Annotated in this window: 53 protein-coding genes (2 of these 53 cut by a window edge); 31 read left to right on the top strand and 22 right to left on the bottom strand. The window is 73.2% G+C overall.

From position 1 onward, the window contains the following. The 9 genes from JOD51_RS14335 to JOD51_RS14295 form a co-directional block, all read left to right on the top strand. Positions 1-367: the end of a sensor histidine kinase gene (locus JOD51_RS14335; protein ID WP_204609647.1), read on the top strand. The gene continues 830 nt to the left of window position 1, outside the view; 367 of the gene's 1,197 nt are visible here — the last part of the coding sequence; its start codon lies off the left edge, out of view; the stop codon is at positions 365-367. A 47-nt stretch (positions 368-414) separates the two neighbouring features. Then, positions 415-954, top strand: a complete 540-nt coding sequence (locus JOD51_RS14330; RefSeq protein WP_204609645.1) for a hypothetical protein — start codon at positions 415-417, stop codon at positions 952-954. A gap of 56 nt (positions 955-1,010) precedes the next feature. Further along, a complete protein-coding gene (locus JOD51_RS14325) occupies positions 1,011-2,147 on the top strand; it encodes a peptidoglycan-binding protein (RefSeq protein ID WP_204609643.1) in 1,137 nt (378 codons plus the stop codon). After that, positions 2,144-2,905, top strand: coding sequence for an ABC transporter ATP-binding protein (locus JOD51_RS14320; protein ID WP_259557376.1), 762 nt, complete (start codon positions 2,144-2,146; stop codon positions 2,903-2,905). Before JOD51_RS14325 ends, JOD51_RS14320 begins: the two co-directional genes overlap by 4 nt. Further along, the gene (locus JOD51_RS14315) at positions 2,902-4,089 is read left to right on the top strand and encodes an ABC transporter permease (protein ID WP_204609641.1); all 1,188 of its coding nucleotides are present in this window, start codon (positions 2,902-2,904) and stop codon (positions 4,087-4,089) included. Before JOD51_RS14320 ends, JOD51_RS14315 begins: the two co-directional genes overlap by 4 nt. Before the next feature lie 202 nt (positions 4,090-4,291). After that, positions 4,292-5,080 carry a DeoR/GlpR family DNA-binding transcription regulator gene (locus JOD51_RS14310; protein WP_204609639.1) on the top strand — a complete coding sequence of 263 codons (789 nt, stop codon included), beginning with the start codon at positions 4,292-4,294 and terminating at the stop codon, positions 5,078-5,080. Then, positions 5,077-6,186 carry a 1-phosphofructokinase family hexose kinase gene (locus JOD51_RS14305; protein WP_204609637.1) on the top strand — a complete coding sequence of 370 codons (1,110 nt, stop codon included), beginning with the start codon at positions 5,077-5,079 and terminating at the stop codon, positions 6,184-6,186. The genes JOD51_RS14310 and JOD51_RS14305 overlap by 4 nt, the downstream gene beginning before the upstream one ends. 113 nt (positions 6,187-6,299) lie before the next feature. Continuing rightward, entirely contained in the window at positions 6,300-8,456 is a 2,157-nt protein-coding gene (locus tag JOD51_RS14300; RefSeq protein ID WP_204609635.1) for a PTS fructose transporter subunit IIABC, read from the top strand. 269 nt (positions 8,457-8,725) lie between these two features. Continuing rightward, a complete protein-coding gene (locus tag JOD51_RS14295) occupies positions 8,726-9,439 on the top strand; it encodes a DedA family protein (protein WP_204609633.1) in 714 nt (237 codons plus the stop codon). A gap of 28 nt (positions 9,440-9,467) precedes the next feature. On the opposite strand, the gene JOD51_RS14290 is transcribed toward JOD51_RS14295, so the two are convergent. Next, on the bottom strand, positions 9,468-9,665 hold the full coding sequence (locus JOD51_RS14290; RefSeq protein ID WP_204609631.1) for a hypervirulence associated TUDOR domain-containing protein: 198 nt from the start codon (positions 9,663-9,665) through the stop codon (positions 9,468-9,470). 222 nt (positions 9,666-9,887) lie between these two features. Here JOD51_RS14290 and JOD51_RS14285 point away from each other — a divergent pair, with 222 nt between their 5' ends. Both JOD51_RS14285 and JOD51_RS14280 read left to right on the top strand, forming a co-directional pair. Beyond that, positions 9,888-10,943, top strand: a complete 1,056-nt coding sequence (locus JOD51_RS14285; protein ID WP_204609629.1) for a serine/threonine-protein kinase — start codon at positions 9,888-9,890, stop codon at positions 10,941-10,943. A gap of 61 nt (positions 10,944-11,004) precedes the next feature. Beyond that, entirely contained in the window at positions 11,005-11,628 is a 624-nt protein-coding gene (locus tag JOD51_RS14280; protein WP_204609627.1) for a phosphoribosylanthranilate isomerase, read from the top strand. A gap of 30 nt (positions 11,629-11,658) precedes the next feature. Here the strand turns inward: JOD51_RS14280 and JOD51_RS14275 are convergent, their stop codons facing one another. Continuing rightward, entirely contained in the window at positions 11,659-12,420 is a 762-nt protein-coding gene (locus tag JOD51_RS14275; RefSeq protein ID WP_204609625.1) for an HAD-IIB family hydrolase, read from the bottom strand. 21 nt (positions 12,421-12,441) lie between these two features. Continuing rightward, positions 12,442-13,032 carry a nitroreductase family protein gene (locus tag JOD51_RS14270; protein WP_204609623.1) on the bottom strand — a complete coding sequence of 197 codons (591 nt, stop codon included), beginning with the start codon at positions 13,030-13,032 and terminating at the stop codon, positions 12,442-12,444. Positions 13,033-13,093: 61 nt separating this feature from the next. Between JOD51_RS14270 and JOD51_RS14265 the strand changes: the two genes are divergently transcribed. Further along, a complete protein-coding gene (locus JOD51_RS14265; RefSeq protein WP_204609620.1) occupies positions 13,094-14,017 on the top strand; it encodes an AEC family transporter in 924 nt (307 codons plus the stop codon). Positions 14,018-14,726: 709 nt separating this feature from the next. Here JOD51_RS14265 and JOD51_RS14260 read toward each other — a convergent pair. The 3 genes from JOD51_RS14260 to JOD51_RS14250 all read right to left on the bottom strand — a co-directional run bounded on the left by JOD51_RS14260 (position 14,727) and on the right by JOD51_RS14250 (position 19,348). After that, positions 14,727-16,505: a hypothetical protein gene (locus JOD51_RS14260; RefSeq protein WP_204609619.1), complete on the bottom strand. Its 1,779-nt coding sequence runs from the start codon at positions 16,503-16,505 to the stop codon at positions 14,727-14,729. Positions 16,506-16,548: 43 nt separating this feature from the next. After that, complete coding sequence (locus JOD51_RS14255; RefSeq protein ID WP_204609617.1) at positions 16,549-18,408, bottom strand: hypothetical protein; 1,860 nt, start codon at positions 18,406-18,408, stop codon at positions 16,549-16,551. 103 nt (positions 18,409-18,511) lie between these two features. Next, positions 18,512-19,348: an exodeoxyribonuclease III gene (locus JOD51_RS14250; protein WP_204609615.1), complete on the bottom strand. Its 837-nt coding sequence runs from the start codon at positions 19,346-19,348 to the stop codon at positions 18,512-18,514. A gap of 123 nt (positions 19,349-19,471) precedes the next feature. On the opposite strand from JOD51_RS14250, the gene JOD51_RS14245 reads away from it, so the two are divergent. Genes JOD51_RS14245 through JOD51_RS14220 form a run of 6 tightly spaced genes read left to right on the top strand, consistent with a single transcriptional unit; the run spans position 19,472 to position 22,548 of the window. Next, entirely contained in the window at positions 19,472-19,933 is a 462-nt protein-coding gene (locus JOD51_RS14245) for an Asp23/Gls24 family envelope stress response protein (protein WP_204609613.1), read from the top strand. Beyond that, on the top strand, positions 19,930-20,121 hold the full coding sequence (locus JOD51_RS14240) for a DUF2273 domain-containing protein (RefSeq protein WP_204609611.1): 192 nt from the start codon (positions 19,930-19,932) through the stop codon (positions 20,119-20,121). Before JOD51_RS14245 ends, JOD51_RS14240 begins: the two co-directional genes overlap by 4 nt. After that, the gene (locus JOD51_RS14235; RefSeq protein ID WP_204609609.1) at positions 20,118-20,459 is read left to right on the top strand and encodes a hypothetical protein; all 342 of its coding nucleotides are present in this window, start codon (positions 20,118-20,120) and stop codon (positions 20,457-20,459) included. The genes JOD51_RS14240 and JOD51_RS14235 overlap by 4 nt, the downstream gene beginning before the upstream one ends. A 35-nt stretch (positions 20,460-20,494) precedes the next feature. Continuing rightward, positions 20,495-21,124, top strand: coding sequence for a hypothetical protein (locus JOD51_RS14230; protein WP_204609607.1), 630 nt, complete (start codon positions 20,495-20,497; stop codon positions 21,122-21,124). Further along, positions 21,121-21,702 (top strand): hypothetical protein, encoded by a 582-nt coding sequence (locus JOD51_RS14225; RefSeq protein ID WP_204609605.1) that lies wholly within the window; start codon positions 21,121-21,123, stop codon positions 21,700-21,702. The genes JOD51_RS14230 and JOD51_RS14225 overlap by 4 nt, the downstream gene beginning before the upstream one ends. A gap of 3 nt (positions 21,703-21,705) precedes the next feature. Then, complete coding sequence (locus JOD51_RS14220) at positions 21,706-22,548, top strand: aminoglycoside 3'-phosphotransferase (protein WP_259557399.1); 843 nt, start codon at positions 21,706-21,708, stop codon at positions 22,546-22,548. Here the strand turns inward: JOD51_RS14220 and JOD51_RS14215 are convergent. Next, entirely contained in the window at positions 22,545-23,897 is a 1,353-nt protein-coding gene (locus JOD51_RS14215; RefSeq protein WP_204609603.1) for a peptidoglycan DD-metalloendopeptidase family protein, read from the bottom strand. The genes JOD51_RS14220 and JOD51_RS14215 overlap by 4 nt on opposite strands. A gap of 142 nt (positions 23,898-24,039) precedes the next feature. After that, a complete protein-coding gene (locus JOD51_RS14210) occupies positions 24,040-25,725 on the bottom strand; it encodes a hypothetical protein (protein ID WP_204609601.1) in 1,686 nt (561 codons plus the stop codon). Positions 25,726-25,856: 131 nt separating this feature from the next. Between JOD51_RS14210 and pyrE the strand changes: the two genes are divergently transcribed. Both pyrE and JOD51_RS14200 read left to right on the top strand, forming a co-directional pair. Beyond that, a complete protein-coding gene (gene pyrE / locus JOD51_RS14205) occupies positions 25,857-26,408 on the top strand; it encodes an orotate phosphoribosyltransferase (protein WP_259557415.1) in 552 nt (183 codons plus the stop codon). Continuing rightward, complete coding sequence (locus JOD51_RS14200; RefSeq protein ID WP_204609597.1) at positions 26,405-28,459, top strand: hypothetical protein; 2,055 nt, start codon at positions 26,405-26,407, stop codon at positions 28,457-28,459. The genes pyrE and JOD51_RS14200 overlap by 4 nt, the downstream gene beginning before the upstream one ends. Before the next feature lie 126 nt (positions 28,460-28,585). Here JOD51_RS14200 and JOD51_RS14195 read toward each other — a convergent pair whose 3' ends face one another. Further along, a complete protein-coding gene (locus JOD51_RS14195) occupies positions 28,586-29,539 on the bottom strand; it encodes an aldo/keto reductase (RefSeq protein WP_204609594.1) in 954 nt (317 codons plus the stop codon). A gap of 91 nt (positions 29,540-29,630) precedes the next feature. On the opposite strand from JOD51_RS14195, the gene JOD51_RS14190 reads away from it, so the two are divergent. Continuing rightward, positions 29,631-30,275: a HEAT repeat domain-containing protein gene (locus JOD51_RS14190; protein ID WP_204609592.1), complete on the top strand. Its 645-nt coding sequence runs from the start codon at positions 29,631-29,633 to the stop codon at positions 30,273-30,275. 25 nt (positions 30,276-30,300) lie between these two features. On the opposite strand, the gene JOD51_RS14185 is transcribed toward JOD51_RS14190, so the two are convergent. Next, complete coding sequence (locus JOD51_RS14185; RefSeq protein ID WP_204609590.1) at positions 30,301-30,996, bottom strand: metal-dependent transcriptional regulator; 696 nt, start codon at positions 30,994-30,996, stop codon at positions 30,301-30,303. A 77-nt stretch (positions 30,997-31,073) separates the two neighbouring features. Between JOD51_RS14185 and JOD51_RS14180 the strand changes: the two genes are divergently transcribed. Continuing rightward, entirely contained in the window at positions 31,074-32,003 is a 930-nt protein-coding gene (locus JOD51_RS14180) for a CPBP family intramembrane glutamic endopeptidase (protein WP_204609588.1), read from the top strand. Between the two features lie 80 nt (positions 32,004-32,083). On the opposite strand, the gene JOD51_RS14175 is transcribed toward JOD51_RS14180, so the two are convergent. The 5 genes from JOD51_RS14175 to JOD51_RS14155 form a co-directional block, all read right to left on the bottom strand. After that, positions 32,084-34,009, bottom strand: coding sequence for a phospholipase C (locus tag JOD51_RS14175; protein WP_204609586.1), 1,926 nt, complete (start codon positions 34,007-34,009; stop codon positions 32,084-32,086). Positions 34,010-34,172: 163 nt separating this feature from the next. After that, entirely contained in the window at positions 34,173-35,573 is a 1,401-nt protein-coding gene (gene efeB / locus JOD51_RS14170; RefSeq protein WP_259557420.1) for an iron uptake transporter deferrochelatase/peroxidase subunit, read from the bottom strand. After that, on the bottom strand, positions 35,570-36,766 hold the full coding sequence (locus JOD51_RS14165; protein ID WP_204609584.1) for an EfeM/EfeO family lipoprotein: 1,197 nt from the start codon (positions 36,764-36,766) through the stop codon (positions 35,570-35,572). The genes efeB and JOD51_RS14165 overlap by 4 nt, the downstream gene beginning before the upstream one ends. Before the next feature lie 162 nt (positions 36,767-36,928). Further along, entirely contained in the window at positions 36,929-38,362 is a 1,434-nt protein-coding gene (locus JOD51_RS14160; RefSeq protein ID WP_204609582.1) for a phytoene desaturase family protein, read from the bottom strand. Then, the gene (locus JOD51_RS14155) at positions 38,359-39,255 is read right to left on the bottom strand and encodes a UbiA family prenyltransferase (RefSeq protein ID WP_204609580.1); all 897 of its coding nucleotides are present in this window, start codon (positions 39,253-39,255) and stop codon (positions 38,359-38,361) included. The genes JOD51_RS14160 and JOD51_RS14155 overlap by 4 nt, the downstream gene beginning before the upstream one ends. 63 nt (positions 39,256-39,318) lie before the next feature. Here JOD51_RS14155 and JOD51_RS14150 point away from each other — a divergent pair, with 63 nt between their 5' ends. Then, a complete protein-coding gene (locus JOD51_RS14150) occupies positions 39,319-40,515 on the top strand; it encodes a glycosyltransferase (protein ID WP_204609578.1) in 1,197 nt (398 codons plus the stop codon). Between the two features lie 16 nt (positions 40,516-40,531). Here the strand turns inward: JOD51_RS14150 and JOD51_RS14145 are convergent, their stop codons facing one another. Continuing rightward, a complete protein-coding gene (locus tag JOD51_RS14145; RefSeq protein WP_204609576.1) occupies positions 40,532-41,329 on the bottom strand; it encodes an HAD-IIA family hydrolase in 798 nt (265 codons plus the stop codon). Between the two features lie 97 nt (positions 41,330-41,426). On the opposite strand from JOD51_RS14145, the gene JOD51_RS14140 reads away from it, so the two are divergent. Together JOD51_RS14140 and JOD51_RS14135 are read left to right on the top strand one after the other, a co-directional pair. Continuing rightward, positions 41,427-42,062 carry a TetR/AcrR family transcriptional regulator gene (locus JOD51_RS14140; protein WP_204609574.1) on the top strand — a complete coding sequence of 212 codons (636 nt, stop codon included), beginning with the start codon at positions 41,427-41,429 and terminating at the stop codon, positions 42,060-42,062. A 90-nt stretch (positions 42,063-42,152) separates the two neighbouring features. Next, on the top strand, positions 42,153-42,827 hold the full coding sequence (locus JOD51_RS14135; RefSeq protein WP_372378172.1) for a TrmH family RNA methyltransferase: 675 nt from the start codon (positions 42,153-42,155) through the stop codon (positions 42,825-42,827). A 66-nt stretch (positions 42,828-42,893) separates the two neighbouring features. Here the strand turns inward: JOD51_RS14135 and JOD51_RS14130 are convergent, their stop codons facing one another. The 4 genes from JOD51_RS14130 to JOD51_RS14115 form a co-directional block, all read right to left on the bottom strand. After that, positions 42,894-43,910, bottom strand: a complete 1,017-nt coding sequence (locus JOD51_RS14130) for a LacI family DNA-binding transcriptional regulator (RefSeq protein WP_204609572.1) — start codon at positions 43,908-43,910, stop codon at positions 42,894-42,896. A gap of 280 nt (positions 43,911-44,190) precedes the next feature. After that, entirely contained in the window at positions 44,191-46,272 is a 2,082-nt protein-coding gene (locus JOD51_RS14125; RefSeq protein WP_204609570.1) for a YhgE/Pip domain-containing protein, read from the bottom strand. Further along, on the bottom strand, positions 46,269-47,045 hold the full coding sequence (locus JOD51_RS14120; RefSeq protein WP_204609568.1) for a hypothetical protein: 777 nt from the start codon (positions 47,043-47,045) through the stop codon (positions 46,269-46,271). The genes JOD51_RS14125 and JOD51_RS14120 overlap by 4 nt, the downstream gene beginning before the upstream one ends. Next, on the bottom strand, positions 47,042-47,683 hold the full coding sequence (locus JOD51_RS14115; protein ID WP_204609566.1) for a TetR/AcrR family transcriptional regulator: 642 nt from the start codon (positions 47,681-47,683) through the stop codon (positions 47,042-47,044). The genes JOD51_RS14120 and JOD51_RS14115 overlap by 4 nt, the downstream gene beginning before the upstream one ends. 149 nt (positions 47,684-47,832) lie before the next feature. On the opposite strand from JOD51_RS14115, the gene JOD51_RS14110 reads away from it, so the two are divergent. The 5 genes from JOD51_RS14110 to JOD51_RS14090 all read left to right on the top strand — a co-directional run bounded on the left by JOD51_RS14110 (position 47,833) and on the right by JOD51_RS14090 (position 54,458). Further along, entirely contained in the window at positions 47,833-51,513 is a 3,681-nt protein-coding gene (locus JOD51_RS14110) for a S8 family serine peptidase (protein WP_204609564.1), read from the top strand. A 152-nt stretch (positions 51,514-51,665) separates the two neighbouring features. Continuing rightward, complete coding sequence (locus JOD51_RS14105; RefSeq protein WP_204609562.1) at positions 51,666-51,833, top strand: hypothetical protein; 168 nt, start codon at positions 51,666-51,668, stop codon at positions 51,831-51,833. Between the two features lie 193 nt (positions 51,834-52,026). After that, positions 52,027-53,319 carry an adenylosuccinate synthase gene (locus tag JOD51_RS14100; protein ID WP_204609560.1) on the top strand — a complete coding sequence of 431 codons (1,293 nt, stop codon included), beginning with the start codon at positions 52,027-52,029 and terminating at the stop codon, positions 53,317-53,319. A gap of 2 nt (positions 53,320-53,321) precedes the next feature. Continuing rightward, a complete protein-coding gene (locus JOD51_RS14095; RefSeq protein WP_204609558.1) occupies positions 53,322-53,879 on the top strand; it encodes an arsenate reductase/protein-tyrosine-phosphatase family protein in 558 nt (185 codons plus the stop codon). 246 nt (positions 53,880-54,125) lie between these two features. Next, a complete protein-coding gene (locus tag JOD51_RS14090; protein ID WP_204609556.1) occupies positions 54,126-54,458 on the top strand; it encodes a hypothetical protein in 333 nt (110 codons plus the stop codon). Positions 54,459-54,559: 101 nt separating this feature from the next. Here the strand turns inward: JOD51_RS14090 and JOD51_RS14085 are convergent, their stop codons facing one another. Both JOD51_RS14085 and pip read right to left on the bottom strand, forming a co-directional pair. After that, complete coding sequence (locus JOD51_RS14085) at positions 54,560-55,537, bottom strand: hypothetical protein (RefSeq protein ID WP_204609554.1); 978 nt, start codon at positions 55,535-55,537, stop codon at positions 54,560-54,562. Positions 55,538-55,627: 90 nt separating this feature from the next. Next, positions 55,628-56,611 (bottom strand): prolyl aminopeptidase, encoded by a 984-nt coding sequence (gene pip / locus JOD51_RS14080; RefSeq protein ID WP_204609552.1) that lies wholly within the window; start codon positions 56,609-56,611, stop codon positions 55,628-55,630. Between the two features lie 147 nt (positions 56,612-56,758). Between pip and JOD51_RS14075 the strand changes: the two genes are divergently transcribed. Further along, positions 56,759-57,041 carry the 5' portion of an SRPBCC family protein gene (locus JOD51_RS14075; protein WP_204609550.1) on the top strand. It continues 209 nt past the right edge of the window, so only the first 283 of its 492 coding nucleotides appear in the window; its start codon is at positions 56,759-56,761; its stop codon lies beyond the right edge, outside the window.

Raw genomic sequence — 57,041 nt, 5'->3', positions numbered from 1 at the left:
GGTGGTCGACGTCGCGGTCGAGGGCGATGCCGACGGCTGCGTGCTCCGCGTCGGCAACAGCGGGCCGGAGCTCGACGACGCGGTCGTGGCGACGTTGACCCAGCCGTTCCGACGGGCCGTGACCGCGGACACCGGGACCGGCCGGCCGGACTCTTCCGGCCGGCCGGACTCGGCCGGCCGATCGGGCTCGGCCGGCCGCCGGCACAGCGGCCTCGGGCTGTCCATCGTCGAGGCCGTCGCGCAGGCCCACGGCTGGCAGGTGACCCTGGCTCCGCGGCCCGGTGGGGGCCTGGTCGTCACGGTGTGGGTAGCGCCGGTGCGTGTCGCGCCGGTGCGTGTTTCGCCGGGACGTGTTTCGCCGATGTGACCTGCCGGGTACTGCTCGCGAAACAGGGTCTCCGGTGTCCTGGAGTCATGCAGAACACGACACTGAACCACGACATGCGACGAGTCCTCCCGCGGATGCTCCTCGCCGCCACGACCGCCACCCTGCTCGTCGCCGGCCTGACCGGTTGCTCCGGAGCCGGCGCGTCGACCGCCGACCAGGCTGCCGGGACCTCGGACGCGTCCGGTCTCGGCGCGCAGTGGGGCTCCTGCATGCGCGATGCCGGCTTCGAGGTCGAGGACCCGAGCGACGACCAGGTGCGCTCCGGCACCGTCCTCGCTCCGCAGGGTGGCGACCAGCAGGCCTTCGAGACCGCAGCCGCGAGGTGCTCCTCGGACCTGGGCATCGAGCAGATCGGCTCCGCCGAGAAGGACAAGTGGACGCGGGAGTACGCCCGGGTGGCCTCGTGCATCCGGGACGAGTTCCCGGACTACCCCGAGCAGGAGCCCGGCGGTCTGGCACTCGGACCGGAGGAGTACCCCCGTGCCCTGGAGGACGGCTTCCAGGAGCGTGCCGACGAGTGCCTCCGGAAGTACTCCCCGGACACCCAGAGCCAGACCGCCCGATGACCGCCCACACCCACGGCCGCAGCCACAGCGACGGCACGGCCCCCGAGGAACAGACCATGACCACAGGAACGACCCCGAGGCGCACGCGACCCGCCCGTGTCGTCGTCGCCGCGACCTGCCTGGTCGCCGTGCTCGGTGCCGGAGCGGCCACGTGGGCGCTCCTCGACGGCCCGACCACCAGCCAGGCTGCCGAGGCGGAGACCGGGTCCTCGCAGTCCGGGACCTCGGCGACCGGTGCCGCTGCGGACGGCACGAGGACGTCGATCGGCACGGTGACGAAGGGCGACCTCGTCGCGTCGAAGACCATCGCCGGCACGCTCGGGTACGGCGCCCCGGTCGCCCTGCCCGGTGCAGCGGCGGGCACGCTCACCTGGCTGCCGAAGCCCGGGCCGGTCGTCCACCGGGACGAGCCCCTCTACGCGGTGGACGAGCGTCCGGTGCGGGCGATGCACGGCACGACGCCGCTGTGGCGTCCGCTCGTGACCGGGACGAGGGGCGCCGACGTGCAGCAGCTCAACGAGAACCTGGCCGCCCTCGGCTACGACGTGGCGCAGGACGACGTCTTCGGACGCCGCACCCTGTCCGCGGTGCGCCGGTGGCAGGCGGACCGCGGTCTGCCGGTCACCGGTCGGGTCACGGCGGACCAGATCGCCTTCGTCGACGGGGACGTCCGGGTGGCCGCGGTCACCGCGCAGCTCGGCAGCTCGGCGCAGGGTGCGGACGGGGTCCTGCAGATCACGAGCACCGAGCGGGTGGTCACCGCGACCGTCGCCCAGCGCGACGCCGAGCAGGTGGCGGTCGGCACCACGGTCGAGGTCGTCGTGAACGGTGCCGGCGGCGCGCTCCCCGGCGAGGTCGTGGACGCGGTCCCGACCGAGTCCGACGACGGCTCCCAGGACGTGGCGGTCACGGTCGCGTTCGACGCGGGGGACCGGAAGCTGCCCTCCGCCGGGTCCGCACAGGTGATCGCGCGGAGCGAGACGGTGCACGACGTGCTGTCGGTGCCGGTGTCCGCACTCGTGGTCACCGGTGAGGGCGCCGGCGCGGACGACGACGCACGGTACGCGGTCGACGTCCTCCGCGCCTCCGGCGAGCCCCGGCGGGTGCGCGTCGAGGTCGGCTTCGTCGCCGACGGCCGGGTGCAGGTCACCGGTGACGTCCACGAGGGCGACGAGGTCGTGGTGCCCTCGTGAGCGTCGCAGCCGCCCTCGCCCCGGACGCGCCGGAGCGGCCCACGGACGACGTGGTGCTGTCGCTCGACGACGTCTCGCGGAGCTACGGCGACGTCCAGGCCCTGCGCGGGGTGTCGCTCGCGGTCCGACGCGGGGAACTCGTCGCCGTCGTCGGACCGTCGGGGTCCGGCAAGTCGACCATGCTCAACATCGTCGGGACGCTCGACCGACCGAGCTCCGGGACGATCGCGATCACCGGCCAGGACGTCGGGACGATGCGCGACGACGACCTCTCCGCACTCCGTGCCGAGCGCATCGGGTTCGTGTTCCAGCACTTCCACCTGCAGGCCGGCGCCACCGCGTGGGAGAACGTGGCGGACGGCCTGCTCTACTCCGGTGTCGCCCGACGGGAACGGCGCGACCGGGCCGTCGCCGCCCTCGGTCGCGTCGGGCTGGGCCACCGCGTCGACCACCGGCCCGGACAGCTCTCCGGCGGTGAGAAGCAGCGGGTCGCCATCGCCCGGGCCCTGGTCGGGGAACCGACCGTGCTGCTGGCGGACGAACCGACCGGTGCGCTCGACACCACCTCCGGCGCGGCGATCGTCGCACTGCTCCGCGAGCTGAACGCCGCCGGGACGACCGTGCTGGTCATCACGCACGACCTGGACCTCGCCGCCTCGCTGCCCCGCCGGGTCCGGATGCGCGACGGCCGGCTGGAGAGCGACACCGCGGACGACGCCGTCGCCGGGGACACCGCACGCACCGGGGGCACCCGATGAGCGCCCGGCGGACCCTCGGCCCGGGAGACCTGCTCCGACTCGGCGTGTTCGGTCTCCGCACCCGCCCGACCCGTGTCGTCCTGTCGGCGCTGGGCATCGCGATCGGCATCGCGGCGATGATCGCGGTCGTCGGGATCTCGTCCTCGAGCAAGGCCGCCCTCGACCGCGTCCTCGACACGCTCGGCACGAACGTGCTCACGGCGACGCAGGCGCAGGGCTTCTCGGACGTCCCGCCCCTGCCCGGGACGGCGGTCGCCTCCGCACTCCGGCAGGACGCCGTGCTCGACGCCGCCGGGGTCGGGACGGTCACGGACGGCCGGGTCTACCGGAACCCGTTCATCCCCTCGGCGGAGTCGAAGGGGATCGGCATGCTCGCGGCCTGGGGTGACGTCCCCGGGGTCCTCGGCGGCGCCGTCGCCTCCGGGCGGTGGCTCGACACGACCGCAGACGCCCCGGCGCAGGTCGTCCTCGGGTCATCCGCGGCCCGGAACCTGGGCATCGAGCGGGTCGACGCCGCGACCCGGGTCTGGACCGGCGAACGCTGGGTGCAGGTCGTCGGGGTGCTCGAACCGTTCGGCCTGGCGGAGGACCTGGACAACCAGGTCTTCGTCCCGCGCGGGCTCGCGACCGAACTCGGCTTCGACGGGCACCCGACCGCCGTCTACACCCGGGTCGACCCGGACGGCGTCGCCCGGTCGCGGGACGTGCTGGCCGACGCGATCAGCCCCGGCGCGCCCCAGGACGTCGGGGTGACGCGGCCGTCGGATGCGCTGGCCGCCAAGAACGCCACCGACGACTCGTTCACCGGGCTGCTCGTCGGCATCGGCGGGGTCGCCCTGCTCGTCGGCGGCATCGGCGTCGCGAACACCATGGTGATCACCGTGCTCGAACGCCGGGCCGAGGTCGGCGTCCGACGGGCCCTCGGTGCGCGCCGGGCCGACGTCCGCAACCAGTTCCTGGTCGAGTCGCTGCTGCTGTCCTTCCTGGGCGGGGTCGCCGGGGTGGTGATCGGCCTCGGCGTGACGATCGTCTTCGCCCTCAGCCAGGGGTGGCCGGTGGCGACACCGCTCTGGGCGGTCGCCGGCGGCCTCGGGGCCACCGTCGTGATCGGCGGGGTGTCCGGCCTCTACCCGGCCAGCCGGGCGGCGCGGATCCCGCCGACGAGCGCGCTCGCGGCCGTGTGAGGGGTGTGCACGCTCGCCGCGGTGTGCGACGCACGGACGGGAGGCCCGTCACCGGTCCGGCGGGCCGGTGACGGGCCTCCCGTGCGTGCGTCACGACGGCGAGCCGACCTGCGATCGTGTTGGTTCCTGCTCGGAGCGGTTGCGATCGTGTTGGGTTCGGGCGTACAGTGCTCGAAACCAACGCGAACGAAGGAGTTCGGGCATGTACGCAACCGAGCGGCACGAGGCCATCGCCGCCGCCCTGCAGTCCGCCGGCCGCGTCTCCGTCGCCGACCTGGCCGATCACTTCGCCGTCACGACCGAGACGGTCCGTCGCGACCTCGGCGCCCTCGAGACCGCCGGCCTGCTGCGCCGTGTGCACGGTGGGGCCGTCCCCGTCGAGCGCTCCAGCCTGGTCGAGCTCACCGTCGCCGAGCGCGAGGGGCAACACGGCTCCGAGAAGACCGCGATCGCCCGCGCCGCCATGCGTCTGGTGCCGCCGACCTTCACCGGCTCGATCGCCCTCGACGCCGGCACCACCAGCGGCGCCGTCGCCACCGAGCTCGCCCGCTGGGAGCCCGCCACCGCGGGGGCCACCATCACCGTCATCACGAACTCGGTGCCGATCGCCGCCACCCTGCAGCACAGCGAGCACGTCGAGCTGCACCTGCTCGGTGGCCGGGTCCGCGGGGTCACCAGCGCCGCCGTCGGCACCGCGACCGTCGACCAGATCGGCGCCCTCCGCCCCGACGTCGCCTTCATCGGGACGAACGGGCTGTCCGCCGGGTTCGGCCTGAGCACCCCCGACGAGTACGAGGCCGCCGTCAAGGCCGCCTACGTCCTGGCGGCCCGCCGCAGCGTCGTCCTCGCCGACGCCGCGAAGCACGGGGTCGAGGCCCTGATGCGCTTCGCACGACTCGACGAGATCGACACGCTCGTCACCGACCAGGTGCCGCCGGCCGACCTGGGCGGGGCACTCGCCGACGCCGACGTCGAGGTGATCGTCGCATGAGCACCCCGACCACCTCGACCACCCCGCAGCCTGGGCGCCCGATCGGCGGCCGCATCGTCACCGTCACGCCGAACCCGTCGCTCGACCGCACGATCGAACTCGCCGGCGAGCTGCAGCGCGGCGCCGTCCAACGAGCCACGCGGTCCACGGCCGAGCCCGGCGGCAAGGGCGTCAACGTCTCGCGCGTCGTCGTCGCCAGCGGCGGGGACACCGTCGCGGTCCTGCCCGGCGACGAGCTCGACCCGGTCCTCGTCGGCCTGGCCACCCGGGGCATCCCGACCGCCGCGCTGCCGATCGGTGCCGCACTGCGGTCGAACGTCACCGTGACCGAACCGACCGGCACCACCACGAAGCTCAACGAGCCGGGCCCCTCGCTCGCCGGACGCCTGGACGACCTCGCCGACCTGGTCGCCACGACCGCCGGACCGACCCCGACCGGCCCCGCCGCACGCTGGGTGGTCCTCGCCGGGTCCCTGCCGCCCGGCCTGCCCGACGACGCCCTCGCGGTGCTCGTCCGGGCCGTCCGGCAGCGCCACGGGGACGACGTCCGGATCGCCGTCGACTCGTCCGGCGTCCCCTTCACCGCGCTGCTGCAGTCCGGCGAACGGATCGACCTGGTCAAGCCGAACGCCGAGGAACTCGCCGAGGTCGTCGGCGGCGACCCCGAGCAGTACGAGCAGGACCCGGAGCGCGCCGCCGCCGCAGCCGCACGGCTGCGGGAGCGCGGCGTCGACACGGTCCTGCTGACCCTCGGCAGCGCCGGGGCCGTCCTGGTCGACGGCACCGGCTCGTGGACCGCGGCAGCACCGCGGATCACGGCCCGCTCGACCGTCGGCGCGGGGGACTCCTCGCTCGCCGGGTACCTGCTCGCCGAGGTCGCCGGCGCCCCACCGGAACGTCGACTGGCCCAGGCCGTCGCCACCGGAGCGGCCGCCGCCGGACTGCCCGGCAGCGACGTGCCGGCCCTCGACGCCACCGACCCGGACGCGATCGTCGTCCACCGCCTCGGCCCACCGCCGACACCGACCGGCCCACCGCCGACACCCGCGGGTGCGGCCACACCGGCACCGGCCGGCGAGTCCGTCCCCGTCCCGCACGGCGCCTGACCACCCGGTCCGTCGTCCCTCCCGGTCGTCCGGCACCACCCGTCCCGGTCCGACCGTCCCGTCCCCACCAGCACCGCCCCCGGCGCCCCGCGCCACTTGCGAAGGAGCAACCCATGTCCGCAGCGCACAGCACCGGCACCAGCGCCGGCAACGGCGCCGACCTGATCGGCGTCGACCTCGTCGGCCTCGACGAGGACCTCGGCGCCACCTCGGCCGACGTCATCCGCGTCCTGGCCGACCGGATCGCCGCGACCGGTCGAGCCGCCTCCGGTGACACCCTCGCCGCCGACGCGATCAAGCGCGAGGCGAGCGTCGGCACCGGCGTCCCGGGCGGCATCGCCATCCCGCACGCCCGGTCCACGTCGGTCACCACGCCGACGCTCGCGTTCACGCGCCTGGCCCGGAAGGTGCCGTTCGGCGCCCCGGACGGCGACGCCGACGTGGTGTTCATGATCGCGGTGCCGGACGGGGCCGACAAGGACCACCTCACCGTCCTCTCCACCCTCGCCCGTGCGCTGATCCGCGACGACTTCACCGCCGCCCTCCGCGCCGCCGCGACCCCGCAGGAGATCGTCGACCTGGTCGACCGCGAGGTCAGCGGCGAGGTCGCCGCAGCCGGCGTCGGGGCCGGGGGGCGAGCCTCCGGACCGTCGACGACCGCGCCGGCCGCTGCTGCCACGGCGACCCCCGCGGACGGCGACGGCGCAGCCGGCCGCCGCAAGGTCATCGTCGGCGTCACCGCCTGCCCGACCGGCATCGCGCACACCTACATGGCCGCCGACGCCCTCGTCGCCGCCGCCCAGCGCGCCGGCGCCGAGATGCACGTCGAGACGCAGGGGTCCTCCCAGGTGGAGCCCCTCGACCCGGCGCTCATCGCCCGAGCCGACGCCGTCGTCTTCGCGGTCGACGTCGACGTGCGCGACCGCAGCCGGTTCGCCGGCAAGCCCCTCGTCTCCGGACCCGTCAAGCGCGGAGTCGACGAGCCCGACGCGATGATCGCCGAGGCCCTCCGCGCCGCCGACGACCCCAAGGCCGCGCGGGTCTCCGGCTCCGCGGCCGAGGCCGGCACGAGCACCGCGAAGGACGAGCACTTCGGGCAGTCGCTCAAGCGCTGGCTGCTGACCGGCGTCTCCTACATGATCCCGTTCGTCGCGGGCGGCGGGTTGCTCATGGCGCTCGGCTTCCTGCTGTCGGGCTACGGCATCGCGCTCACCCACGGCAGCGACGGGGTCAGCAACGCGGTCTGGACGCTGCAGCACTCCACCCTGCTCGACCTGCCGGCGCAGGGGCTCGGCTACTACCTCGGCGCCGCCGCGTTCCAGATCGGCTCCGTGTCGCTCGGGTTCCTCGTCGCCGCCCTCGCCGGGTACATCGCGTACGCCATCGCCGACCGTCCGGGCATCGCGCCGGGCTTCGTCGCCGGCTCGATCGCCGTCTTCATGAACGCCGGGTTCCTCGGCGGTCTGGTCGGTGGCCTCATCGCCGGTGCCGCCGCCTACTGGATCGGGCGCATCCCGACCTGGCGCTGGCTGCGCGGCCTGATGCCGGTCGTGATCATCCCGCTGTTCGCCTCGATCGTCGCCTCCGGGCTCATGCTGCTCGTGCTCGGCGGCCCGATCGCCTGGCTCATGACCGAGCTCACCGCCTGGCTGAACTCGCTGTCCGGCGCCTCCGTGGTCCTGCTCGGCATCATCCTCGGCCTGATGATGGCGTTCGACCTCGGCGGTCCGGTCAACAAGGTGGCCTACGCGTTCGCCGTCGCCGGCCTGGGTGCCGGCAGTGCCTCCAACGTCGTGCCGTTCGAGATCATGGCCGCGGTGATGGCCGCCGGCATGGTCCCGCCGCTCGCCCTGGCCCTCGCCTCGACCGTCCTGTACCGCAACGGCTTCACGAAGCCCGAGCGGGAGAACGGCAAGGCCGCGTGGCTCCTCGGTGCCTCGTTCATCTCCGAGGGTGCGATCCCGTTCGCCGCCGCCGACCCGCTGCGGGTCATCCCGGCGTCGATGGTCGGCGCCGCGGTGACGGGTGCGATCTCGATGGCCGCCGGCGTCACCTCGCGGGCGCCGCACGGTGGGATCTTCGTGTTCTTCGCCATCGGCGGGATCGGGATGTTCATCCTCGCGATCATCGCCGGGACGATCGTCTCCGCGCTGGTCCTCGTGGCGCTGAAGAAGTGGGTGCGTCGGGCTCCGGCCGCGACGGACGAGGCCGCCGTGCAGGCGGCGTCGGCCGGCGAGACGGTCGGGCAGCGCGCGCCGATCGCGGTGTAGTCGCACCACCTGACGGACGGGAGGCCCGGTGCCGGCTGGCACCGGGCCTCCCGTCCGTCGTGGGGCCGGCCGGTGGCGCTGCCGCGAGCGGTCACGACACCCCGTCGGTGCGCTGCCGAGGGGTCACGAACTGTCGTTCCGGAGGCGTGTAACCGACAGTTCGTGACCACTCGGCGGACGTGAGCGGGGCGTCGCGCGGCGCGAGCGGGGCGTGAGCGGGGCGTGACCGCACACCGGAGTCTGTCAGCCCGCTCAGGCAGGGTGGCGGGATGACGACTGCCGTGCTCTCGACCGTCGCCCACGTCGGCGTCCCGTCCGCGTCCTCCGGATCAGGGGGCGGCCCGGACCCGGACATCGGCGGTCTGACCGGGCTGGTCCTGCAGGTCATCGACACGATGGGGGAGTGGGGCGTCGCCCTGATGCTCTTCATCGAGACGGTGTTCCCGCCGATCCCGTCCGAGGTGATCCTGCCGCTCGCCGGGTTCCTCGGGGGTGCGGGGCGGATGGACCTCACGCTCGTGCTGGTCCTGGCGACCGCGGGCTCCTACGTCGGGGCACTCGTGCTGTACTGGCTCGGCGCGGTGATCGGCTTCGAGCGGACCACCCGCTGGTTCGGCAAGCTGCCCCTGGTCGACGAGGACGACTTCCGGAAGGCCGCCTCCTGGTTCCACCGGCACGGCAAGAGCGCGGTGTTCCTCGGCCGTCTGGTGCCCGTCGTCCGCAGCCTGATCTCGCTGCCCGCCGGCGCCGACCGGATGCACCTCGGCACGTTCACGCTCTTCACCGTGCTCGGCAGCGGGCTGTGGAACGCGGTCCTGGTCCTCGGCGGCGCGGCCCTCGGCACCCAGTACGACCGCATCGAGGCCTACACCGAGTGGATCGACCGGGCCGTGTACGCCGCGGTCGTCGTCATCGTGGTGGCGTTCGTCGTCCGCCGGGTCCGACGCGGCCGTTCCGCAGCGCGGTCGACCGCGTCGGAGTAGCGGACCGACCGCGTCGCGGGAACGAGCCCTACGCCTTCGTCAGCGCCGACTCCTTGTGGGCGGCCCGCTTGCCGGACTTCTCCGACTCGATGATCCAGTACGGGTCGTCGTCGGTCGGCTTGAAGGTCTGCCCGTCGAACTCGAAGTCGGCGGTCTTCTTCTCGACGAGCGTGCCCGTCGTCGTCCCCTGGGACGTGTTCCAGTGGACTTCGTCACCCTTGCGCATGTCGGCCTCCCGTGTCGTCCGGACCGGCTGTCCGGAGCACGGACGGTACCCGGGCCGCACCAGCGGACGCCGACACCATCCCGGTTGCGCACCGCAGACGCGAAGACGGGTCACATTCGGGTAACCCCGCCTCGGATCGACAGGCCCGCGCGTACCGTTGAGGAGGAGTCAGACCGCGATCACCGACGCGGTCCCCGAACTCCCAGAGGATCGATCACCACCATGAGCTTGGCCACCGGCAGCGCGCGAGCGGACACCGTCCTGGCAGGACGCTACCGCCTCGTCAGGCTGATCGGCACGGGCGGCATGGGCTCCGTGTACGAGGCCCGCGACGAGCACACCTACCGTGCCGTCGCCGTGAAGATGTTCGCGACGCCGGAGCGCATGACCACGGCCGACCGGGTCCGCCAGGAGCGCGAGATCCGCCTGCTCAGCATGCTCTCGCACCCGGGCCTGATCCCGCTCTACGACGCCGGCACGCACGACTTCGAGGACGGCCCACACCGCTACATCGTGATGGAGCTCATCGCCGACGCGACGCTGCTCCGCTGCCTGGCCGAGGGGCCGCTGCACAACTACGAGGTCGCGGACCTCGGGGCGCAGCTCGCCGACGCCCTGGCCTACGTGCACTCCCGCGGGATCGTGCACCGCGACGTCAAGCCCGCAAACATCCTGCTGAGCGACGAGGGCGCCTCCGGGTTCGTCCGGACCGTCAAGCTCACCGACTTCGGCGTCGCCCACTTCGTCGACGGCTCACGGCTCACCAACGACGGCACGATCATCGGCACCGCCGCCTACCTGTCGCCCGAGCAGGTCGCCGGCGAACCGATCAGCTACGCCACCGACGTCTACTCGCTCGGCCTGGTGCTGCTCGAGGCACTGACCGGCGACCAGGAGTACTCCGGCACGGTCATCGAGGCGGCCCTCGCGCGGCTCCGACGCGACCCGCACGTCCCCGACTCGGTCGCCTCCGAGTGGCGGGAGCTCCTCACCCTGATGACGTCCCGCGACCCGGCACGCCGACCCACGGCCGTCGCGGTCGCCCGGGCCCTCCGGGGCGGGTCGACGCAGGTCACCGGTCCGGTGCCGCTGGGGCCCGAACGGGAGGTCCGCCGCAGGGAACACCGCATGCATCGGGCCGCCCACCGGCACGCCCGGCGCGGCACGTTCGACGTGGTGCGACGGTGGCGCCGGCGGAACGTCCTGGCCGCCTCGGCCACCGCACTGGCGGTCGCCGCAGCCTGCGTCGGCTGCTACGTCGTCGGCGCGCTGCACTGAGCGTGCGGACGGGCTCCGCGGTGGATGCGGTCCGCCGCGGCCGATCAGGCAGGATGGGTGCATGAGCGACCAGCGTTGGATCAAGATCTGCGGCCTCTCCACGCCGGAGACGGTGGACGCCGCCGTCGAGGCCGGTGCGGACGCCGTCGGGTTCGTCTTCGCCGCGGGCAGCCCCCGCACGGTGAGCGCCGACACCGCGAAGGAACTGGTCGAGCGGCTGCCCGAGGGCACCGACGCCGTCGGGGTCTTCCGTGCCCAGCCGATCGACGAGGTGGTCGGCATCGCCTCCGCCGTCGGGCTCACCACCGTGCAGCTGCACGGCCGCGAGTCGGCGTCCGACTTCGCCCGTGCCCGCGACGCCGGCTTCTTCACGATCCGCGCCCTCGCCGCCGCGGACTACCTGGCCGAGACGCCGGAACAGCGCGCCTCGTTCGACCACGACCTGCTGCTGCTCGACGCGGCCGTGCCCGGCAGCGGGGAACTCGTCGACCCGGCGACCCTGACCGGCACCGTCGACGAAGCGTGGATCCTCGCCGGCGGCCTGACGCCCGAGAACGTCGCCGGGCTCGTGCAGCGCCTCGACCCCGACGGCGTCGACGTCTCCAGCGGCGTCGAGTCGGCGCGCGGGGTCAAGGACGTGCGCGCGATCCGGGCGTTCGTCGAGGCGGTCCGCAGCATCCCCTGAGACGTGGGGCGGGCCTCCCGGCCGGGTGGGTCAGGCGGTGCGGAGCGTCGGGATGAGCTGCCGGAGGAACGCGTCGGTGTCCTCCCAGCCCGTCACCGCGTGCGTGGGCACGCCGAGCGCCTTGACCGGGTAGTCGTTGCCCTCCGGGTCGAGCCGGTCACCGACGAACAGCATGTCCGCCAGCGCGACGCCGGTCAGCTCGGCCAGACGCTGCATGCCGTACGCCTTGTCGATGCCCTTGCGGGTGATGTCGATGCTCGTGGAACCACCGGAACGGACCTCGAGGTCGGGCAGCTCGGCCTGCACCAGGCGGCGCAGGTCGTCCTTCTTCGCCCCGGTCGGGTCCCAGCGCTTCTTCACGTCCACCGGAGCCGACTGGCCCAGCGCGGAGAACGTGATCTGCGAACCGCGGTCCTCGAGGATCGGGCCCCACGTCTCGGACTCCCAGTACCCGGCGGCCGTCGCCTGCGCCTCGACCGCGGCGAGGGCACGCGCCTTCTCGTCCTCGGTGAGGTCCTCGGCGTACTGCAGCGTCCAGTCCTGCTCCCACGCGTAGTACCGGGTGCCGCACGTCGGCATGAGGTGCAGGTCCTCGAGACGCAGCCCCGGACGCTTCCGGAGCGGCGTGACCAGCTGCTGCTCGAACTGCTGGAAGTTCCCGCCGCTGATGACGGCGACGGGGACGACCTCGAGCAGGGAGGCGAAGGTCTCGAGCATCTGCGGATCGAGCGGGGACTTCGACGGGGCGAGCGTGTCGTCGAGGTCGAAGGCGACGAGGCGAGGTGCAGGCATGCCCTCGATCATGCCAGGTGACTACTCCTTGACGAGCACGACCTCGTCGAGGGGCAGACGGGTGCGCGGAGCGACCTCACGCTCGGCGGCCTTCTCGTCGAGCTGGGCGGCGTCGGCGACGTGACCGATCGCGGTGACCGTCACCGGGACGAGGTGCTCCGGCAGGTCGAAGGCAGCGCGGACCGCGTCGACCTCGAAGCCGCCCATCTGATGCAGGTGCAGACCCTCGGCGTGCGCCTGGACCGCGAGTGCGGCGACGGACTGGCCCAGGTCGTACTCCGCCCAGCGTCGCTCGTTACCGTCGGCCGTCACCGGCTCGGCGATCGCGACCAGGAGCGCGCCGGCGCGGTGCGCCCAGGCACCGTTGAAGCCCATCAGGGTCGCGTGGATCGCGTCGAAGGTGCCGGTACCGCGGCGGCCGACGATGAACCGGCGGGGCTGCGTGTTGGCGGCGGACGGCGCCCAGCGAGCGGCTTCGAGGAGGGCGTCGAGCTGCGCGTCCGAGATCGTCGCGGTCTCGTCGTAGGAGCGCGGGCTCCACCGTTCCTCGAGCAGGGGCACGAGGGGCTGGCTGGAGTCCGTGGAGCGGGAGAGCGTCGTCTGCGTGGTCATGGTTGCCGGAACACACGCCCGGACGTCACTATTTCCGTCCGCGCCTGCGAGGATGGGCAGGATGAGTGGCGTCCTGATCGGCTTCGCGATCATCGCCGCGGTCATCGTCACCGGCTACGGCGTCGGTCGCTCCGGACTCCTCGGACCCCAGGCGCAGTTCGTGCTGAGTCGACTGGCGTTCTTCGTCCTCATGCCGTGCCTGCTCTTCCACACGATCGCCACGGCCGACGTCCGGACGCTGTTCTCCCCGATGCTCGCCGTGTCCGCGATCACCGCGCTGTCCGTCGCCGCCGGCACCGCCCTGGTGTTCGGACTCGTGCTCCGGCGCCCGCTCACCACCACGACCGTCGGAGCGCTCGCCGCCTCGTACTCGAACGCGAACAACATCGGGCTGCCCGTCGCCGTCTACGTGCTCGGGCAGGCGACCGCCGTGGTGCCGGTGATCATGCTGCAGCTCGTCGTGATGGCGCCGATCGCACTGACCGTCCTCGACGCGGCCACGGCCTCCGGTGGCGGCTGGCGTCGACGGGTGCTCGGGCCGGTGTCGAACCCGCTCATCATCGCCTCGCTCCTCGGCCTGCTCTGCTCGGTGACCGGCGTGCAGCTCCCCGACCCGGTCCTCGAGCCGTTCGCCCTGGTCGGCGGCGCCGCGGTCCCCGTCGTGCTGCTGTCGTTCGGGATGAACCTGCACGGCGCCGCACCCCTGCGGGACCCCGCCACCCGGGTCGACGTGCTGCTGGCGAGCGGGGTGAAGCTCCTGGTGATGCCCGCGGTCGCGTTCCTGCTCGCCCGGTACGCCTTCGGGCTGGACGCCGAGCACGTGTTCGTCCTCACCGTGCTGGGCGGGCTGCCGGCGGCGCAGAACGTGTTCAACTACGCGCAGCGGTACGGGGCGGCGGTGCCGGTGGCGCGGGACGTGGTGCTGCTGACGACCGTGGGGTCGGTGCCGGTCCTGGTGGGGATCGCGGCGCTGCTGCACCCGTAGGGGCGTGGGCGGCGGGGTGCTGCGGGGTGCGCCGGCGTCGCGTGACGCGCCGTCGGGCTTTCGCCGAGTGGTCACGATGTGTCGTTCTGGGGCGGTGGGAGCGACGATTTGTGGCCGGTCGGCGGAGGTGAGTGGGGTGTCGGGGCCGGGGGACCGGGCGGACGGCAAGCGCGAGGCGGACGGGAGGCACGGGGCGGGGTGGTCCCGCGCCTCCCGTCCCGCGCCTCCCGTCCGGCGGCGGGGTGCGGCGCCGCGGCGTGACGCGCCGTCGGGGTTTCGCCGAGTGGTCACGATGTGTCGTTCTGGGGCGGTGGGAGCGACGATTTGTGACCGGTCGGCGGAGGTGAGCGGGGTGTCGGGGCCGGGAGGCACGGGCGGGGCCCTGCCTCCCGTCCGACGGCCGACTCGTCGGAGACGCGTGACGCGCCGTCGGGCTTTCGCTGAGTGGTCACGACGTGTCGGTCTGGGGTGGTCGGAGCGACGATCTGTGGCCGGTCGGCGGAGGTGAGCGGGGTGTCGGGGGCCGGGCGGACGGGAAGCGGGAGGCGCGGGGCGGGGTGGTCCCGCGCCTCCCGACCGGCGGCGGGCTGCGGCGCTTCCGCGTGATGCGCCGTCGGGCTTTCGCCGAGTGGTCACGAAGTGTCGGTCTGGGGCGGTGGGAGCGACGATCTGTGGCCAGTCGGCGGAGGTGAGCGGCGGCGGGCTGCGCTCAGCGACCGCCCTCGGCGCCGTCGATGCTGACGGCGGAACCGTAGTCGAGGCTGACGGACTGGTCCGCGCCGACGGCGATGCCGTCCAGGAGCTGCGCGACCGTGTACTCGTGGACGCCGCCCGCGTTCGGGGCGGGGACGTCCACCGCGAACGCGCCGCCCGCTCGGTCGTCGCCCGCGGTGACCGGCGTGCCGACCGGTGCGCCGTCGCGGAGGAGCTGGACGGTGGCGCCGGGCTCAGCGGTGCCGGTGACCTGGGCGGGCCGGGTCACGTCCTCGTCGAAGTGCTGGTCGACGTCGGCGAGTGCGGCGGCGTCGAGCTGGACTGTGCGGGCGTCCTGGGCGACGATCGCGCTGCCGACGAGCTGTTCGATGACCAGCGTCTGCTCGACCCCGACGGGCAGGTTCCGCAGCGTGGTCGTCCACGTGGCGTCGGCACCGGCGGCGCGCGTGGTGGCGGCCTCGATCGGCGCACCGTTGATCGTCACGGTCGCTCCGGGGATCTTCGTGCCGGCGAGCGTGATGCTCCGATCGGCGACGTCGGCGACCGGCTCGTCGACGGACCACGAGTCGGAGTAGTCGTCCTCTGCGGCCAGCTGCGCCGCGTCGTCGGACGTGCCCACGGCGACACGGCCGTCGTCGCCGAGCGTGAGGTACCAGTCGCGGTTCGACCGGGACTGCAGGACGGTGCCGCCGTCACGTGCGACGGCGGTGAACTCCTGGGCTCGTTCGCCGTTGCGGCAGGTCGAGAGGATCACCCGTCCGTCCGCGGCGGCGTTGCTGCTCGGCTGCACGCACCGGTTGCCGTTGACGACGACCTGGGCGGTGCCGCCGACCTTCGGGATCGCCCACGACACCGTCTCGGCGGTGGCCTGCTCGGTCGGCTTCGACGCCCAGGTGATGTCCTGCAGGAGCCCCGTGCCGGTCCGGACCGGGGTCAACGCCACGGACTCGCCGGCCGCGGGGCTCGTGAACAGGGCGCGACCGCCGCGGAGGTCCTTCTGCTCGATGATCGGCCAGTCGAGCGTCGGGTCCGCCGGGCCGACCGGGGGCTTGCCGCCTCCCTTCGGCTGGACGGTGACCTCGTCGTTGTTGTGCGCGATGGAGACCGTGGCCCGGGGGAAGGTCCCGGCGAAGGAGATCCCGAACGCCCCGTCCGCTCGTGCGGTCGTGCGGTGCTCGTCGCCGCGGGCGTCGACGACGCGGATGTCGGCGCCCGGGTAGGTCGTGCCGATCACCGTCAGTTGGCGGATCGACGGGTTCTTGTCCCAGAGCGTGACGTCCTCCGGCGCGGTCAGGGCCTTGCGGACCGTGACGGCCGCGGGGCTGGTCTGCCGGTCGTCGTCGGTCACGACGAAGGCATCGACGTCCCAGCGTCCGTCCTCGACGGTGAACTCGACGTCCGTGGTGCCGGCGGTGACGGGGGTCGTGGCGACCACCTCGTCGTCGTCGGCGTTCCACGGGTCGTTGCGGTCGACGACGGTGAGCGTGCCGGCGGCGCTGGACTCGACCGTGGCGGTCACGTCGTTGCGGTCGACCTCGAAGCGGGGTCGGGTGCCGTCGGTGCTCGCGGGCGCGGCACCGTCCACGGCGGTGATCGTGGTGCTGCTGCCCGGGATGACGGGGAGCTGGGGGATCGTGGCGGCGGTGTGGACACCGCGTGCGCTGGCGACGTCGGCTCCGCGGGTGGCGGATGCCGTCTCCGGTGCCGTGGCGGTACCGGCGCAGAGCGCGGCGGTCAGCACGGCGGTGCCGAGGAGGAACGGGCGGTACTTCACGAGTGGCCTTTCAGAGGGGAGGGGGACGGCAGCGGTCGTGCGGTCAAGGGGCGGTGACGTCGACGATGCTGACGCCCGCGCCGTAGTCGATGGTGACCTGGGAGGGCGCCCCGACCGCGGCGCCGCCGAGGACCTGCACGACGGCGAACTCGTGCGCACCGGCTGCGTTCGGTGCCGGGACGTCGAGGGCGAAGGACCCCCGTGCGTCGCCGTCGCTCGCAGCCGTCGTCGTGGCGCCCTCGACCGGTACCCCGCCGTCGAGGAGCTGGATCGTCGCGCCCGGTTCGGCGGCACCGGTGATCTGTGCCGGCAGGGTGACGTCGTCACGGAACGCGCTGGTGACGTCCGACAGGTTCCCCGCGTCGAGGCGGACGGTCTGCTCGCTCCGGGCGACGACGACGCCGTCGATGAGCTGCTGGACCTCGAACGTGCGGTCCTGCCGGACCGGCAGGTCGTGCAGCGTCGTGCTCCAGGAGCCACCCGCGGTGACGGCACGTGCACCCTTCGCACCGCCCGTGTCGGTGCCGGTGCCGTTCTCCACGGGGACGCCGTCGACCGTGACGAGGGCGCCGGGGATCGCGGTGCCGGACAGCCGCACGGACCGGTCCACGACGGACGGCGCGGGCTCGGCGACCGACCACGAGGACTCGTACAGGTCGACGTAGGCGAGCACGGCGGCGTCGGCTTCGTCACCGAGGACCACCCTGCCGTCCGCGCCGAGGGTCAGGTAGCGGGACTCGTCCGACGCCAGGCGCAGCAGCGTGTCACCGTCGCGGAGGACCGCGGTGAAGGTCTGGCTCGGGTCGCCGTCCTCGTCGCGGATGCAGGTCGCGGACCGCAGTGCGCCGTCCGCCCCGGCGGTGACGCAGGTGTTGCCCTCGAGGATGATCGGTCCGGACACGTCGACGTTCGGGATCGACCAGCCGACGGCGTTGTTGCCGGCGACGTCCTCCGGGCCGAGACGCCATCCGAGACCCGCACCGGATGCAGAGGTGAGGTACGCGTTCTCACGACCAGGCGCACCGCCGACGAAGAGACCGAACAGGGAGCGGAGGTCGCCGAGGTCCACGATCGGCCACACCAGCGACGGGTCGCCCTCGCCCGGCTCGACCTGCTCGAACGGCACCTCCTGCACCCGGTTCGTCCACCCGTTGTGCTCGACGACGACCTCCGTCCACTCCGTCGACCCGAAGTAGGTGATGCCGAACCGACCGTCCTCCCGGGAGCGGGTGGAGTACCGTCCGCCGCCGCGTGTCACGATCTCGACCCGCTCGTTCGCGTACGTCGACCCGGTCACCGTGATGCGCTCGTCGGTGCTCCCCGCCACGTCCGAGTACGTGCCGGCGAGGTCCTGCACGTCCTGACCCCCGACGGCGAGGGTGAAGCGCTCGGGGCTCGTCCGCTGGTCGTCCGCCGTGACCACGTACATCGTGTAGTCCCAGTTGCTGTCCGGCACCGCGAAGGAGACGTCGCTCGTGCCGGACTCGACCGGGGCCTCCAGGACCACGGAGTCGTCGGTCGGGTCGTACGGGTCCCCGTGCCCGACGACCGTCAGGGTGCCGTCGTGACTGGACCGCACGCTGAGGTCGATCGGGACGTCGTCGTCGATGTCGTCGTCGTCATCGGCGACCACCCAGAGCGGGTAGGCCTGGCCGTAGTCGGTCTCCCACTCACCGTTGACGGTGGAGAGGCGGGTCCAGGAGCCGGGGAGGTCCGGGTACTCCGGGATGATCCCGTGCGGTGCCGCGGAGCGGGCAGCAGCTGCGGAGGGAGCAGCCGCGGAGGCAGCGGCCGCGCCCGGGGTCGAGCCGGGTGCGGCGTCAGCGGTGGATGCGATCGTCACGCCGGCGGTGATCGCCGCGACGAGGGCGGTGGCACCGGCGAGGGTGGGGCGGATGTGCACTGTGGTCCTTCCCGAACAGCGGAGTGCTGCTCGTCAGGATCACGACTCTCTCATGTCAAATGTAAAATACATCGACTGTGAGGGATTGCGAGGAGTGCTCTCCTCAGAAGATCATCGGTCGGTCGTCGTCGAGGACCGTGTCGAGGTCCAGGTCGACCGACACCGGCACGTGGTCGCTCGGGGCGTCGCCCTTGCGCTCGTCACGGTGGATGGTGGCCCCCACGGTGACGTCCGCGAACGCCTGCGAGCCCATCACGAAGTCGATCCGCATGCCCTCGTTGCGGGGGAACCGGAGCTGCTTGTAGTCCCAGTAGGTGTAGCCGGTCGGCACGAGGGGACGGACGACGTCCTGCAGCCCGCGCTCCTCGAACGCCCGGAACGCCGCACGCTCCGGTTCGCTGACGTGTGTCGCGCCCTCGAAGACCCGCACGTCCCAGACGTCCTCGTCGAAGGGCGCCACGTTCCAGTCGCCCATCAGCGCGAGGGGCACGTCGGGTTCGGCCTGCAGCCACTCGGTGGTCCGGTCGGCCAGCTGCGCCAGCCAGTCGAGCTTGTACGTGTAGTGCGGGTCGCCGAGCTCGCGGCCGTTCGGGACGTACAGGCTCCAGAGGCGGACCCCCTCGACCGTGACACCGATGGCGCGGGCCTCGACGGGCAGGTCCGGACCCTCCTGCCCCTTGAGGAAGCCGGGCTGGCCGGGGAAGTCACGGGTGACGTCCGCCATCGGCAGACGGCTGGCGAACGCGACGCCGTTCCACTGGTTCAGGCCGTGCGCCTCGACCGTGTAGCCGGCGGCCTCGAAGGCCTCGACCGGGAACTGTTCGGGCTTGCACTTGATCTCCTGCATGCCGAGGACGTCGACGTCCTCGCGCACCAACCAGTCGACGACCCGGCCGACTCGGGTGCGGACGGAGTTGACGTTCCAGGTCGCGACGCGCATGGGATCGAACCTACCGGGAGCGGCCGACCACCCGCCCGGGAGGCCCGCCCCCTGTCCACGGGCGCGCTGCGGTGGCAGGGTGTTCCCTGGACGCACATCCGACCAGCACCACAGGAGGCACTCATGGCAACGACGGCGAACTCCGACCGCGTGGACGGTACCCCCACCGGCTCCACGACCGGCAGCACCACCACCCAGGTCACCGCGAAGGGGCGCACGGTCATCGACGACGCGGTCGTCGCGAAGGTCGCCGGCATCGCAGCCCGCGACGTCCCCGGCGTGGTCGCCCTCGGCGGCAACACCGCGCGGGCCTTCGGCGCCATCCGCGACGCCATCGGCTCGAGCGACCTCGGGCAGGGGGTCCGCGTCGAGGTCGGTGAGACCCAGGCCGCCGTGGACCTGACCCTCGTCGTCGCCTACCCGATGCCGATGCAGGAGGTCGCCGCGGGCGTCCGCCAGGCCGTCACCGACGCCGTCACCGACCTGGTCGGGCTGCAGGTCACCGAGGTCAACATCGCCATCGTCGACGTCGACATCCCCGCGCTCGACGCCCCCGTCGTCACCCCCGAGACGCGCGTCCGGTGAGCAGCACCGTCGTCGGCATGGCCGTCGGGGCGGTCCTGGCCGTCGTCGCCCTGACGCTGGGCTTCTGGGCGTTCGTCGTCGTGGCCGTCGCCATCGCGCTCGGCGGCCTGGTCGGCCGCATCGTCAGCGGCGACCTCGACGTCCGCCGTCTGCTCGACGTGCTCCGCGGACGTCGGAGTTCCTCGTGAGCGCAGCCGCGCTGCCCGGCACCGACCGGATCGCGACCCCCGCCCTCGTCCACACCGCGCAGGCCGTCGCCGCCGAGGCGCTCCGTGCACCCCTCCGGGAGGTCCGTGCCCGGGTCGTCGACGACGGTCGCGGTGCGCTGGCGGTCGAGGTCACCAGCCCGCTCACGGTTCCGGCGCTCGGCTCGCACGCGGTGCTCGACGAGCCCGTCCTCGCGACGGCGCACCGGGCGCGCACCACCATCGCCGAGCGCCTCCGGACGATCACCGGGCGGAAGGTCGAGCGCGTCTCGGTGACCTTCACGTCCACCGTGCTGGACGTGCCGCGGAGGGTCCGGTGAGTCCGGCAGACACGCGTCCGGCGGGCACGAGCGACGTGAGCAGTGCCGCGCCCGGGTCAGAGCCCGTCACGAAGGCCCCACCGGCAGACGCCGACCGCTTCCTGCGCCGCATCGTCCGCCGCGAGACCTCGGCGTCCCGGACCCCCTCCGTCGTCGTCGCGATGGTCCTGCTCCTGGTGGTCGCCGCGGCCGTGGGGACCGCGTCGGTCGTTGCCCTGCTCGACGAGCGCATCGCCGGCATCGACCCGCGCAGCGTCGTGGACGCCGCCGTCCGCGCCCCCGCGGGCCTGGTCGACGCTGTGGTCGTCGTCGTCGGTGCCGCGATCGCCCTCGTCGGTCTCTGGTTCCTGCTGCACGGGGTGCTGCCAGCGCGTCGGCCCCGGCACGCGGTCCGCTCCGCCCGACTCGGCGTCGTGGTCGACGACGAGGTCCTGGCCTCCGCCGCGGCCCGTGCGGCCCGCTCGGTCACCCGTCTGGCCCCGGACGCGGCCGTCGGGTCCGTCGGCCGCCGCACGCTCGACGTCGTCCTCCTGCCGGCCTCCGGCGTGGACGTCGCCGCGGTCGCCGCCACCGAGGCCGTCGAGCGTGAACTCGCGGCCGTCGACGCCGTCCCGCTGCTGACCGCTCGCGTGCGGGTGCGCTCGACGGGGCGGATCGACGGATGAACGGCACGAACCGCGCCCTCGGTCGGATCGTCCTGGTGCTGGTCGGGCTGGTGTTCCTGGCGCTCGGTGCCGCCGTCGTGCTGGTGCAGACACTGCCGGCCGCCGCGGAGCTCTGGCACACCGCCGCGGACCGGACGCTCGGCGGTCTCCGCTCGGGTGCTGCCGACACGTCCGCGTGGTGGTGGGCGCTCGGCGGGGCCGTCGTCCTCGGCATCCTGGCGCTGCTCGTCCTCGGCTCGATCGGGGGTGGCCGCACCGACACCGTCCTCGAGGACGACGGGCCCGACGGCGGACTGCCCGGCCAGGTGCGGATCGACGCCGCGGCGGTCGAACACGCGATCTCCGCAGCGATCTCGCCGCTGCCGCAGGTCGCGTCCCTGGCGGTGGACGTCCGCCGCGTCCGTCGCCGCACCGCGGTCCGGATCGTCCTCCGCACCCGCCGCGGCGCACCACCCCGGGAGGTCGTCGACCGCGTCGAGGACGTCGTCCACGACCTCGACACGCTGCTCGGCCAGCGCCTGCCGGTGCTGCTCCGGATCGTCCGCGGCGGATCGTCCCGTCCCGACCGGGTGCGCTGAGCCGTGGCGCCGAGCGGCGACCTGATCGGCCGCGGCGGGCAGCCGGACGAGCCGGTGACCGTCCCGGACGCCGTGGCCGAACTCGCCGCCGGTCGGAGTCTCGAGCCGGTGTGGGTCAACTCGGCGGGCGGGAAGACGTTCCGTATGGGACCGGCACCCGACCGTGCGGACGGGTACGTGAAGTGGGTCCCGCCGCACTACGCGCCCTGGGTCGCCGCCGAGGTCGCCCGCCTGCAGTGGGCGGGCCGGTGGCTCACCGTGCCCGAGGTCGTCGAGCACGGAGCGGACGAGTCCGGCGCCTGGATGGTCACCCGACCCGTGGTGGGGTGGAGCGCGGTCGACCCGCGGTGGCACGACGAGCCGCGGACGGCGGTCATCGCGGTCGGCGAAGGGCTCCGGGCGATGCACGAGACCCTGCCCGTGGCGTCCTGCCCGTTCGTCTGGTCCACCGGTGAACGGCTGGACCGTGCGCGGGCAGCCGGGCACGCCGTCGACGCGATGGGACCGCGGCCGGAGACCGACCAGCTGGTCGTCTGCCACGGCGACGCCTGCACCCCGAACACCCTGATCGGCGACGACGGCCGATGGGTCGGGCACGTGGACCTCGGCGCCCTCGGGGTCGCGGACCGCTGGGCCGACCTGGCGGTGGCGTCGATGAGCCTCGGGTGGAACCACGGCCCCGGCTGGGACGACCTGTTCCACGAGGCCTACGGACTCCCGCAGGACCGGGACCGGACGGCCTGGTACCGCCTGATGTGGGAGCTGGACGTCGACGACGTCGACGACCCGCGTGGTGCGGGAGGGGCCTCCCGGCACGGGAGTGACGCCGGAGCGGAGCGGCCCTAGAAGCCGACTCCGCGCGCGGCCATGAACCCGACCGGGTTCACGGTGCCGCCGCCGACGTGCGTCTCGAAGTGCAGGTGGCAGCCGGTCGAGTTGCCGGTCGACCCGACGAGCGCAACGAGGGTGCCCGCGCCGACCTGCTGTCCGGGGGAGACCCGGAAGCCGCCGTCGACGATGTGGCCGTACGCGGTCTTGACGCCACCGCCGTGGTCGATGCGGACGTAGTTGCCGTACCCGCCGTACCGGCCGACGTACTCGACCGTGCCGGCGGACGCGGCGACGATCGGGCTGGAGCAGGCGCTGCCGAGGTCGAGGCCGTCGTGCATCGCGACCGCACCCGTGTACGGGTTCACTCGGACGCCGTAGCCGCTGGTGATCCAGCCGCCGGCCGGGCGGACCCAGCCGGACCCGGAACCTGAGCCGACGGGAGCCCCGCCGCCGCCGCCGCCGCCAGCGGACGGCGCACTGCCACCGCCGCCCTGGTTCGCGGCCGCCGCGGCCTGCTGGGCGCGGAGCTGACGGGCGATCTCGGCCTCGAGCGCCTTGCGCTTGCGCTCTTCCTCCGCCTTGCGGATCCGCTCGCCCTTCTCGAACTGGGCCTCGGTCGTGGCCCGACCGGACGTCAGGGAGGTGAGCTGCGCTTCGAGTCGGGACTTGTTGCCCTCTTGCTCGTCGGTGGCGGCCTGCGCCCGGTCGGAGGCGGCCTGCGCTTCGCCCATCCGGTCCTGCGCGGCCTGGGCCAGGTCCGCGAGCTTCAGTGCTGCTCGGTCGGCCTGGGCGGTGAGGGAGCGGGCGACGGAGGCGTCGGTGGTGGCCGCGGTCTCGACGCGTTCGGCCTGCTCCGACAGCTTGCTCAGTGCACCGAGGTCGTAGAGCAGGTCACGGGAGTCCTCGCCGCCGGTGATCACGCTGGTGGTGACGTCGGCGCCGCCGGAACGGGCCATCTGCGCGGCGAACCGGCCGGCCTGCGCGGCGCTGGCCTCGGCGATCTCGGCGTGCTCCTCGGCGTCGTCGCGGAGCGCCTGTTCCTTCTCGGCGGCACGGAGGGCGTCACGCTGGGCCTCCTGGAACGCCTCGCCCAGCCGCTCGGCCTCGGCCCTGGCGGCGTCGGCCTCTGCTGCCAAGCCCGCGATGATGCCGCGGATCTCGACGATCTGCGACTGCTTCGCGGACTCCTTGCCCCGGGCCGCGACGACGTCGTCCCACGACGGGTACGAGGCTGCCTGCGCCACCGGTGCGTCGAGGACCAGCGAGCCGACCAGGCCGACGATCGCGAGCGCGGTGGCGAGCAGGCGTCGGCGGCCCGGCGAGGCGGAGCGGGGACGGTGAGCGGAGACCACGGAGCGAGACATCGGAACGGAGCCTATACATCCACACAGGTGGAACCCTGCGGCGACGCTCCGCTGTGGAGGACTCGGTCGCGCGGGTCGGCCTGTGGAGGGCCGGTACCCCGGCTCAGGTGCGGCGCAGGACCCCGGGCTCAGAGCGCCGAGCTCAGAACCCCCGGTCGTGCAGGATCTGCTCGGCCGATCCCACGACCCGCTGCCGCAGCACCTCGGCGCCCCGGGTGCCCGCGTAGTCGTAGACGTCGTACCCGGTGCAGTGCGTGATGGTCGCCGGGCGTCCGAGCGAGTCCTCGACCGGGGTCGTCCAGACGTCCCCGGACCCGATCACGACGTAGTCCGGCCGGGCGTCGCGGTAGGCGCCGAGGTCGACGAGCCACGGGTAGGTGTCGAACGAGTCGCGGACCTGCAGCAGCCGGACGTCCTGCTCGGCGTAGGCCGCGAGCGGACGCACGGTCCAGAACTGTCCGACGCCGACCGGGTCGCGCCCGTCGCTCCGCTGCGCGTCGACCCAGCGGTCCAGGCAGCTGACCGGCGTGTACCGCGCCGCCGCCACGGCACCGACGGTGCCCGGGGTCACGGCGACGCCGAGGACGAGCACCGCGGCGGCAGCGACGGCCAGTGCGGTCCGGAGCCCGCGCACCGGACGGTGCACCCGCGTGCGTCGGACCGCGGTGCGGGTGAGTTCGCAGACGGCGACCACGGCGAGCAGCGGCATCGCGACGACCGGCTCGAGGTAGCGCGGCGTCTGCGACCCGGCGACGACGACCCCGACCGAGACCGCCACGATCGTCACGAGCGGCAGCGCGGTCGCCACGAGCACCGTCCGGGAGGCCCGCGCCCGCCACGCCCAGACCGTCCCGCCCGCGCTGAGCAGCACCCCGAGCAGCATGAGCAGCAGCCCGGCGTCCCCGGCCGCCGACGCCGCCCGGTCGTCGGTGAGCGACGCGAAGAACGCCGCGGTCGCCCCGGCCTGCTCCGGGTGCACGTAGGTCGAGGGATCGAGCGAGACGAACGGCCGCAGCGGGATCCGCAGCAGGTACCCGACGACGGCGCCGCCTGCGAGCGTCGCCGCCACCCGGGCCGCCGGGAGCCAGGGCACGCGGCGGGCGACTGCGAGCAACGCCAGCGTGACGACGACCGGTGCGGCCGACCAGGGCACGAACAGCGGGTTGGAGGCCGTGCTCAGCGCCGCCACGAGGCCGAGCGTCACGAGGACGGGGACCGAGGCCCGCCCGGTGCGCACCGTCCGGAGCACCAGGACGGCGGTCCCGAGCATCGCGAGCACCGCGCCGTAGTAGTAGGTCGTGGTGAGGAGCAGCGAGGCCAGTTCGAGCGAGGTCGCGGTCGCCGAGGACTCCGTCAGCACGAGCATCGTCAGCAGGACGACGGCGATCACCGAGACGGCGACGCGGGCCGGACGGGCGGCCGACGGCATGAGCTCGTTCGCGGCAGCCCGCACCAGCGCGTACACGGCGAGCAGCACCAGGACGCCGTTCAGTGCCAGCGCCTGCTGTGGAGTCGTCGTCACGGCCGCGGTCGCCAGGTAGACCGGCAGCTCGGGGAAGAAGAACAGCGCGGGGGACATCGCCCACTCGAACGGCTGCCCGAGCGCGATCGACCGTGCGACGAGCGGCAGGAGCACCGAGTCCCCGTCGTACCAGAGCAGCGTCACGCGGGCGGTGGCGAGCAAGTGCCGCAGCGCCACGACCGCGAGGGCCAGGGCGAGGACCGCTCCCAGTGCCTCGTGCGCGACCGCCCGGACGAGGGCGGATCGGGGGCGGCGGTCGCCGGCCTCGATCGGTCGGACGCCGTCCCGCGCGCGGGCGAGGGGCATGACCGGAGCGTACCGGCGTCGGCATCGGAGCACCCGGACGGTGCGCCCGGACGATCGTACGGCGTGCACGGATGCGCGCGCAGGGTGCCCGGATGAGCGTGGAACGGCGGTCGCCGCTACCCTTGACCCTCGTGACCCACGCGCGCGAGCAGTTGATCGAGCACATCAAGGCCGATGCGGTCTTCCACGGCGACTTCACGCTGACCAGCGGGAAGCAGGCCTCCTACTACATCGACCTCCGCAAGGTGAGCCTCGACCACCGCGTCGCGCCCCTGATCGGTCAGGTCATGACCGACCTCATCGCGAGCGTCCCGGACGTCGACGCCGTCGGTGGGCTGACGATGGGCGCCGACCCGATCGCGAGTGCCGTGCTGCACCAGTCCGCAGCGCGTGGCGGTTCGTACGACGCGTTCGTCGTCCGCAAGGAGCCCAAGGACCACGGCCGCGGCCGGCAGGTCGAGGGACCGGACGTCCGCGGCAAGCGCGTCATCGTCCTCGAGGACACCTCGACCACCGGCGGGTCGCCGCTCAAGGCCGCCGAGGCACTCGAGCGCGAGGGCGCCGTCGTCGTCGCCGTCGCTGTCGTCGTCGACCGGGACACCGGCGCCAAGGAGAAGATCGAGGCTGCCGGGTACCCGTACCTGGCGGCGATCGGACTGGCTGACCTGGGGCTGTCCGCGTGACCGAGGAGCGTCCGGAGGGACACGACGAGTCCGACCGGTCGGTCGCACCCGAAGACGGGGGCGACGGACAGGAGGCTCGGCGCGGTCCCGATCCGGACGCTCCGTTCCCGGGTCTCCGCAGTGCGGCGGACATCTTCGGTGCGCCGATCACGGAAGAGGAGTGGCCGTCGCGCCGCGAGCGTCGGGAGGCCGAACGGATCGCCCGGCAGGCGGGACAGCCGGAGCCCGAGCCGTTCACGGCCCCCGCGTCCGTGCCCGCCTCGGCCCCGCAGGCGGACCACGAGCACCACGACGACGTGCCGCAGCCCGACGACGTGCCGCAGCCCGACGAGCCCGCTGCTGCGCCCGACCCCGCGGCGACCCAGGCGATCTCGATGCCCGAGGAGCTCGCGCTGCCGGGTGGTGTCGCCGGTCGTGTCCCGCCGCCCGCCGCCGTGCCGCCGGTGTCGAACGCGCCGGACCCCCGCTCGATCACGCTGCCCACCGCGCGCACCGACCGTGACCTCCGCGCCGCCGAGGCCCAGGCGATCGAGGACGAGCGCCGCCGCACCGACCCCGACGGTGTCGGTCGGGACGACGTGGACTGGCTCGGCCGTGCCCGTCCCGCCGCGACGCCGCTGCCGCCCGAGTCCGTGCAGTCCGCGCCCGTGCCGCCGTCGTTCCGCGGTGGTCCGGACGCGCAGCCGCTCGGAGTGCAGGACGCGCTGCCGCCGACGTCCGAGCCGCCGACCTTCACCGAACTCCTGCGCCTGGGCGACGACGTCGACGCCGCTCCCCGGGCCGACCGGCCGCTCGACTGGTCCCTGCTCGACGACCAGACCGGCGAGGTCCCGACGACCTTGACCGGCGACGCGTTCGACACGAACCTGGTGGCCGCGGAGTCCTGGGCGACCGGTACCGGCCTCGGCGCCGAACCGCCCGTCGAGCCGGCAGCGTCGCCCGTCGAGGCGGCAGCGCCGCCCGTCGAGCCGGCAGCGCCGCCGCCCGTCGAGCCGGCAGCCCCTGCCGTGTCCGCACCGCCCGCAGCGCCTGTCCCGCCGGCCGCACCTGCCGCACCTGCCCTGGCCGACCGTGGCGCGGACGCCGTCCCGGAGCACGACCGTGCCGACGAGCGGACCACGCCCTCCGGGTCGAGCTGGTCCCTCAGCGACGACGCGGCCCGCACCGGCGAGGTCTTCCCGGGCGACGTCGACGTCGTGGTCCCCGTCGACAGCGCCCACGACGCCGCGACCGACGACGACCTGGCTGACGACGACCTGGCCGACGACGAGGACCTGACGGACGACGACCTGACGGACGACGACCGCGGCGCGGCCCCGACCGCCGCGTTCTCGCCGCGCTCCGCCGCCGCCGTCCCGCCGCCCTCGGTCCTGCCGAACTCGGTGCTGCCGACACCCGCGGTGCCGTGGTGGGAAGCCGAGGACGCCGACGCCGACGACCCCCGCACCGCCGTCCCGCCCCTGGTCGAGCCCGGACGGCAGGCCCCGTGGCCGGCATCGTCCGCCCCGCGCCAGGGCCAGGACCACAGCACGCACCCCGATCCCGCCTGGCCGACCCCGGACTGGCAGTCGCCGACACCCGACCCCGCCGACCGCCTCGACGCCCCGGCCCCGCGTGGCCTGGCTCCGGAGGACATCGACCAGTCCGAGTGGCAGGGCCGCGAGACGAGCGACACCGGCGTCATCAAGGACCTGTTCGGCACCGAGGCGATCCAGCAGCTCCGCGACGCCGACGCCGCCCGGCCGGAGGACACCAGCACCCGGATGATGCCCGCCGTCGCCCGACCCCAGCCGCCCGCCGAGGCCTCCGGAGCGAGTGCCGCCGACCGCGACAACTTCATCAACGAGGGCTTCGCCCGCCTGCAGAACGAGGGCCGCCGCGGCAAGCAGCTCCTGGTCTACGGCTCGATCGCGATCATCGTGCTGCTGCTGCTCCTCGTGCTCCTCATCACCTCGTGGATCCGCGGCAACTCCATCGACGACCAGCCGGCGTCCCCGTCGAGCAGCCCGGCCGCCGCGCTCTCGGTCGAGCCGCCGGGCACGGTCGGCTGACCGCGGCCAGCGACCGGGTACGATCCACCGGTCGCCGACGCACCGCGTGACGGACGGGAGGCTCCCCACCAGCTGGTGGGGAGCCTCCCGTCCGTCAGCCGGTCGCGATCCGCGACCGCAGCCCGGTCAGGCCGACGCGGGGACCGCTGCCGACACGTCGGTGAGCGTCTGCAGCTCCTCGGCGCTGAGGTCGAGCTCGGCCGAGGCGAGGAGCGCCGGCAGCTGCTCGGTGTTCCGCGCCGAGGCGATCGGGGCGACGACGTCCGGCTGCGCCTGCAGCCAGGCGAGAGCGACCGAGGCGATCTCGGCGGAGTGCGCCGACGCGATCTCGGACAGGGCGTCGACGACGGCGAGGCCCTGGTCGGAGAAGTAGCCGGACACCTGGCCCTCGCGGTCCTTGCCGGCGAAGTCCTGCTTCGTCCGGTACTTGCCCGTCAGGAACCCGGCGGCCAGGGCGAAGTACGGCACGACGCCCAGGTGCTCGCGCGCCGCGAGCGGAGCGATCTCGGACTCGTAGGGCTGGCGGGTGACGAGGTTGTAGTGCGGCTGGATCGCGACCGGCACGGCCAGGTCGTGCTCCTTCGCGATGCGGATCCACTCCGAGGCGCGCTCGTTCGAGTAGTTCGAGATCGCGGTGTAGCGGACCAGACCCTCGCGGACGAGCTGGTCGAACGCGCGGACGGTCTCCTCGAGCGGGGTGTCCTGGTCGTCGAAGTGCGCGTAGTACAGGTCGATCCGGTCGGTGCCGAGGCGCTGCAGGCTGGCCCGTGCGGCCTTGGCGACGTTGTCCGCCGACAGCCCGGGGAACGCCGGGTGCTGCGACACCTTCGTGGCGATCGTCACGTCGTCGCGCTTGCCGGACGCCCGGAACCACGAGCCGATCACGGTCTCGGACTCGCCGCCGGAGTTGCCGTCGCCCCACGCCGAGTAGACGTCGGCGCTGTCGATGAAGTCGCCGCCGGCCCCCGTGTAGGCGTCGAGGACCCGGTGCGAGGTGGACTCGTCCGCGGTCCAGCCGAAGACGTTGCCGCCGAGGGCGAGGGGGAAGACGGTGAGGTCACTGGAGCCGATGCGGGGCATGCTGCAGTCCTTTCAGGTCGGTGGGGGACGTGTCCACGGTATGCCTCGCGCCGGGCTGCCACTCAGGTGCGCGGGGTGAGGTGGAAGCGCCATGCCGACGCTCGCCTCGTACCTCACCGACCCCCGCCCCGCCGTCCGACTCCGGGCGGTGATGGCCGCCGGGACCACCCCCTCGGTGGACGAGCTCGACCTCCTCGTGGCGCAGTGCGCCGTGGAGCCGGACCTGCAGGTGCGGGAGATGCTCACGTGGGCGCTGGTGCGCCTGCCGGCCGACCTGGTGGTGCCGCGGCTGCTCGACGAACTCGACCGTCCCGAGGCGCAGGCGCGCAGCCAGGCGCTGCACACCCTGTCGAAGATCCGCGACGGCTCGGTGTACCCGCAGGTGGCGCGGCTGCTCGGCGACGTCGACCCCGGCGTGACCCGGACCGCCTGGCGTGCGGCGGTGCTGCTCGCCCCGGAGGACGCGAAGCCCGCGCTGGCACGGACCCTCGCGGTGCAGCTCGGGCACGGCGACGAGGAGACCCGGCTGGCGCTGAGCCGCGCGCTCGCCGGACTCGGCGCCGACGTCGTCTCGCCGGTCCTGGACGCGGCGGCGGAACACCGGAGCGCGGCCGTCCGGGAGCACGCGGCCGAGACCGCGCGGCTGCTCGAGGACCCGGACGCCGGGTCCGCGCTGGCCCTCGCACGGGCGCGGCGTGAGGTCGCCCTCGGCCGGACGCGGTCCGCGAAGGGCTGATGCGGCCGGGCGGACGGGTGGTGGCTCAGTGCGGTGCGTCGGGGGCCAGCCAGATGGCGGTCGCGGCGGCGGCCGGGAGGTCCACCATCGCCTCCGTCCCGCCGGCGTCGCGCCGCGAGACCGCCACCACCCCCGCGTAGTCCCGCACCTGCTCGACCCGCAGGTGCGTCCCCAGCCCGACACCGAGTTCGTCGAAGTACCGCAGGAGCGCCGGGTCGTCGTCCGAGACCCGCTCGACCGTCCCGCAGACGCCCGGGTCCACCGTGCCGAGGAGCGCTCCGGGGGAGTCCGGCACGACACCGTCCGCGCTCGGGATCGGGTCGCCGTGCGGGTCGTGCGTCGGGTGGCCCAGGTCGGCGTCGACCCGGTCGAGGAACGTCTCCGACACCGCGTGCTCGAGCGCCTCGGCCTCGGAGTGCACCTCGTCCCACGAGTAGCCGAGCCGTTCGACCAGGAACGTCTCGATCAGCCGGTGGCGACGGACCATCGCGACCGCGGCCTGCTGTCCGAGCGGGGTGAGGACGACCCCGCGGTACAGCGTGTGCTCGATGAGCCCGTCGCGGTCGAGCTTCCGGAGGTTGCCGGACACGGTCGAGGCGGACACGTGCAGGGCAGCGGCGATGTCCCGCGTGGCGAGACCCCCGTCGCCGCCGCGCTCGCCGGCCTTCCAGACGAGCTTGACGTAGTCCTCCGCCATGGTGCTGAGGGAGGGCAGACGCATGGGGCAATCGTACGACCGAGACCGCTCCGGCCGACACCGGGAGGGCCGACACTGGTACAACCGTCAGGGTGACCCCCGTGCAGCCTCCCGCCGTCCGTCGCCGCCGACGGTGGTGGCCGGTCCCACCGTCGCTGCTCGTCGGTCTCGCCCCGCTGGTGCTCTTCGCCACGTACAGCATCGTCCGCTCGCGCCCGAGTGACGACTACGACTCGCTCGGCCTGACGACCGACAGCGTCGTGCACGACCTGCTGCTGCCGGAGTCGATCGTCGCCGGGATCATGGTCGTGCTCGTCACCGCGCTCGGCTGGTGGCGGATCGCGACCGTCGACCCGGCCCGGGGCCGCCCGCGCTGGACGCTGCTGGCGCCGGTCCTGATCCTGGCCGTGTGCATCGGACGGCTGCCGCTGGTCGACTGGGCCGGCAAGTCGGTGGACTACTTCCTGCTGCTCGCCGTCGGGGTGCTGCTCGTCGGGGTGTTCGAGGAGCTGCTGACCCGCGGGGTCCTGCTCGTCGGGCTGCGGCGCCGGCTGCCCGAGTTCGGCGTGTGGATCGTGTCCTGCGTGCTGTTCGGGCTGCTGCACTTCGTCAACATCCTGGCCGGCGCACCGGTCGCCCAGACGGTGGTGCAGGTGGTGTTCGCCGCCTCGTTCGGGTCGACGCTGTACCTGGCTCGACGGCTCACCGGGAACCTGCTCGCCCCGGTGCTGCTGCACGCGTTCTGGGACTTCGGCGCGATCGCGGTCAGTGCCTCGCGCGGTGCCGGGCTCGACTTCGTCCTGGTCGGCCTGCTCGGCCTGGCCTCGTTCGCGGTGCTGCTGCTCGGCGTCGTCGCGGGCGCCCTCGTCGCCTGGCGGGACGACCGTGCCTGGCGGATGCGGCGCCGGTGGCGGACCGTGCCGGCGAGGGACCGCACCGGTGTCGACGGGGGTGGTGTCGGCGGGACCGACGTCGGCGGGGCTGGGGCGGGCCTCCCGGCCGGTGCGGACGCGGTGACCCTGACGAGGTGAGGGACGCGGACAGCGGTGCCCCGGAGCGCGTGACGCTCCGGGGCACCGCTGTGTGGGGGCCGATCAGGCCCGACGACCGATCAGCCCCGACGACGGAGCTGTCGACGCCGGAGCAGGATGAGGCTGAAGCCCGCGATCAGGAACACGATCGTGGCGATCGAGACGCCGGTGAGCTGCGCTCCCGTGTAGGCCAGGCGGTTGCCGTGCGCTCCGGTCGCGGGCGGGTCCGCCACGGTCCGTCCCGCTGTGCTCGTGCTCGTGCCGGGGTCGGTGGACGTTCCCGATGCTCCGGCGGTCCCGGTCCCGGTCCCGGTCCCGGCCGTACCGGTACCGGTCCCCGTGCCGCTGCCGGCGCCGGGCGTGCCGGCACCGCTCCCGGTCCCGGGTGTGCCGCTCGGCGTCCGGGTGGCCGTCGGGGTCGGCGTCGGGGTCGCCGCCGTCGACACGATCCGGCTGACCGCGCCGGTCTTGGTGTCGAGCAGCACCTCACGCTGCTGCGGGTGGGCGAAGTCGAACATGCCCCGGATCGACCCGGCACGCGCGTCGAACGACTGGTCGCCGATCCGCCCGGTGGACCAGTTGTCCTCGATGAACTTCGTGGTCGAGGTCTGCTCGATCGCGGTGTGGTCGACGTCGTTCTGCTTCGCGAACGGCGAGATGACCAGGTAGGGCAGGCGCTGCGAGGGGCCACAGCGGTCCAGGTAGCCTCCGGCGACGCCGACCTTCGTGGCGGCCGTCGTGCAGACCGTGGTGTCGTTCGTCGCGTCGGTCGAACCGTTCAGCACGGTCGGGGCGACGTGGTCGTACCAGCCGTCCGAGTCGTCGTAGTTGATGACGATCGCGGTGCTCGACCACTCCGGGGACTGCTCGATCTCGTTGATCTTCGACGTCAGGAACTTCTGCTCGTCCAGCGGGTCCGAGTACGCGGCGTGTCCGTCCTGGGCCTCGGGGGCCTTGAGGAATGAGACCGCCGGCATCCGGTGCTCGGCGAGCGCGGTGTCGAACGCCGACAGGTCGTACTGGTGGTTCGCCTGGTCGGTGTAGCCGATCATGCTGTCACTCGTCGGTGCCAGGTGGTGCGGGTTCGACGTCGACGCGTAGTAGGCGAACGGGTTGTGGTGGGGCGAGTAGTCGTTGCTCGTCGACCCGCCGACGTTCGCCGTGGTGGTGTCGCACTTCGCGAAGGTCCCGGCGCCGGCCGCAGCCGTGGTCGGGGTGAAGCCGCCCTGGAACCAGCCCCAGGTGACGCCCTTCGTGTTCAGCAGGTCGCCGATGTTCCTGCCCGACATCTTCACCAGGTTCGACGTCGACGTGTGGTCCTTGTCGGAGCAGTCGTCGAACGCCGGGTCCGGGTCGGCGATGACGGTGCCCTGGCCGGCGGCGTCCTTCCCGACGACCGCGGTCGAGGTGGTGACGGGTGCCCCGGTGACCGAGTCGACGCCGGTCCCGCCGTGGGTGTCGCCGCTGATCAGGTTGAGCGCACCGGGGGTGGACGGGCCGAAGCCGGTGTCCCAGGCGTTGTCGCTCATCGCGTAGTTCTGGGCGTAGTTCCAGAGCCCGGTGGTCGTGTTGCCGTCGTAGTAGTCCATCGTGAGACCGGGCGAGCCGTACAGGCCGGTGCAGGTGTCGACCGAGGTGCTCTCGACGAACTTGTCCATGGCACCGCCGTCGACGGCCTTCTGCTCCGGCAGGTAGTTGTGGTTCTGGTCGCACGTCAGGGCCTGCGCGGGCGTCAACCGTGACGGGGCGTAGGCGTTCGGGTTCTTCGTGAGCGTCCCGGACGATGCGAGCGTGTCGGTGGCAGGGGTCCCGGCGGCGGCGGTGAACGGCGTCCCGTCGGTGTTCGCGGCCTTCGGGTACGTGCCGAAGTAGTGGTCGAACGACACGTTCTCGTCGTACAGCACGACGACGTGCTTGATCGGGGTCGTGGTGTTCAGGGAGTTGTCGGCGGCGGACGCCGACTGCGGGACGGCGAGGGCGGTCGCGGCGACGGCCGCGATGGCCATGACGGTGAGCGCTCCCTGTTGGAGGCGTCGCTCGGAGGGTCGGAACACTGGGGTCCTCTTCCTGGGTCGGGTGTTCGGTGTTCGGTGTCGCGGGTGACGGGTCGTGGGTCTGGGGTCGTGGGTCTGGGGTGGCGGGTCGCAGGCGGGAGGCGTCAGGCGGGTCTCAGGTCCGGGCGAGGAGCCCGCGCCCCAACCAGTCGTCCGCGTGCCGGACACCGGGCAGGGCGAAGTAGTAGCCGCCACCGACGGGCGAGACGTAGTCCACGAGCGGCTCGTCGACCAGGCGCTTCTGCACGGCCACGAACTGCCGGTCCAGGTCCGCCTGGAAGCACGCGAACAGCAGGCCCATGTCGAGGTTGCCGTTCGCGTCCGTGCCGTTGTCGTAGTTGTACGGACGACGGAGCATCTGCTGCTTCTGCGCCTCGGCCGTGCGCGGGTTCGCGAGCCGGATGTGCGCGTCCATCTGGATGACGTCGCCGGTGGGGTCGTCCTGGTAGCGCGGGTCGTCGAACTCGCCGCTGCGGGTCAGGGGCGCCCCGGAGTCGCGGTGCCGGCCGATCATGTCCTCCTGCTCCTGGATCGAGACGCGGTCCCAGAACTCGACGAACATCCGGATCGTGCGGACGACGTGGTAGCTGCCGCCGGTCACCCAGTCGGGTTCGCCGTCCCGGCCACCGCGGGTCCACACGAGCTCGTCCATCCGGTCCCGGTCGCTGGTCGACGGGTTCCCGGTGCCGTCCTTGAACCCGAGCAGGTTCCGCGGGGTGCCGGAGGGTCGGGGCGGGGAGCCGAAGCCGTCCTGCCGCCACCGCACCTGCATGCCGCCGCGGGTCGCACGGGCGATGTCGCGGACGGCGTGCAGGACCGTGTCGGTGTTGTGGGCGCAGACCTGCAGGAGCAGGTCGCCGTCGCAGATCGCCCGGTCCAGGTCGTCGTTCGGGAAGTCCTCCATGGTGCGGAGTCGAGCCGGCCGCTGTCCGGACAGGCCGTACCGGTGGTCGAACAGCGACGCGCCGACACTCGCGGTGACGGTCAGGCCGTCGGCGGGGACGTCCGGCCCGAGGACCCCGGAGTCCGTCGGCGGTGCGGTGATCCCGACGTCCGCCGGCGCCCCGCCGCGGGTGAGGGCCCGGGCACGCTCGGTGATCGTGCGGAGCAGGTCGGCGAGTTCTGCGCGGCTGCCGACGGTCGCGTCGAACGCCAGGAACGCCGACTGTCGCTGCGCCGGGGTGGTGATCCCGGCCTGGTGGGCGCCGTGGAACGCGTACGACGTCGCGGCGCTCGCGTCGTCCGCGCGGGTCGCGGCTGCTGCCTCGGTCTGGAGGCCCGGCACCCCTCCGGCGGTCAGGCCCACCGCTGCGGCGGCTCCCGCTCCGGCGCCGACGGCGCCCGTCAGGAACGCCCGACGACCGAGCGGGCGGCGCTGCGCCGGTGCCGGGTCGGTGTGCGCGGTCGGGACACCCGCGGGGCAGACAGTGCCGTCCGCGGTGAGCCCGGCTCGGGCGTGTGCCTCGACCATCCGGCGGTGGGTCGCAGCGTCCATGCCGTGTCCAGGGTCGGTCACGAGGTCCTCCTCGGTTGACAGATGGCGGCGACCGGAGCCAGCAGTTCGAGGGCACGGTCGAGCGCGGCGTCCAGGTGCTCGCGCGCCGAGCCGTCCAGGTCGCCGAGCGCCTGCCAGCTGCCGTCGGACCGCCGGTGCGTCTCGACCTCGGTGCGGAGGGACCGCAGCGCGCGCTCCGTCTCGGCGAGCTCCGGGTACCGCGTCCGGAGGATCCCGCGCAGCGGCTCGAGCGCGTGCTCCGTCCCGTCGACGTTCGCATCGATCGTCGCCAGCGTGGTGTGGCTGCCGGCGTCCGACCGACCGGTGACCTCGAACTGCAGCGCGTTCTCGAGGATCTCGTGCGAGCGGAGCCCGACGTCGAGCGGGTCGACGCGGGAGTCCGGGAACGCCTGCTGCAGGTGCGTGACCGCCGCGACCAACGCGTCTGCCGGGGCGAGTGCCCGGGTGACCGGCGCGCCGGACCAGAGCAGGGCCTCCAGGCGGTGGAACCCGGTCAGGTGCGGGTCGTCGAGTGCCGTCCGTCCGGAGGCCGGCAGGCCGTTGATCGCGGTGTCGTCGTCGCCGAACGCGCCGTAGGCGGCACCGAGTTGCTCGTACTCGCGGTGCCCGGTGAGCCAGTCGCGTTCGGCCGCGGCGACGTCTCCGGCGTGCACGTCCGCGTCGAGTGCGCGCACGTCGGCGAGCAGGACCGGCAGGCGTCCCTCGATCCAGTCGCCGTACGACTTCGCGGCAGGGATCAGGTCGGCGCGGGTGACCGGGACGATCCCGGGAGCGGCACCCGCCACGTGCGCGGCTCCGTGCACGTGGATCACCGGGCCGGTCTCGGGCTCGCCGTCGGCGGGCAGGCAGCGGAAGCGGTAGTCCCCGCGGGCGAGACGGACGCGGTAGGTGTGTGCCGCGCCGGAGCCCAGGCCCTCGGCGTCGAGGAAGACCGCGCCGTCGGCCGGGTCGACGAGCTGGACCTCGATGCCGGCCACGGACGTGTTCTCGATCCGGAGGGTCTGGGTGCCGGACCGGGCGCCACCGCCACCGGGCCAGCCGGCTCCGCACGTGTCGGTCCCGACCCGGACCGCGTACCGGGTCGGTGTCGGGGCGCTCGCCGGGGTCAGGTGGGCGGCGACCAGGGCACCGGCGACGACCACTCCGAGCACGCCGACGACCGCGGCCGTCGCGGCGCGAGCAGAGATCGACACGGCTTGTCCCAACTGAAGACTTTCACAGAAAACCCTGGTCAGAGCCATGATTGGGCTCGACCACGGGCAACCATAGAGTCGCTCGGGGGCCAGTTCGCCTGCCGTTCACCGCAGGCCGGTTCTGTTCACCGGATGGTCATCAGCACCCTTGACGGGGTCGCGTCAGGACGGGTTGTTCTTCAGCAGCCGGGTCACCGCGATCATCGCGCCACCCACCACCGCCGGGATGCCGCCGCCGGGGTGCACCGACGCGCCGACCCGCCACAGCCAGGGCCGCCAGGGGTCGTTGTACGAGGGGCGGTGGAACGGCCCGCTCAGCCACGGCGGACGCGCGGCCCCGTAGAGCGCACCGTGGGGTTCGCCGCCGCCCGCGTAGTACTCCGGGTCGAGCACCACCTGCTCGTCGAGGAGGTCGGTGAGCGGCCCGTCGAGCCCCATCGCCGCCGAGACCCGGTCGACCTCGCGCCGCACGAAGGGGTGCTCGGCCGAGTAGTGCCCGCCGTCGGCCGGGGCGGTGAGCAGGATGCCGACGGTGCTGCGCGGGTTCGGGTACACCTCGCCCGCGCGGTACTGGTTCACGAACACCATGGTGTCCGCCGGCTCGTCGCCCGCCTCGAGACTGCGGTGCAGCGCGTCCGGCTTCGTCGGCAGCACCACGCTGTGCGTCGCGATCCGGGCCGGCAGCTCCTCGCGCAGCACGCCGTACACCGCGATGGCCGAGCAGGACAGGGTGCGGGGGCGACGGCGGGGGAGCGACGGGATCCGCGACGGACCCATCAGTGCGCTGAGCCGGTCGGCGTCCAGGGCACTGACGACGAGGTCGGCGGGGTGGTGCCCGAGGTCGGTGGTGACGGAGCCGCGCTCGATGCGCGTGACGGCCTCGCCGGTGCGGACCTCCACCCCGGCGGCCTCGGCGAGCCGACCCAGCGCGAGCACGATCTCGTACACACCACCACGCGGCACCCAGGCGCCGGTCTCCGCCATGATCGCCGGCATGCTCGCGTACAGGGCGGGGGTGCGGGACGGCGAGACGCCCGCGTTCAGGGTGTGGATCGCGATGATCTCGCGCAGCCCGTCCGGCAGCCACGGCAGGCTGTCGAGGTAGGCGCGGGTGGTGAGGCGCGAGCCGTAGACGGCCAGCAGCCTGCGGAGCGCGGGCAGGGCCGCACGGTCGAGGGGGTCGGCGAGCAGCAGCTCGGTCACGTCGTCGGCGAGGGGCGCGTGCAGGTCGGAGAAGCGTCGCCACGCGGGGTACCAGGGGTGGTCGGGGGCCACCGGCAGGGCGGTCTCCTCACCGTCGTGGTAGTAGCGGCCGACCTCGGGCATCCGCACCAGGTCGAGGTGGCCGACGTCGCGGGTGCCCTCGGCCGGGCGCTCGCCGTCGCCGAGTCGTCGCAGCAGCTCGTCCCACACCGCGGGGAACGTCACGAGCGACGGCCCGGTGTCGATGCGGTCGTCACCGAGGTGGATGCGACGGCTCTTGCCGCCGAGCTCTGCAGAGGCCTCGAGCAGGGTGACCCGGTGGCCCGCGTGTGCGAGGAGCGCTGCGGCGGTGAGCCCGCCGATGCCGCCGCCGACCACGACGACGCGGCTCACGAGGAGCCCCCCAGCACGATGGAGACCATGAGCAGCACCCCGGCGAACGACCCCGCGATGTACGGGAACGCGACCGACAGCCGGTACAGGCGGTGCCCGGTCTCCGGCGTCGGGTCCCGCAGCAGGCTCACCACCAGGATGCCGGCGATCAGCAGGTTGACCGCGGCCACGGGCACGCTCACCACGGCGAACAGCGCGGTCGAGACGATCCACCAGGCGCCGCTCCACAGGGCCGTCCCACGCGCGCCGAGTCGCACCGCGGTGGTCTCGATGCCCGCGTCACGGTCCTCCACGATGTCCTGGACCGCGTCGAAGGCGTGCTTCGCCACGCTCCAGGCCATCAGGCCGAGGGCAGCGGGCCAGACGGGCGTGACCGACAGCGCCAGCGGCACGATGACCAGCGGCAGTGCGTAGGCCGCGTTGCTCAGCGAGTCGAGGAACGGCCGCGCCTTGAAGCGCAGCGGCGGTGCGGAGTAGAAGACGAAGACGCCCACGTAGAGCAGGATCGCGGCGTTCGCGAGCGGCGGCAGCGTGAGCAGGAAGAAGACGAGGAAGGGGACGTTGACGACCGCGACGGCCCAGGCGATGAGCCGCACCTCGGACTGCCGGATGCGGGCACCCTCGATCGAGCCCTTGCGCGGGTTCGCCGCGTCGGTGTCCTGGTCGTAGATGTCGTTGACGCCGTAGATGAGCAGGTTGAACGGCAGGGTGAGCCAGAGGACGACCGGCAGGGCCCGCAGGTCGAACAGTGCGCCGGTGAGCCACACGGCGACGAGACCGGAACCGATGGTGTTGATCCACAGCACCGGGCGCGAGATGTGCACGAGGCGGCGCACGGCCACACCCGTCCCCGACGGCGCGGTCCGCGGTATCCGCTCGCTACCGTCTGTCACGGGCCCGAGCGTACCCGGCCCACGTCGACGCCGGGTGACGGGCTTCCGGGCCACACTGGTCGGATGCGCATGATGCTGCTCACCGCCGGCACCCGAGGCGACGTGGAGCCGTTCGCAGCCCTGGCGCGGCACGCGACCTCGCGCGGGCACGAGGTCCGGCTGGCCCTGCCCGACGACGCGGACGCACCCGAGGGGACGGACACAGTGGTGCTCGGACTGGACGCGCAGCGGGTCCTCGCCCTCGCCGGCCGCTCCCCGTGGGCCCTCGCACACCACGTGCACGCCGAGGTGCGGCCCGCGATGCGGCGGATGCTCGCCGGCGCGGTGCGCGAGACCGTCGCCTTCGACCCAGACGTGGTGGTGCACCACCCGCTGATCCTCACGGCGCCGATGGTCGCGGCCGCGCTCGGTGTGCCCCGTGTGCTGGTGGAGTTCGCGCCGGTGGCCACCCCGAGCGAGCGCTTCCCCGCAGCCGGTGGTCCCACGGCCACCCGCGACCTCGGCGCGCGCAACCGGTCCACCTACGCCGTCCCGCGCGCCGCCGCACGGTTCTTCGACGGCGACGTGGCGCGCGCCGCCGCCGAGCTGCCGAGCGGACGTCGTCCCGACGGCCGCCAGCCGTCCCGCGCGACGCTGATGGCCGTGAGCCCCACGCTGCTGCCGCGGCCCGACGACTGGCCGGAGCGGGTGCACCAGACGGGCGCCTGGTACGACCAGGCCCCGGCGGCGTCCCCGGACCGTGCCGTCAGCGACTTCCTGGGCGCCGGACCCTGTGTCGTCGCCTCGTTCGGGTCCATGGCGACGGGGGACGCCGCGGCCCGTGGGGGAGCGATCGTCGCGGCCGCCCGGACACTCGGCCTGCGGGTGCTGCTCGTCACCGGGTGGGGTGGGCTCGCGCTGCCGGCGGAGTGCCGCGGCCCCGACGTGCTGGCGGTGCGATCCGTGCCGTTCGACGCGGTGCTGCCGGCTGCGACGCTCGTCGTGCACCACGGCGGGGCCGGCACCTCGCACGCCGTGGCCCGGGCCGGTGTGCCCGCTGTCGTCGTGCCCGTCACCGCCGACCAGCCGTTCTGGGCGGCCCAGCTGCATCGACAGGGGGTGGCTGCCGCCCCGGTGCCGCTGCGCCGTCTGTCGGCCGACACCCTGGTGCCCGCGATGCGCGACGCGATGGGCCGTCGGGAGCGGGCGGCCGAGGTCGGGCGACGCGTCCGGCAGGAGCACGGGGTGCAGCGGGCGCTCGAGGTGCTCGAGTCCCTCTGAGCTGGACCGAGCAGACCTAGATCTCGACCTCGTACGGCTCGCTGTGCAGGAGCTCGTGCACGCCGGAGATGACCTCGCTCGGGCGGAACGGGTACCGGTCGATCTCGGCCTGGTCGCTGATGCCGGTCATGACGAGGACGGTGTGGAGGCCCGCCTCGATGCCGGCCTGCACGTCGGTGTCCATCCGGTCGCCGATCATGCCGGTGTTCTCGGAGTGCGCGCCGATCCGGTTCATCGCCGACCGGAACATCATCGGGTTCGGCTTGCCCACGACGTAGGGCTGCTTGCCGGTGGCCTTCTCGATCATCGCGGCGATGGCCCCCGTCGCCGGCAGGACGCCCTCGGCGCTCGGGCCGGTCGCGTCCGGGTTCGTGACGATGAAGCGGGCACCGCCGAGGATCAGGCGGACGGCCTTCGTGATCGCCTCGAACGAGTAGTTGCGGGTCTCGCCGACGACGACGTAGTCCGGTGCGGTCTCGGTCATGATGAACCCGGCCTCGTGCAGCGCGGTCGTCATGCCCGCCTCGCCGATCACGAACGCCGAGCCGCCGGGCATCTGCGACCGGCAGAAGTCCGCCGTCGCCAGGGCGCTCGTCCAGATGCGCTCCTCGGGCACCTCGAGGCCCGACCAGCGCAGCCGGGCACTGAGGTCACGCGGGGTGAAGATCGAGTTGTTCGTCAGCACCAGGAACTCGGTGCCCTGGTCCTGCCACTGCCGGATCAGCTCCGGGGCGCCGGGCAGCGCCTGGTTCTCGTGGACGAGCACGCCGTCCATGTCGGTCAGCCAGCACTCGACCTCGTCGCGGGATGCCATGGGGTCAGCGTAGTGCTCGCGGCTGCGGGGGACCGGGTGTGCCGTAGGCTGCGGGGAACGCGTTCCCGTACGCGTACCGGAACACGAGGAGGACGCCGTGACCGAGACTGCGCCGGAGACCGCCGGACCGCGCCGCCGCGGCCGACCCCGCGCGCTGACCCGCGACCAGATCGTCGACGCGGCCACGGTGATCGCGAACGAGGAGGGCCTCGACCGCCTGAGCTTCCGCGCCCTCGGCATGGCGCTCGGCGTCGCCCCGATGACCGTGCACCGCACCATCGGCGGCCTCGACGACCTGCACGCCGAACTCGTCCGCCGCACGGTCGACGAGTTCACCGACACCTTCGTCTGGCCCGAGGACTGGCGCGACGTCGTCCGGGTCTTCGCCACCACCTTCCGCGACCTGCTCGTCCGGCACCCGCTGGTCCTCGAGTCGCACAGCAGCCGGGCACCGCTGGCCTCGACCGAGTCGGACGCCGTTGCCGCCACCGTCGTCCGGGCGCTCCGCTCGGCGGGCCTGTCGGACACCGAGGCGATGTACGCCTTCTTCGTCGTCTACGACTTCGTCGTCGGGCACACCGCCGTGCAGGTCGGGCGCGGCGACTCCGAGGCCGGGCGGCCCGAGCGGCACCGGCTGGTCAGCGAGATCCTCGGGCAGCACTCGTACCAGGCACGCTTCACGATGGGGATCGACGTGCTCCTCGACGGCATCGCCGCACGCGCGGCCCGCTGAGCAGTCGGGCATCGCGGCTGGGTCGTGCGTGTGCGCCCGGCGGGCGGCGTCCGGACGGGAGGCGCGGCGGACGCACCGTACGCTGGTCACGTGACCCAGGGCCTCCCGTCCGGCGACCTGCCGGAGCCGACGCCGGCGCTCCCACCCACCCACGAGGCGACGACGCACGGCGTCGGACCGCACCCGCGGCCGTGGCCCGAGGGCCCGCAGTACGACCCGGAACTGCTCGAGCTCGGCGACACCCGCAACGTCGTCGACCGCTTCCGGTACTGGAGCATGGCGGCGATCGTGGCCGACCTGGACACCCGTCGGCACGGCTTCGACGTGGCGATCGAGAACTGGCAGCACGACCTGAACATCGGGTCCATCGTCCGCACCGCGAACGCGTTCCTGGCCGGGACCGTGCACATCATCGGACGGCGGCGCTGGAACCGCCGCGGGGCGATGGTCACCGACCGGTACCAGCACGTGCGGCACCACGAGGACGTCGCCGCGTTCCTCCAGGCCATGCGCGCCGAGGGGCGGCCGGTCGTCGCGATCGACAACACGCCCGGCGCCTCGCGGATCGAGACGGCGGAGATCCCGGCGCGGTGCGTGTTCCTGTTCGGGCAGGAGGGGCCGGGGCTGACGGACGAGGCGGTCTCGGGCGCGGACGGGCACCTGGAGATCACGCAGTTCGGGTCGACGCGGAGCATCAACGCCTCGGCTGCGGCGGCGATCGTGATGCACAGCTGGGTCGTCCGGCACGCGGAGCTCCCCGCCTGACGGAGCGGCGGCGGGTCGCGGCCGGTGGCGTCGGCGGGCCGGTGGCGGCGGCCTCGGCGGGCCGGACTAGCGCTGTGCGGTCGTCCGGCGGGCGACGAGCCTCGGCTCGACGAGCACCTCGGTGGTGGGCAGCGCCGGGTCCGCGATCCGCTCGAGCAACCGCGCGCCCGCACCGCGACCGATGTCGATGCTCCGGTCGTCGATGCTCGTGAGACCGACGTACCGTGAGGCCGCGATCGGGGTGTCGTCGTACCCGATCACCGAGATGTCCTCGGGGACGCGGAGGCCTCTGTCGGCGATCGCGGACATCGCACCGAGGGCGGTCACGTCGTTCGCGGCGAACACCGCCGTCACGTCGGGGTGCTCGTCGAGCAGTCGGTGGGCGCCGGCGACGCCGGTCTCCTCGGTGACGTCGGCGGCAAGGACGACCGCGACCCCGCTGATCGAGGAATCGCCCGTGCCCGCTCCGGCGGCGGCGTCGATGCCCGCGCACCAGCCCTCGAGCCGGGCGTCACTGGCTGCCGACTGCCCGCCGACGAACCCGAGGCGCACGTGCCCGAGTTCGATGAGGTGCTCGGCCGCCATCCGTCCGCCGGCCAGGTCGTCGTTCGCCACGGTGTCGGCGCGGGGCAGCGCTGCCCGGCCTCCGGCGACGACGACCGGGGTGCTGGCGGGGACGACGAGGTCCGGGTCGGGTTCACCCGCGATCACCAGACCCTCGACGCGCATCGACAGGAACCCCTCGACGGGGGAGACGTCGAGGCCGGTGTTGAGGAAGCGGTCCGCGACGACGAGTCGGTGTCCCTGGTCCTGCAGTGATTCGCGGAGGCCGGTGAGCAGATCGACGAACCACTGGTTCCGGAAGTCGTCGAGCACGACGCCGATGGTCCGGGAGCGGGTGCCGGCGAGGGACACCGCCGCGGTCGAGGGGCGGTAGTCGAGCTCCTGGATCGCCGCCAGCACTGCTGCCCGACGCTGCTCGCTGACCCGCGGTGATCGCTGCAGCACGAGGGACACGAGCGACTTCGACACCCCCGCGCGAGCGGCGACGTCGTAGATCGTCGCGGGCTTGGTGTTCCCCATCGTCATCCTCGACCTCCGGCTGCGCACCCGCTGGGTGCGTCAGGCTCGATCGTACCGCTGTCGCGCTCCACGCCCGGGCCAGACCCGACCCGCGCGGCGCGCCCGCCGCCTGCCGCCCGCCGCCGACGGTGTCGTTCGGCTGCGCACAACGGAAGCCCGCCCGAACCACGGGATGCCGCGGTTCGGACGGGTTTCTGTTGGGCCCAAGCGCGGCCGAGCCGCGGCGGCCAGCCGCCGCCCCCCGCGCCCCGGGGCCCGCGCCCGCCGCGCCCCGCGGACGTCAGCCGATCAGGCTCGGCCGCAGGTCGCGCAGCGTCCGCGTCCGCGTCTGCCGCGCCGTGACCAGGTAGGACACGAGCAGCGCCCCGAGCAGCCAGCAGGTCAGGACGCCCGCGTCGCTCCAGGCCGTGGCGAGCGAACCGCCGTACATCGTCTGCCGGATCGCGTCGACGGAGTACGTCATCGGCAGGGCGAAGTGCAGCGCAGCGAGTGGCCCCGGCAATGTCTGCCACGGGAAGGTGCCGCCCGCGGTGACGAGCTGGATGAGCATGAGCACCAGGCCGAGGAACTGTCCGACCGAGCCGAGCAGCACGTTGAGCGTCATGATGATCGCCGCGAAGGTCGCCGACGCCAGGATCATGATGCCGACCGTCCCGCCGGCGTGCACCACGTCGAGGTCCAGCGCGTACCGGACGATCAGGAACAGCGCCGCCATCTGCACGACGCCGAGGAGCGCCGGGGTCAGCCAGCCGCCGAACACGATGCGGAGCGGCCGTCGCACCGCGGTGATCGCGCGCTTCGAGATCGGCTTGAGGATGAGGAACAGCGCGTACATGCCGATCCACGCGGCGAGCGAGATGAAGAACGGTGCCAGCCCGGCGCCGTAGTTCGACGCCGCGGCGACGTTGTCGTCCCCGACCTTCACCGGGTCCGAGATCACCTTCGCCTGCTGGGCGCGCTGCGATGCGTCCGAGGCCGGGATCTTCGTCCGGCCCTTGTCGAGCTGGGACGCCAGTTCCGAGGAGCCGGACTCGAGCGAGTGCAGTCCCTTCGCCAGGGACGTCGCGCCCTGGTCGGCCGAGGCCGCACCGGTCGCGAGCTGCGACGCTCCCGAGGACAGCTGCGGCGCTGCGGCCGCGAGCTTCTGCGTGCCGCCGGCGAGCTGCGCCGCTCCGTCGGACAGCGTCGACGCCCCGGAGGCCGCGGTCGCGATCCCGGAGGACAGCTGCGGTGCCGCGTTCGCGAGCGTCGTGGCGCCTTCCGACACCTGCTGCGCGCCGCTGTTCAGCTGGTCGATCTTCCCCGTCGTGGCGGCGAGCTGCTGCTTGGCGTCCGCACCGGAGCTGTTCGCCCGCTGCACGGCGGAGTCCACCGTGGCGGTGAGTGCCTGCTGCTGCGCCGGCGTGAGGGTGACGCCCTCGGGCAGGTTCGCCGTGATGTCGGCGATGACGGTCTTCGCGTCGAGCGGCTGGATCGCCTGCACGGTGGTGTTCGCCGTGTCCACCTGCCGTGCGAGTTCCGCGTTGCCGGCGGCGACCTTCGCCGCCCCCTGCGCGAGCTGCTGCGTCTGGTCCGGCAGCGCGGCCGTCTGCTGCTGCGCCGACCGGAGGCCCGTGGCCAGCGAGGCCGCACCGGTCGCCACCTGCTGCGCGCCGGAGTTCAGCGTCGCGGTCTGCGACGGCAGCGCGGCCGTGCTCGACGCCAGGGTGGAGGCGCCGGCGGAGAGCTTCGCGGTGCCGGCCTCGAGCGAGTCGGCCCCGTTCGCGGCGGTCGTCGCTCCGGAGGCGAGCTTGCCCGCCCCGTCGACGGCGTCGCCCAGGCTGTCCCGGACGTCGGCGAGTCCGACGAGCAGCGTGCTCGCGGCTTCCTTCCCGACCCGTTCGGCGACGGCGATCCGCATGGTCTTGCCGGCCTGCTCCGCGATGGTCGAGGCGAGGTACGAGTTCGTGTCCGCCGTGGTCATCACGAGCTCGGCGCGCTTCGGGTCGTCGGACTGCGCCGAGGCGAGGGACTCCGAGAAGTCGTGCGGGATCGTGACGACGAAGTCGTACGTGCCGTTGCGGACGCCGGAGCGGGCGTCGGCGGCGGTGGTGCGCTTCCAGTCGAAGGCCCCGCCGTCGATGGCCTGCTTCGCGACGTCCTTGCCGTAGTCGACGTGGTCGCCGTCGAGGGTGGCGCCGGCGTCCTGGTCCACGATGGCGGCCGGGATCTGGTCGAGCTTGGCGTACGGGTCGCGGTTGGCCCAGAGGTAGGCGCCGCCGTAGAGCAGCGGCACGCACATCAGCGCGATGAACGCGAGGCGGGCGAGCGGGGTGGCGGTCAGACGCGCGAGTTCGGCGCGGACGAGCGAGGGGATGGTCACGAGCGGGTCTCCAGGGGAGCGGTTGCGTCAGTTGCGTCTGCGGTGTCGGTCGGGAGGCCCGTGTCGGGCCCGCCGGTCCGGGTCGCGTCCTCGGGACCCTCGGTGGTGGTGTCGATGTCGGTGTCCGCCGCGCCGTCGCGCGGCTCCTGCGGTGCGCGCGGCTCGTCGGCGATGGTGTCGAGCAGGGCCGAGGCCGTCTCCGCCGCGGCCTTCGAGGTCACGAGCACGACGGTCACCCCGCGTCGGGCGATGTCGCGGACGACGGCGAACCAGTCCGCGACCACGCCGCCGTGCCGCTCGGGGGCGGTGATGACGAGTCCGGTGACGTCGGGCCGCAGGAGCGCCAGTTCGGCGAGCAGCCGCACGCGGACGTCGGTCGGCACACGCTGCACGTGGGTGTCGGCCCAGCTCGTCATGCCGAGTTCGTCGAGCACGGTCGCGACGTCGCTGCGCGAGGGTCGGCGTCCGGCGAACGCGAGCTCTTCGTGCACGATGCGCTTCAGGCTCATCACCGGGAACGGCTCGGCGACGCCCGGGGTGTCGACGAGGGCGAACGCGCGTCGGATGCCCGCGGGGTCGTCGTGTCCGTCGAGCAGGACCCGGCCGGTGTCGGGCGTCATCCGCCCGCCGGCGACCAGGGACGCCAGCACGGGGGCCTGTTCGGTCTCGACGGCGACGATGCCCGGGTGTCCGGGGGCGGCGACGGCACTGACGGCGGGCAGTGCGGCGCCGGGTTCGGTGCCGATGCCGACGGCGGCGAGTTCGAGCGTCATGCGGGGTCCTCCGGGAGGGTGGCGGGGAGAGCGAGCAGGGCGGTGCGCCAGTCGACGCCCGCCATGCCGAGGGCGGAGAGGACGACCGTCCGGCGGCCGGCGTCGCCCGGGGTGGCGGAGCGCGTGGCTTCGTCGAGGACCGCCAGGCACGCGCCCTCGACCAGGCGGCCGAGGGTCGCGGCGTCGACGTCGTCGCGGAGGGTGCCGTCGGCGATGCCGAGGGCACAGGCATCACGCACCTGCTCGCGCAGCGGCGCGAACACCGTGGCGACGGTCTCGACGAGCGGACCGCGGACGGCGATGACCGCCATCGAGCGGACGTGCGAGACCTCGGTCCAGAGGGTCACGGCGATCGCGGCCAGCCGGGAGGCCGGGGCCAGCCCGGCGAGGTCGGCTCGGCTGGGCATCGCGGCGAGGATGCGTTCGGCTCCGCCGGCCACGACCTCGCGCATGAGGTCGTCGCGGGAGGGGAAGTGTCCGTAGATCGCACGTCGGGACAGTCCGGCATGGGCGGCGATCGACTCGAGTGAGGCGTCCGGATCGGCCTGCAGGAGGGTTCGGGCGGCCTGGACGAGGGCGGCCCGGTTCTCGGTCGCGTCCCGTCGTGGCGCGCGTGCCGGCCGGTCGGTGGAGGTCATGCACCCCATCGTAATAACCTGCACACCGGTGTGCAACTTTGGAGAACCACAGGTTCTGTCCCCTGAACTGCCGACTCCCCGAGCTGGGGACGAGCACATAGCTTCATCAGAACTTCACCCGGAGTTCGGACAACCCAGGAGTGTGCTGCGTGCCCCAAGTGACACCACCCACCAACCCTTCCCGCCGGTACCGCTCCTCGCGGCTGCTGACCTCGATCGTCGCCGTGGCGGCACTGGCCTGCGGTGGACTCGCCGTCGGCGGTGCAGCCTCCGCGGCACCGGCCACCGCCACCTCGGCCGGCTTCAAGCTCGCCGCCCCACTGCGGAACGCGTCCCCGACGAAGACCGTCAGCGCCTTCGTCCGCACCACGGGCGCCGGGGCACTCGAGGTCGACGCGCAGGCGAAGGGCGGCGACCTGACCCGGTCGAGGACGCCGTCGTCCGCCGCGAAGAGCCGGCTCTCGACGATCCGCTCGACCAACGCGGAGGTCCTCGGTGCCGTCAAGGATGCCGACCGCAAGGCCGCTGAGCTCTACTCGACCGAGTACACCGTCCCCGGCGTCGCGATCGTCGCCGACGTCTCGGCCTTCACCGAGATCGCGAAGCGCTCGGACGTGCTGAGCATCGCGCCGCTGCTGCCGAAGAAGGTCGTCCAGCCGGAGCGGAACGCCTCGGCGGACGCCGCACCCTCGGGTGTCGACCCCGACCGCGTGACGGCCGGTGCCGACGGCGTCACGCCGAAGAACGCCGCGAGCGACCTCTACACGAAGGCCGTCGACGCCTGGACCCAGACGGGTCGCACCGGCAAGGGCGTCAACGTCGCCGTGATCGACACCGGCCTCGACTACACCCAGGCCGACTTCGGTGGCCCGGGCACCACGGCCGCCTACCAGGACGCCCTCGCCAGCACCGGCGCCCCGTCCTCGAGCTGGTACGACCCGTCGAAGTTCCTCGGTGGCTACGACTTCGCCGGCGCCACGTACAACGCGAACCCGTCCGACCCGGACACCTACGACCCGGTGCCCGCACCGGACGCCAACCCCATCGACGGCAGGGGCGGCGACCACGGCACCCACGTCGCCGGCACGGCCGCCGGGTTCGGCATGAACGCCGACAAGACGACCTTCCGCGGCGACTACTCGACCCTGACGCCGCAGCAGGTGCAGGACATGTGGGTCGGCCCGGGCAGCGCGCCGCAGGCCGGCCTCTACTCGCTGAAGGTCTTCGGTGACGGCGGCGGCTCGACCGACCTGACCGGTGCCGCGCTCGACTGGGTGGGGCAGGCCCTGACCGAGGGCAAGAGCATCAACGTCATCAACCTGTCGCTCGGCTCCGACTACGGCGCAGCGGACGACCCCGACAACGCGAAGATCGACGCGCTCACCGCCCGCGGTGTGCTGCCCGTGGTCGCCGCCGGCAACGCGGACGACTTCACCGACATCGGGGGATCGCCGGGCAACGCCGCCGGTGCCCTGACCGTCGCCGCGAGCGCGACCGGGCAGAGCCTGTTCGACGGTGTCGCGGCGACCGCCCCGGCCGACGTCGCGAAGACCTGGCGCGCGCAGTACTCGCAGGACTACCAGGGCACGCTGCCGGTCGAGGGTGACGTCGTCGTCCCGACCACCGACGTCGACGGCTGCACGGCGTTCAGCGCCGACCAGGCCGCCGCGATCGCGGGCAAGATCGTCTGGCTCAAGTGGACCGACGGTGCCCTCGAGTGCGGCTCCGGCGTCCGCTTCGCCAACGTCGCGGCCGCTGGCGGTACCGGCGTCCTCCTCGCCGGCACGGTGAACACCTTCGACTCGGGCATCGCGGGCAACGCGACCGTCCCGGGTGCGGAACTGACCCGTGACAGCGTGACGAGCCTCCAGGCCGCGGCGACGGCTGGGACCCTGCACGTCCGGTTCGCGGACGAGCTCAAGGGCTTCCAGCTCGCCACCGACGCCGAGACGGTGAACACCCTGGCGTCCTTCAGCAGCCGCGGTGAGCACGGTTCCTACGGTGACGTCGTCAAGCCGGACATCGCCGGCCCCGGCGTCAACGTGATCTCGGCCGCCAACGGCACCGGCAACGACCGGCTGTCGCTCAGCGGCACCTCGATGGCCACCCCGCACGTCGCCGGCGTCGCCGCGCTGGCGTTCGAGGCCCACCCGGGCTGGACCGCGCCGGAGATCAAGGCCGCACTCATGAACACGGCCACGCACGACGTGCGCCAGAGTGCGACGGACGGCCAGTCGGCGACCCTGCTCCGCCAGGGCACCGGTCGGGTCGACGCGCTCCAGGCCGTGCAGGACGGCACCACCGTCCGCAGCCAGGAGAACGGGCAGCTCGTCACGGCGTCCTTCGGCGTCGTCGAGGTCGGCGCAGCGACCACCGAGAAGCGCACCCTGCTGGTGCGCAACACCTCGGCCACCGCGCACACCTACCGCGTCGCCTACGAGTCGCGGATCGCGCAGCCCGGCGTCGCGTTCACGCTGAGCGCCGACACGGTCACGGTCCCCGCCGGCGGCACCGCCACGGTGACGGTCACCATGACGATCGCCGACCCGACGCTGCTGCGGAAGGTCATCGACCCGACACAGGTCGCCGTCGAGGGCGGCACACCGCGGGAGTTCGTCCCGGCCGCCACCGGCCTGGTCACGTTCACCCCGGCCGCCGACGGCGTCACGCCCCTCCGACTCGGCGTCTACGCCGCGCCGGAACCGGTCAGCGCCCGGCACGCGGGCGACGTGGGGTTCACGGGCACCGGACGCACCAGCACCATCACGATGACCGGCCGCGGCCTGTCCCAAGGAACCGGGGCGACCGGCTACCAGGCACGCGTCGCACCGTTCCAGCTCGGGGGCACCGACCCGAAGGAGTCGTTCCCGGACGGCACCGCGAAGCAGACGCTCGCCGGCGCGGACATCCGCGCCTTCGGCGCCAACTCCACGGCGCTCGGCCTGGCGGACAACTCGAAGGGCATGGTGTCCTTCGGGGTCCAGACCGACGGCGCCGAGTCGAACCCCGGCCAGTCGAACAACGTCGAGGTGCTCATCGACACGAACCGCGACGGCGATCCCGACTACATGACGTACGACACGAAGTCGGCGACGGCGGACGTGACCATCGTCAAGACGCTCGACCTGCACCAGAAGGACCCGAAGAAGCAGGTCGTGGACACCCGCCCCCTCGGCGGTGTCGCAGCCGGTGTCGACGTCAACACGTTCGACTCCGCGGTCAAGGTGCTGCCGGTGTCGCTCGCGGCGCTCGGCTACACGGCGAAGTCGAAGTCCGGGGTGTTCGACTACTCGGTCGTGACCGAGTCGTCCTACTCACCGACGCTGCCGACCGCCGCGTCCTCGGTGGTCGACGAGACGACGAAGGCGACGTTCAACGCCTTCCAGCCGGCGGTGTCGTTCAAGGCCGACGGTGCGTCGACCCTGACGTACCCGGACACCGCGATCTCGGCCATCCGGTCCTCGGCCACCTCGACCTCGGCGAAGGTGCTCCTGCTGCACCTGCACAACGCGCCGGGCGACCAGGCGGACCTGCTCAGCACGACCTCGGACACGCCGAAGCTCGCGCTGGTGTCGGGTCGCGTGGCCGTGACCGGCTCGCTCAAGGTCGGGACGAGGATGCACGCCCCGACCGGCACCTGGAACGCCAACGGCATCACCTTCACCCGCCAGTGGCTGCGGGACGGCAAGAAGGTGAGCGTGACGACGTCGACCTACAAGACGACGAAGGCCGACATCGGGCACCGGCTGTCGTTCGTCCTGACGGCGAAGAAGTCCGGGTACACGTCCGCCTCGGTGACCTCGCCGCAGTCGGGGAAGATCACCCGGTGAGCGCTGCCGCGCGAGCCTGAACTCGACACGAGCGGGCGGTCCGGGAACGGGCCGCCCGCTTCGTCGTCCGCGTGTCCCCAGTTCGTGGGCGGGATGTGCGCTCACGGGACACGTAGTTAGCCGAACTAGGTACTTCGTGACACTGTTGCAGCATGCGAACGAACACCCTGGTGCAGCTCCGGCAGAACCCGATGGAGTGGCGTCGACGCGGCCTCACCCCGCCGGACGCCATCCAGGCCATGGTGGAGGAACGACTCGCCCAGCCGGGACACACCCAGCCGGTCGGGGACCCCTCCTACGCCGACTTCTTCCTCGGCTGACGCCGCGGTCGCGACGCGACCACCTGACGGACGGGAGGCCCGGTACCAGCTGGTACCGGGCCTCCCGTCCGTCGGACGGCGACCGGGCACCCGCCGTCGTGCCGGTGACGCGGAGATGGCCAGCCGATAGACTCGGGTGGACCACCGGCCGGGACGGCCGTGTGCGGTCCTCCGCCAACGTGAGGAGAACCAGATGCCCGCAGCAGTCATCATCGGCGCCCAGTGGGGCGACGAGGGCAAGGGGAAGGCCACCGACCTCCTCGGCTCCCGCATCGACTACGTCGTGAAGTTCAACGGCGGCAACAACGCCGGACACACGGTCGTCGTCGGCGGCGAGAAGTACGCGTTGCACCTGCTGCCCTCGGGCATCCTGACGCCGGGCGTCACCCCGGTCATCGGCAACGGCGTCGTCGTCGACCTCGAGGTCCTGTTCCAGGAGCTCGACGCGCTGAAGGCCCGCGGCGTCGACGTGTCGAAGCTCCGCGTCTCGGCGAACGCCCACGTCATCACGCACTACCACCGCACCATCGACAAGGTGACGGAGCGCTTCCTCGGCAAGCGCCAGATCGGCACGACCGGTCGCGGCATCGGCCCGACCTACGCCGACAAGATCAACCGCGTCGGCATCCGGATCCAGGACATCTTCGACGAGAACATCCTGCGGCAGAAGGTCGAGGCAGCACTCGACCAGAAGAACCACCTGCTGGTGAAGGTATTCAACCGCCGGGCGATCGACGCCGAAGAGGTCGTCGAGTCGCTGCTGTCCTTCGCCGACCGGCTCCGGCCGATGGTCGCGGACACGGCCCTCGAGATCCACCGGGCACTCGAACGCGGTGAGACCGTCCTGTTCGAGGCCGGCCAGGCCACCATGCTCGACGTCGACCACGGCACCTACCCGTTCGTGACGTCCTCGTCCGCGACGGCCGGTGGCGCCGCGACCGGCTCGGGCATCGGCCCGGGCAAGCTCGAGCGCATCATCGGCATCGTCAAGGCGTACACGACCCGCGTCGGCGCCGGCCCGTTCCCGACCGAGCTGTTCGACGAGTCGGGGGAGTTCCTCCGCGCCAACGGCTTCGAGTTCGGCACCACCACCGGGCGTCCGCGTCGCTGTGGCTGGTACGACGCCCCGATCGCCCGGTACACGGCGCGCATCAACGGTGTCACCGACTTCGTGCTCACCAAGCTCGACGTCCTGACCGGGCTCGAGACGATCCCGGTCTGCGTCGCGTACGAGGTCGACGGCGAGCGTGTGGACGAGGTCCCGGTGTCGCAGTCGGACTTCCACCACGCCAAGCCGGTGTACCAGGAGTTCCCCGGTTGGACCGAGGACATCACCGGCGTGCGTACCTTCGAGGACCTGCCGAAGAACGCGCAGGACTACGTGCTGGCGGTCGAGGCGATGTCCGGCGCACGGATCTCGGCGATCGGTGTCGGTCCGGGCCGCGACGCGATCGTCGTCCGGCACGACCTGCTCGGCCAGGGCTGAGCATGCGGATCCTCTTCGTCTGCAGCGGCAACATCTGTCGGTCGCCGCTCGGTGCCCAGGTGCTCCAGGAGCGTCTCGGTCCGGCCGCGTCCGCGCACGTCATCGAGTCGGCCGGCACCATCGCCGACGACGGTGCCGTGATGGACGGTGCCGCGGCCGCGCAGTCGGTGCGCCTCGGGGGACACCCGGAGGCGCACCGCTCCCGGTACCTGACCGAGCGGATCGCCGGGTCCGCCGACCTGGTGCTGACGGCCGAGCGCTCCCACCGGTCCGCGGCCGTGCAGCTCGCACCCCGGGCCGCCAAGCGGGCGTTCACGATCAAGCAGTTCGCGCGGGTGCTCGACGGTCTCGAGCCCGGCGACCTGGCGGACGTGCACTCGCCCGAGGCCCTGGTCGAACGGGTCGCCCGGCTGCGCGGGACCGTGCCGCCGCCCGCCGACCCGGCGGACGACGACGTGGACGACCCCTACCGTCGCGCGGAGTCCACGCACGTGCGGGTCGCGGACGAGATCGACACCGCACTGACGACGATCGCGGACGCCCTGCGCGCGGTGTCCTGACCGCGGGCGGCTCGCGGCGACGTCCTGCGCGCTGTACCCCGGCCGCGCGGTCATCCGGATGACGAGTACCCCGTTCGGCCCCGCTGTACCCCGATCGGCGGACCACGAGGCCCGGAACTCCGGGCCTCGTGGATGAACATCCGGGGCTGAACCCGTGAATCGACGGGCCTCGCTGTCGACGGCTGCGATCGGTGTCGTAGCGTTCACGTACTGCACCACGTACCCCGAACACGACAGGAGAGCGCGATGAGCACGACCATGAACCGGGCCGCAGCCGGGACCGACGTCACCCTCGACACCGAGACCGTCGACATCGTCGCTGTCCTGGAAGCCGAGGCCGCCAGCAGCGCCCGCGCCTCCCGCGCGAAGACCACCTGGACGCTCGAGGGCGACGACGAGTGGGTCGCCAACTACGGCGGCTACTTCGGCGGCTCCGTCGACAAGCGCGACGGCCGCTACGTCGCGTCGGACACCTTCGGCCTGGTCGTCGGCGACTTCACCTCGCTCGAGGACGCGCAGAACGCGCTCGCCGGGCACCTGCACGTGATGCTGCCGTCGGTCATCCGCCCGACTGCGTAACGCTCTCCGCTCTCCAGACGACGCCCCGCTGGCCACTGGCCGACGGGGCGTCGTGCTTGCTGCGTGCGTCGTGCGTGCTGCGCGTGTGCGGCGACGTCACGTCACTCCGGCAGGCGGTACGACCCCACCGTGATCGCGTGCGCACCCTGCCCGGCGAGCACCCGGACGACCGCGTCGGCCCGGGCCCGGTTCGGCACCGAGTCCTTCGCGGCCCACGACGCCAGGGCCGACTGCAGCTCGTGGCCGTTCGTCACGATGCTCGTCGTCACCGTGCCGCTGCGGTCCTCCGGCTGCACGAACGTCGCGGCCGAGGGCGCCGAGTAGAAGACGCACGTGTCGAACCAGGTGCGGGACACTCCCGTCTGCTCGTCGACGAACCGGGCGAGGCGTCGGGCCTGCACCCGCACCTGCTGGGCCGGCGACGACCCCTTCGCCTTCACCCGGACCTGCCACCAGTTCTCGGCCTCCTGCTCGTGGTTGAGCACGGTCCGGCTCTGCACCTGCACGGCGAACGGCGGAACCAGGGACGACTCGTCGACCAGGTTCCGGAACGCCGGGTGCACCTCGCTCGGTCGGCGCCCGTCGAACACGATGCCGCCCCACCGCTTGCTCTCGATGACCAGGCCGCGGCCGGACTCGGACACGAGCACGTGGTCGGCCTGCGCCACGAACTTCCGCCGCGACCCCTGCTCGGTCTCGCCGACGGGGACGAACACCACGTTCGTCATGAGCACGCCGCTCACGCCGGCGGCTCGGCAGGCTTCGAGGATCGCCTGCTCCGAGGCCGCTTCCCACTTCATGCCCGTCCGCAGCAGTGCACGGCTCTCCTCAGCCTCGGACACCGCCTCTCGGCGACGGGCGTCCGCGGCGGCGACCTGGGCGTCCCGGTCGGCCTGCACCCGCGCGGTGGCGTCCCGGTGCTCGGCCTCGCGCCGGGTGAGCTCCGCGGCACGCTCCCGGTCGGCGGCCTCGAGTTCGGCGCGGGCGGTGGTCTGGTGTCGCCGCAGGAGGACCACCAGGACGACCACCACGACGGCGAGCCCCCCGGCGACCAACCACGGCACGAGGTCGTCGGTCATGGCACCACCCCACCACGGTCGTCGGCCTGGAGGCGCGTCCTGCGTCGGCGCGTCCTGCGTCGGCGCGTCCTCGTCACCTCCGCCGGACGCTCAGCCCGCCGACGCCGAACCCGACCCGGCGAACCGGTCCGTCGTCTCGAGCAGCGCGTCGAGGATCCCCGGCTCGTCGAACGCGTGCCCGGCGTCGTCGATCAGCCGGAACTCCGCCGACGGCAGCGCCCGGTGCAGGTCCCACGCGGTGACCGCCGGGGTGCACATGTCGTAGCGCCCCTGCACGATGACGGTCGGGATGTCCCGCAGCCGGTCGGCGTCGCGGATCAGCTGGCTGTCCTCGAACCACCCGTCGTGGGTGAAGTAGTGGTTCTCGATCCGGGCGAACGCCAGCGCGTACGTCGGGTCCGCGTACCGGGCGACCAGGTCCGGGCGGGGCAGCAGCGTGATCGAGGCCGCCTCCCAGCTGGCCCAGGCGACCGCCGCGGGGCCGTGCACGGCGGGGTCCGGGTCGGCGAGCAGCCGCTCGAACACGCGGACCAGGCCGCCGGGCAGTCGTTCCTCGGGCGCCAGGGGAGCGAGGTACCCCTCCCACAGGTCGGGCAGCACGTTCGCGGCACCCCCCTCGTAGAACCAGTCGATCTCGCTCGGCCGCAGCGTGAAGATCCCGCGGAGCACGAGTTCGGTGACCCGCTCCGGGTGCGTCTCGGCGTACGCCAGGGCCAGCGCGGACCCCCACGAGCCGCCGAACACCTGCCACGCGTCGATCCCCAGGTGCTCGCGCAGCCGCTCGATGTCGCCGACCAGGTTCCACGTCGTGTTCGTCGACAGGTCCGTGGTCGGGTCGCCGGCGTGCGGCAGGCTCCGGCCGCAGTTGCGCTGGTCGAACAGGACGATCCGGTAGCGGGCCGGGTCGAACAGGCGGCGGTGGTCGGGGGAGCAGCCGGCCCCGGGCCCGCCGTGCAGGAAGACGACGGGCTTGCCGTCGGGAGCGCCGCACTCCTCCCAGTACACCTGCTGGCCGTCGCCGACGTCGAGCATGCCGGTTCGGTTCGGTTCGATCGGTGGGTGGAGCTGGCGCACGGGCGTCCTCTCGGCAGTGGCGGGAACGGGCGGGTCGCTGCCACCGTACCGCCGCCCGTGACGCGACCGGACGGCGGACGGGAGGCGCGGGGCGGGCCGGGTGTGGGCCTCCCGGCCGCCGTGGCGGGCCCGTGCCACGATGGGCCCGTGCCTGTCGTCGAGTCCCGCTGCGTCGTCCCGGTCGAGGTGGCGGTCGCGTTCGCCGTCTCGCAGACCCAGGGCGCGATCCGGAAGCGGTGGGACCCGTTCATCCGCCGCCAGCACCTGGTCGGCGGCGCGACCGTGCCGGGCAAGGGCGTCCGCACCTGGACCGTGCAGCGGTTCGGCTTCGCGATGGAGAGCGAGTACGTCTCGTACAACCCGCCGTCGAACGTGGGCATGAAGATGACGAAGGGCTCGTGGTTCTTCGAGCGGATGGGCGGCGGCTGGC

Source organism: Curtobacterium herbarum (genome assembly GCF_016907335.1).
In the GTDB taxonomy this organism is placed as follows: Bacteria; Actinomycetota; Actinomycetes; order Actinomycetales; family Microbacteriaceae; genus Curtobacterium; species Curtobacterium herbarum.
This window is presented reverse-complemented; position numbering and strand designations above follow the sequence as displayed.

Bases quoted from the DNA above. Each gene is read 5' to 3' on its own strand.
- JOD51_RS14330 (WP_204609645.1), top strand. From the start codon at position 415: ATGCAGAACACGACACTGAACCACGACATGCGACGAGTCCTCCCGCGG.
- JOD51_RS14325 (WP_204609643.1), top strand. From the start codon at position 1,011: ATGACCACAGGAACGACCCCGAGGCGCACGCGACCCGCCCGTGTCGTC.
- JOD51_RS14315 (WP_204609641.1), top strand. From the start codon at position 2,902: ATGAGCGCCCGGCGGACCCTCGGCCCGGGAGACCTGCTCCGACTCGGC.
- JOD51_RS14310 (WP_204609639.1), top strand. From the start codon at position 4,292: ATGTACGCAACCGAGCGGCACGAGGCCATCGCCGCCGCCCTGCAGTCC.
- JOD51_RS14305 (WP_204609637.1), top strand. From the start codon at position 5,077: ATGAGCACCCCGACCACCTCGACCACCCCGCAGCCTGGGCGCCCGATC.
- JOD51_RS14300 (WP_204609635.1), top strand. From the start codon at position 6,300: ATGTCCGCAGCGCACAGCACCGGCACCAGCGCCGGCAACGGCGCCGAC.
- JOD51_RS14295 (WP_204609633.1), top strand. From the start codon at position 8,726: ATGACGACTGCCGTGCTCTCGACCGTCGCCCACGTCGGCGTCCCGTCC.
- JOD51_RS14290 (WP_204609631.1), bottom strand. From the start codon at position 9,665: ATGCGCAAGGGTGACGAAGTCCACTGGAACACGTCCCAGGGGACGACG.
- JOD51_RS14285 (WP_204609629.1), top strand. From the start codon at position 9,888: ATGAGCTTGGCCACCGGCAGCGCGCGAGCGGACACCGTCCTGGCAGGA.
- JOD51_RS14280 (WP_204609627.1), top strand. From the start codon at position 11,005: ATGAGCGACCAGCGTTGGATCAAGATCTGCGGCCTCTCCACGCCGGAG.
- JOD51_RS14275 (WP_204609625.1), bottom strand. From the start codon at position 12,420: ATGCCTGCACCTCGCCTCGTCGCCTTCGACCTCGACGACACGCTCGCC.
- JOD51_RS14270 (WP_204609623.1), bottom strand. From the start codon at position 13,032: ATGACCACGCAGACGACGCTCTCCCGCTCCACGGACTCCAGCCAGCCC.
- JOD51_RS14265 (WP_204609620.1), top strand. From the start codon at position 13,094: ATGAGTGGCGTCCTGATCGGCTTCGCGATCATCGCCGCGGTCATCGTC.
- JOD51_RS14250 (WP_204609615.1), bottom strand. From the start codon at position 19,348: ATGCGCGTCGCGACCTGGAACGTCAACTCCGTCCGCACCCGAGTCGGC.
- JOD51_RS14245 (WP_204609613.1), top strand. From the start codon at position 19,472: ATGGCAACGACGGCGAACTCCGACCGCGTGGACGGTACCCCCACCGGC.
- JOD51_RS14225 (WP_204609605.1), top strand. From the start codon at position 21,121: ATGAACGGCACGAACCGCGCCCTCGGTCGGATCGTCCTGGTGCTGGTC.
- JOD51_RS14215 (WP_204609603.1), bottom strand. From the start codon at position 23,897: ATGTCTCGCTCCGTGGTCTCCGCTCACCGTCCCCGCTCCGCCTCGCCG.
- JOD51_RS14210 (WP_204609601.1), bottom strand. From the start codon at position 25,725: ATGCCCCTCGCCCGCGCGCGGGACGGCGTCCGACCGATCGAGGCCGGC.
- JOD51_RS14195 (WP_204609594.1), bottom strand. From the start codon at position 29,539: ATGCCCCGCATCGGCTCCAGTGACCTCACCGTCTTCCCCCTCGCCCTC.
- JOD51_RS14190 (WP_204609592.1), top strand. From the start codon at position 29,631: ATGCCGACGCTCGCCTCGTACCTCACCGACCCCCGCCCCGCCGTCCGA.
- JOD51_RS14185 (WP_204609590.1), bottom strand. From the start codon at position 30,996: ATGCGTCTGCCCTCCCTCAGCACCATGGCGGAGGACTACGTCAAGCTC.
- JOD51_RS14175 (WP_204609586.1), bottom strand. From the start codon at position 34,009: ATGGCCATCGCGGCCGTCGCCGCGACCGCCCTCGCCGTCCCGCAGTCG.
- JOD51_RS14150 (WP_204609578.1), top strand. From the start codon at position 39,319: ATGCGCATGATGCTGCTCACCGCCGGCACCCGAGGCGACGTGGAGCCG.
- JOD51_RS14145 (WP_204609576.1), bottom strand. From the start codon at position 41,329: ATGGCATCCCGCGACGAGGTCGAGTGCTGGCTGACCGACATGGACGGC.
- JOD51_RS14130 (WP_204609572.1), bottom strand. From the start codon at position 43,910: ATGGGGAACACCAAGCCCGCGACGATCTACGACGTCGCCGCTCGCGCG.
- JOD51_RS14120 (WP_204609568.1), bottom strand. From the start codon at position 47,045: ATGACGCTCGAACTCGCCGCCGTCGGCATCGGCACCGAACCCGGCGCC.
- JOD51_RS14115 (WP_204609566.1), bottom strand. From the start codon at position 47,683: ATGACCTCCACCGACCGGCCGGCACGCGCGCCACGACGGGACGCGACC.
- JOD51_RS14105 (WP_204609562.1), top strand. From the start codon at position 51,666: ATGCGAACGAACACCCTGGTGCAGCTCCGGCAGAACCCGATGGAGTGG.
- JOD51_RS14100 (WP_204609560.1), top strand. From the start codon at position 52,027: ATGCCCGCAGCAGTCATCATCGGCGCCCAGTGGGGCGACGAGGGCAAG.
- JOD51_RS14095 (WP_204609558.1), top strand. From the start codon at position 53,322: ATGCGGATCCTCTTCGTCTGCAGCGGCAACATCTGTCGGTCGCCGCTC.
- JOD51_RS14090 (WP_204609556.1), top strand. From the start codon at position 54,126: ATGAGCACGACCATGAACCGGGCCGCAGCCGGGACCGACGTCACCCTC.
- JOD51_RS14085 (WP_204609554.1), bottom strand. From the start codon at position 55,537: ATGACCGACGACCTCGTGCCGTGGTTGGTCGCCGGGGGGCTCGCCGTC.